The following is a 50,841-nucleotide window of genomic DNA, read 5'->3' as shown; positions in this document are numbered from 1 at the left end:
ATCATATATCCTATTCTTCAATCCAAATCATCTCCTCTTCCGTAACAACCACATCGACCCTCTTATCCCACGTATCATGAGGAAGGTTATCCATGATCTGGCAGGCAAAGGCCAGGCCGATGGTCAGTGCGTTGTCCATGGGGTGCTTTGCCAGAAAGCGGTCGTAGTAGCCGCCTCCGTAGCCGATGCGGAAGCCCTGGCGGTCGAAGCCCACGCCCGGGATGAGGACGATGTCCGCGTTGGGGTTCTCCATGAGGGTGCAGGCGTTGTTGTCCGGTTCCGGGATGCTGTATGCGCCCGGTCTGAGCTGGGTTTTGTCCGTGACGTGGAAGAAATCCATGCACCCGGGTTCGTCCTTGCGGCAGCAGGGGAGGAGGGCCCGGCAGTCGCGGTTCATGCATTCGTTGAAAAAGGGCCAGGTGTCCACTTCGCCGTTGACCGGGAGATAGAGGAGCATGGTGATCGCGTTTTTCCAGGCGTCCAGATTGGTGATCCTGTCTGCGATGCATTGGTTGGCCTTGTCCTTGGCCGCTTGAGGCATGGCCTTGCGGCGTGCGAGGAGCTGGGAACGGATGGTTGATTTGTCCATGGCAAGTGGCGTATTGATCCGAAGGTTGACAGTGTGGTTCGTGGGATCGGTTACCGAGCGCACAAAAAGGTACAAACTATCGATAAATTTTCAGCATCTTGCAAAGAGATGTTCCTGGGAACGCCGAGCGTCTGCTCGGCATCTGGGCACCAGAGATGTGAATGCCCCATGTCGCCCCAAGTTATTCTGTGGCCTACCCGTTGCCGGTCGCATCATGCGGTGCCGAGCAGACGCTCGGCGTTCCCAGGAGGGGCGGCGATTTTCGCAGCAACGTGTACAATGAGCGGAAACAAAGGAGTGATACCGTGGATACCACTGTACAATGGATCGCCCTGGGCGACATACACGAGAACCTGACGAAACTGCCGGGGATCGCCGGCCTCGACAAGGCCGAGCATGTCCTTATTTCGGGTGATCTTACCAATTGTGGGGACAGAAGAAAAGCCGCCGGGATCATCGAGAAAATCAGGTCGTACAATCCCCGGATCCTGGCCCAGATCGGGAATATGGACCTGGACGATGTGGACCGGTACTTCACCGAGCAGGGGATGAACACCCATGCCCGGGTTGTGGAGCTGGGACACGGGGTCTGTCTGATAGGCATGGGGTACTCGCTGCCCACGCCCTTTCATACCCCGTCCGAAAAGGGAGAGGATATCTTCAGAGAGTGGCTGGATCAGGCCCATGCATCCTGCGGCGAGTATGAGCATCTGATCCTCATGTCCCACAATCCGCCCTTTGACACGGACACGGACCGGATCGGCACAGGAGCCCATGTGGGCAGCCACGCGGTACGGGCATTCATCGAAAAAGTGCAGCCTGATGTGTGCATTACCGGGCATATCCATGAGTCCAGAGCCGTGGATCGCATCGGTGAGACGGTTATCGTCAATCCCGGAGCTTTTGCATCGGGTGGGTATGTGGTTGTCGAGAAAAGCGGCAATGCATTGCGGGTTCGATTGGAACAAGCCCAATAATCAACAGGAGCGGCATGAAAATCTATTCGTGGAACGTGAACGGGGTCAGGGCGGCCATCAAGAAGGGATTCTGGGACTGGTTCAATCAATCCGATGCCGATGTGGTGGGTATTCAGGAGACCAAGGCTCAGATGGAACAGCTCGAACCGGCGGATCAGTCACCGGAGGGATACGGGGCAACCTGGAATTCCTCCAGGGTCAAAAAGGGGTATTCGGGCACGGCCTGCTTCTATCGCACCGAGCCCCTTTCCGTGGGTACCGGGTTTCCGGACGGCAGCTTCCAGGGGGAAGGGCGGCTCATTCTGCTCGAATACCCGCGGTTCTATCTCTTCAATATCTATTTTCCCAACGGCCAGTCCAGTGATCAGCGCCTGGATTTCAAGATGGGCTATTACGACGCCTTTCTCGCCTATGCCCAGGAACTGCGGAAAACCAAGCCCATTGTGGTGTTCGGGGATTTCAATACCGCCCACAAGGAGATCGACCTGAAAAATCCCAAGGCCAATGCCAAGCGGTCCGGATTCTTGCCCAGCGAGCGGGCCTGGATCGATCGGTTCATCGACCACGGCTATGTGGACACCTTCCGCATGTTCAATCAGGATCCGGGGAATTATTCCTGGTGGTCCTATAGGTTCAACGCCCGCACGAACAACGCGGGGTGGCGGATCGACTATTTTTTCGTGTCCGAGGAATTGCGGGACAGGGTCAAAAACGCCTGGATCGAACCCGCTGTCATGGGATCGGATCATTGTCCCATCGGGCTGGAATTGGACCTGGATTAGGGGGTGCAGTCCTCATCGTCCGGTTCGGAGGGTTCGGAATCCGGTACGAAAAGTCCGACCTTGGGGAAGCAGCTCAGGTCACCGGTTTGGGCCGCGTGGAGAAAGGTGTTTGCCCAGTTGAAGATGTCGTTGTGTTTGACCGTGTGGCGTAGCAGTCCCATGCGTTCCTGCTGTTCGGATGCGTCCATGGTCAGTGCCTGGTACAGGGCCTCGCTCACGCCGTATTCATCATAGGGATTGACCAGCAGGGCACCCTGGCTCAGTTCGGCCGCGGCCCCGGCGAATTCGCTCAAGACAAGGGCACCGTCCTCCCCGTTTCTGCAGGCGCAGTACTCCTTGCACACCAGGTTCATTCCGTCCTTGATCGGAGTGACCAGACAGACCTCGGAGTGGATATATTCCCGGACGAGTTCCTCACGGCTCAGGGAGTGGAAGAGATAGTGGATGGGTATCCAGCCGTTCTGACTGAACCGGCCGTTTATCTCCCCCACGAGTTGATCGATCTCCAGTTTGAGCTGGTCGTAGGAGCCCACATCCTGGCGGCTTGGGACCAGGATCTGTTTGAAGATGATCTTTTGGGCCAGTTCGGGATGGTGTTCCAGAAGCCGGGCTATGGCACGGAGCCTCAAGGGGATCCCCTTGGTGTAGTCGAGGCGGTCCACCCCGAGGATGGTTAGGCATTCGTCTTCCCTGCGGCGTTCCGGTATGTCCCTGTCTTTTTTTTCCTGCCGGCGGGCCAGTGAGGAAAAAGTTTCGGAGTCGATGCTGATGGGAAACGAGCCCACCCAGACATCCCGGTCCTCGATGGTGTAGCTGCGCACATGTCCCTCGCCGTGTTCGCCGGTTTCCGGAATCAGGTTGAACACGCAATCCCTGAAGTTGCGCATGTCCCGGACGGTCTGGAAACCGATGAGGTCGAACTCGAGAAGAGACTTGAGCAATTCCAGACGCCAGGGAAGTTTGAGATATATGTCCAGGGGCGGGAAGGGGATGTGCAGAAAGAATCCTGTCTTGCGTGGGATGTTCTGTTCGCGGAGCTCCCGGGCCACGAGCATGAGATGGTAGTCGTGCACCCATATGTAATCGGATGGCCCGGAATAACGGCCGACCGCATTGGCGAAATGGGTGTTCACGGTCTTGTAGCTCTGCCAATAGGCGGGATCGTACCGGCAGTAGGCCGGGAACTCATGGAACAATGGCCAGATGACCTCGTTGGAAAATCCCGCGTAATAGCTCTCCACCTCCTCTCTGGTCAGGTCCACGCTGTGCAGGTCGAATCCGCTCGAAGCGGTTTCCAGTTTGAGCAGTTCCGTGAATTCGTCGGGGGTGGAGAAATCGTCCCCGGCGATCCCGAGCCAACCGATCCATACCCCGCCGCGGTCCCTGAAAACCGGTCCCATTGCAGTGACAAGCCCGCCCGAACCGGGCGAGGTGGTCCATCCATCCTGCTCGTTTTTTTCCAGAACAATGGGTAATCTGTTGGAGACGACCACGATCCGTCGTCTTTTCATGGGGTATCTCCTGTTATTTTACCTGCAGTGGCCGTGTTTGTTGGATGCTTGCTCGCGTCGAGTGGTGTTCAGCCATGTTTGGAGCAGCGAGCGGACCGCCCGGCAGTCCTCGATGGTTGCGTGGGCTCCGGTCGGTCGGTTGTCCCTTGCCACCTTGATGCCGAATCCTTCCGGCGGCAGATGGGTGAAAACGTCTTCGTCCGTGAGATCGTCCCCTATATAGACGATCAGGTCCGGGGGAGGATCCATGGTATGGACGCACTCCAGTAGGGTGGTTCCCTTGTGACGGCCCGGTGTTCGGAGCTCGATCCCTCCATTGAACGTAAGGACCTCCAGATTGTACCGTTCGGCCAGTCCGGCCCACGTTTTCCGGGTCTGTTCCAGGATCCGGTCGGCCATCTGCTTGTCTTTTCCCCGGACATGCAGGGCCACACTGGTCCCCTTGTCCTCCACTCTGGATCTTTCCATCTTCTGTCTGACAAAAGACAGGGCACGTTGGATTCCCTCGGCCTGATCCGGGCCGATAGGCTGTTGTATGGCCTTTCCCTTCTCTGATTCTATTTCCATTCCATGGGAGCCGATATAGGTTCCCTGGACATGGATCATGGCCTGGAGTTCCTTTATCGGTCGGCCCGATACGAGGATGACCCGGGTCGGTGTCAGTCCAACAATGTTCCGCAGTAGTCCCGGGATACCCGGCAACGGATGGGCCTTGAGAGGGTCGACGTGAAAGGGGGCCAGGGTGCCGTCGTAGTCCAGACCGAGTACGGGGGCCTTTGCGCACCGCACCCGGTCCCAGAATGTCCGTCCCAGGGTATCGGTGTCTTCCTTCATAGCTCGATGCGTTCCTCGACCCCGTGGAGCACGGCCGACATGAGGGTCAGGTATTCGCGCAGGTGTCTGGTGAGCAGAAAGTTTTCCCGAACGAACCCTCTGGCCTTTTTTCCCATCTCATCGAGTTTATTCCGGTTCTTGAGCAGATAACGGATGCGCAGGGCCGCTCCCTCCGGGGTGTTGACCAGAAATCCGGTGTGGTAGTTGATCACCTGGAGTCTGATCCCCCCGGTGTCCCCGCCGATAACCGGTTTCCCCTTCCACATGGCCTCGGTCACGGTCAGGCCGAATCCTTCCTTGGTCGATTTCTGGATGACGATGTCCGAGATGCGCTGCAATGCATTGATGGTCACGTTGGCGTCGGGCGGCAATTCGAGCACGTGGATATCCGGATCGTCTCCTGCGGCTTCCTCGACCTCGGCCAGTACCTCCTGGCCCTCTGGATCGTCCGATGCCCCGCCCCCTGCAAGGATGAGCTGGACCGGGTAGTATTCTCGAACAAGCCGGTAGGCCTGGATGACCCCCACCGGGTCCTTGAACCGGTCGAACCGGGAAATCTGGGTGATCACCGGGCGGCCTGGATCGATCCCCCAATCCTGGAACACGGATTCTTTTTCCATCCAATTGAGGTCACGGTTTTTGTCGCTCAAAGGATCGATGGATGGCGGGACCAGATACATGGGATGGGGCAGGGATTGGGCAAAGGCGGCCAGGGACCAGATGGAAGCGTCGTATCCGGTCACGAATCTGCGCAGATATTTCCAGAGCGGCCGGTAGGGGTGGCTGACATCGATGTGGCAGCGCCATATCCATTTGCCCCTGCGATGGGGCAAGGCATTTAGAAGGGGCGCGGGCTGGGGATCGTGGATGAACACGATGTCCGCGTCTTGGAGAACATGTTTGAGCTCCCCGGCGCGGACCCTGTTCGCCTCCTCGTAGGCCGCCAGGAGTTGTTTGGTCAGTTCGACCCGGTTGCCCTGGAGCCCATTGTGGAATCGTTTGGTGCAATTATAGAATTCCGGCGGCCCGGTGATGATCTCCCACGAAGCGTCCAGTCCGAGTTCTTTTTTGAGGGGAATGAGACGATCCAGGATTTCGGCTACCCCCCCGCCTTCACGGGTCGAATTGACGTGGACGATGGTCAGCCCCCTGAGGCTTTCGGCGAGCTGATAGAGCTGGTCGATGACATTGGTCCCCACGGTGTCGGCGTATTGTTCGAGCAGGGTCATGACAATCCCTCCTGCATGGCGCATTCGGTGCACAGCCCGCTCAATTCCGATCGCAGTTCGGGGAGGGTGGTGAAATAGGGGTCCACGCTGGCGAGACGTTCCGCGAGCACGTTTTGGGTGTCGCCGAATTGGTACAGCCACTCGGTGAAGTCGTTTTTCCCGTGGATGGTGCGCCCCCGTGCGTCGATGAAGTGATAGAAGATGCTCCCGGAGGTCATGTCCGCGATGCCCTGGGGCAATTCTTCGGGATCGTGCAGGCGCCGGTTGGTATCAAAGACCACGATCTGGGCGTGGGTGAAGTGGAACATGGTTCTGGCCTTGATCCATGTGGCCAGAACACTTTCGTCCATGCGCTCCTCCACGGTATCAACGAGTTCCTGTCTGAGCTCTTCCAGATCCGCAAATTGGGTGGGATCGACCAGGGCCAGCCGTTCGGCCAGGATCGAATCCCGCAATCCGTGCCAGGCCCAGGCCGCGAAATCGTTCTGGTATTCGGGTTCGTCAAAATAGGGCCGGAGCAGACCGCCCCAGAAATGGTAGTAGATGCACGGAAGGGACGTGGAGACGAGCCGGTCCCGGAATTCACGCAGATCTTGTGCCCTGGTCCCGGTGGCAATGGAAATCAGAGCACAGTCCTTGATGGCGAAAGGTTCTCCCATGGCTTCCTCCAGACTGGTGTGGTGCGATGCTGATTGGTATAGCTGTTAGCACGGATGGGAGAGTCTTGGCAAATGGGGGGAGGAAAATGGCTGATCAATAGAGGATGGACAACCGGCGACAGGGGGCTGGAGACAGGAAAAGACCGGTTTTATGTGTTAGGTTTTAGGATCAAGGACAAGCCATAGAAATCCGATGTCCGCGGTCCAGGGCCGAAATGTTTTTACCGGTGCACGGTATCACCCCGAAATCCACTGCAGAAAGAAAAAGAGCAGGGTCCCCAAGGTGGCGAACAGCAGGCAGGGAGCTACGAGTCTGCGCCAGGTGGCGGCGAGTTCGGTGTGGAAAAACTGGCAGGTGAGGATGAAGCAGATGTGGATGGGGGAGATCATTACCCCGGTGAATCCGGCAAAGGATGCCAGGACGAGATAGGGGATCATCTGGTCCTGCATGCCCAGTGTGGTCAAAAGGCCCAAAAGTAGGGGGAAGGTGGAGCCCACAAAGGCCACGTTGATCCCGGCGATGGCCCCGACCAGAAAGGGCAGAAAGACCGAGGCCGCGAACAGGGCTGCATTCCCGCCTGCTGTTTGGGCCATGGCATCGACCACGTGGGCGGACTCCATGATCTCCTTGAAGATGAAGACCGAGGCCACCACAAGGAGCATGTCCCGCAAACTCTTTTTTGTCAGGACCTGGGTCAGAAAGGCGCGGCCGAGGTGGTTTTGGGCCATGATGCACGCAACGGATGCAACCAGTGCGGCGATGACGCCCAGCTCAAAGGGTACGCCGGGCGCGATCACGGGGATGAGACTTTCAAGACCCACAGCCCCTATAATGGCCACCAGGAGAGGAAGTCCCTGGATGAGTACGGCACGCGGGGACCGTTTGGCATCCCGGACCGTTGATGGGCTCACGTTTACCCTGAGCACACCGGGGCGAAGGAAAAACAGCCAGCCTGAAGCGAGCATGAACAGAATGGCCGGCCAGGTCCGGGAGATCAGGGAGACGATGGGGATATCCGCCAGGGCCACGGTGAGAATGACCCCCGGATACAGGGGCCAGCCGAGTTCCCAGATGTGGCGGAACCAGTAGTTGATCAGGGCCTTGTCCCTGTTGGACACATCCATGTTTTCGGACACGGTTCCGACCATGGGCGCGGAGAACACCGCACCCCCGGGCATGGGCAGCAGCCCGATGAGGGCGGGGAAGAAGATGAGCCGGAGTCTTGGGCTGGTCAGATAGCCGGAAAGGGCGTCCATGAGCCGTTTGGATTGGCCGGAACGCTCGAGTGCGTCCGAGAGCATGAGGATCAGCCCGACAATGGCCACGAGAAAAAGAAATTTTTCCCCAACCATGGCCCTGGCCCCTGCCTGTCCGATGCTCACCGGCCCAAGGCCGAAGAAGAGTCCAAGGACGATGCCCCCGGCCAGGATGGAAAGGCCCAGGGAGAGCTTGAAGCGCATGCCCGCCAGCATGAGGGCAAAGGCGAGCAGAACCTTGGCAAAGGGGATTATGGGAGTGAGCATGTCCATGGCGATATGTCTCCAGCTAGTGTTGTGAACACGACGGGTGAGGTATCCTTTTTACCAGCAAAAGAAAATATCCAAAAAAATGGAAGATTACCCACTTTTTTCCCTGGAGACGGCTCCATGCGTTTGTTTCCAGGACCGTCATGCGGGGTGGGCGCTAGGTGATGATTTCATGGACCCCGCAGCAATCCTTTCCCCCAAGGCCCGATCCACTGGCCTTTTTAAAGATTTCAAGGACCGTTTTCATGGTCGGAATGTCCATGGACCATGAATCGGCCATGTCGCACCCTAGGCGGACGTCCTTGAGGGCCAGGTCCAGGCCGAAACGGTTGTTGTAGTCTTTTTGGGCCATCCATGGACCGCGCACATCCATCTGGAAACTCCGTGCACCGGTATCCTCGAGGAGTCCAAGGGCCCTTTCCGGGTCCATGCCTGCCTTGTGGAGCAGATGGAGTCCCTCCGAGAGCACGACCAGGTTGGCCATGCCGATCATGTTGCTGACAAGCTTGATGGCACAGGCCGCATCCACGGTCCCAAGATAGTGGGCCGGTGACCCGAGAACGGGCCATAGGGAAGAAAGATGATCGAACCCCTCTCTGCTCCCGCCAATAAACAGGGGTTCTTCCGCTCTTTCCGCATGGGCAGGGGTTTTTCCCAGGGTGCATTGCAAGAAACCGATCCCGTGTTTTTTGGCCGTATCCTGCAATAGGTGCGAGGTTGCAGGATCGATGGTGCTCATGTCGACGTACGCCGCCCCGGGGACCATTCTTGCCAACAACCCTTCTGGTCCGGCCATGATCGTCGTTACATCGACCGGTTGTGGCAGACACGTCAAGATGACCTCACAACGGGCCAAATCCTCCAGGTTCCGGGTCACCCGTGCCGAAGGGGGGCTGGTTGGAATCCCTCCGGTCCCGTGGCCATTTCTTTTGTAGACCACTACCTCATTGCCCGCCTTGGCAAGATTTTGGGCGATCGGTCCCCCCATTCTTCCCGTTCCGATACATCCTATATGCATGGATTCTTCCTCCTGATTTCCCTGCTCATGTGCCGAGCAGGGAATGTTGGTTTGTGTCATAGCCAAGCAAGGTGGATGCCACCGCTTTGGATTGTATTCCGGTGGGGATGGTTTGAAGGGGTCGATCCTTGTGCGGCGGGGGTGTTGCGTGTGCGCAATATCTGGTTGGATGTTTTAATGAAACCAGGTTGTTGGGAAAAAGATTTGGGGACGGGGGTGTTGGACCAGTGCACTCTCCTTTGCCCAATCCATGGGACGGGCCGGAAAAAACACCGCTGGGAAGCCTGGTGTGATGCGATCTGGTTCCGGATGGTTCTTTTTTGTGGGGGCATCTTTTTTGCTTAACGTCCTAGCCGAATGGAGATCCCCTTCCTGTTTCCGGAAAAATTCAGGGACTATTCGGGAGCATACCTATTTTCTAGAACATAATAAGGAGTTTTACATGAATGTCATTGATTTTCGTTTCCGTCCCAATACCCAGGCGACTATCGACGGTTTTACGAACAGCACCATGTTCAAAGGCATGTTTGAAAAGATCGATCTCTCACACATGAAGGCCCAGACCGTCCCCGAGGTCGTGGAGGATTTAACGAAGCACAATGTGGTCAAGGCTGTGATCACCGGCCGTGATTGCGAATCCACGTATGATGCCGGATCGAACAACGGCGGTGTGGTCGAGTTCGTCCAGAGTTTCCCGGATATTTTTCTCGGGTTCGTGGGCCTTGATCCCCATAAGGGCATGAAGGCCGTGGCGGAACTGGAGCATTCCATCACCACCCTGGGTATGCACGGCGCATCCATCGATCCCTATCTGGCCAGGATTTTTGCCAATGATGCCAAGTATTATCCCCTGTATGCCAAATGTTGTGAACTGAACGTGCCCATGGTCATCTCCACCGGTCCGGCCACCCTGGTCCCGGATGCGGTCATGGAGCATGCCGCACCCCGGTATATCGACTATGTAGCCCGCGATTTTCCGGATCTCAAGATCATCATCAGTCACGGCGGCTACCCCTGGGTCAACGAGGCCATTATCGTCGCCGAGAGAAACCGCAATGTGTACATGGAATTGTCCGAATACGAGCACCATCCCGGAGCCGAAGCCTATGTCCACGCGGCCAACACCATCATTCCGGACAAGATTCTCTTTGCCAGTGCCCACCCGGGCGTTGATTTTCGCCAGGCCATGAACCTGTACAATGAACTCCCGTTCGCCGCCGATGTGCGGGAGAACATCATGTACAACAATGCCGCAAGGATCCTTGGGCTGTAACACCCCTTTTGTGTCATAAAAGGGCTTTATGCCTACTCTGCCGGAGGTCGGGATGGCTCCCGATCTCCGGTTTTTTTCCTGTCTACCGGAATCGTGGACTGTGCGTGCTCATCCGATCTGTTGTCCCCATTTGCGGTAATCTAAAAATTCCGAGGAATATATATGAGTGCCAAAAACAAGATTGTTCTGACCGTATTTTTGTTTTTTTCGGTAATTATCATTTTTATGATGTCTTTTTCCTATAGAAATTTCAGTATTTCTTCATATTCAAATAATATGCAGGAGCTTTCTACTGTTTCAACCGCCGTCAGTAAGGCTGTCATGGAAAAAATGAATATCTATTTTAATTCATTGGAGATGGCATCCAAGGCCTACCATCTGGCAGATGGATCAAATAATGGCCAAAAAGTGGATTTTCGCGTAAAAATGCTCGGGGTTTTGCGTCAACAGGTTGGGGTCAATGATGTATATTATGGGCTGGCGGATGGATCGACGTATTCGTTTGCAGCCAAGGGAAAAATTGAAAATTTTAATGCCAAGAAGCTGGGTCGTGAATGGTATACTCGAATAATGTCAGGTGAAAAGCGGGTTGTAACTACTCCTTATGTTTCATCTCTTGGAGAGACGATCATGGCCGTAGCCGTACCCATTTATTCAAACGGAATTGTTGCGGGGATGATATGCTGCAACATTCCTTTGACAACGATCACAGATTTTTCGACCCAGCTATTGGATTTCGATAATATATTTTTGACCCGTAGTGATGGTTATCTAATGGCCAGCAAGAACAAAGAAGAGATCGGAGAAAAACTTTGGGATGTTATACCGGGTCTAAAAAAATATAATAATATGAAAAAATCTGGTAGAATGGAATTTGTTAATAATGGAGAAAAATATAAAGGGAGTTATTTTGAGATAGAATCTCTTGGTTGGAAAGTGTGGACATATGAAAAATTGTCTACGATAAATTCGGATTCTAGAAATAATCTAATTGTTAATAGTATTGTGGCATTTATTGCACTGATAGCGTCTATAATAGTTGTGAATTTTCTTGTCAGGATATTGATTTTCAAGCCTCTAGAAGAGGTGAATGATGGTATGTCGCGGATAAAGAAAGGTGATTTGACCAATACTGTAAAAGGGGTGGTCCGCAAGGATGAAATAGGGCGGATGCTTCTGGTGATGAATGAGATGGTGCGTCATCTGAAAGGGGTCGTCTCCGAGGTCCGGGCAGGCGCGGATAATGTTGCCGGCGGCAGTGTCGAGATGAGTTCCTCTGCCGAACAGATCTCTCAAGGGGCATCCTCCCAGGCGGCTTCTGTCGAAGAGGTCTCTTCCAGCGTTGAAGAGATGACCGCGCATATCCGTCAGAATACCGAAAATGCCATGCAGACGGAAAAAATTGCGGTCAACGTTGCGGATAGCGCCATGCAGACGGGCGAGGCCGTGGGGGAAACCGTGGGGGCAATGAAGAATATCGCGGAGAAGATATCCATTATTGAAGACATCGCCAGGAACACCAACCTGCTCGCCCTCAATGCCGCAATCGAAGCGGCCAGGGCCGGTGAACACGGTAAGGGATTTGCGGTTGTCGCGGCTGAGGTGAGAAAACTTGCTGAAAACAGTGCCCGCGCAGCCGCGGAGATCAGCGAACTTTCCAGTGCGAGTGTGACCAAGGCCGAGCAAGCCGGAAAAATGCTTAAAGAGATCGTGCCCGAAATCCGCAAGACAGCGGATTTGATCCAGGAGATCACGGCTGCCGGCAAGGAGCAGGATGCTGGTGCCGAGCAGATCAACGGAGCGATCCAGCAGCTGGACCGTATTGTCCAGCAAAATGCCTCTGCGTCGGAGGAGCTCGCGGCGACGTCTGAAGAACTTTCCGCCCAGGCCGAGCAGCTCCAAACGTCTATCGCGTTTTTTCACATGGAGGATGGCCATTCCGTTGTCAAAGCCGCAGGGCCACGTAAGTGGGGATACGGAGATACCGTGGGTACCTGCACGCCCCTTCCTTCCCATCACCAGAGCGGAACGGGAGTACGAAAAGGACGCGTTGGTTCCGGCCTTCCGCTTGGTGAGGACGTGGCAGACGGACAGTTTGAGCGTTTCTAGAGTAAAACCAGACGATGGGTCTGTGCCTTGATGGGGCCGGAAAGGCGAGGTGATGGACCGGTCTCGCTCTTGGGCTAACGGATACATGGGGCAAAAGTCCGTTAGCCCGAGAGCGTCAATGGCAGAAGGAGGAGCAGGGATATCTGCGCCTACCGGAAAGAAATTTTCGGACCTGTTGGTGGATTGGGTATGCCCATGAACGTGTGTTTGTTAAAAAATGTTTTATTTTAACATGTTATAAAAAACTTCATTGGGAACGAAAATTATTGCGCTCTTTGTAACAACGCCTTAAGGGTACGCTCTTGTTGTTCCCGTGCAACACCCTGTGCGCGGGTGCACTGTTGGCCCTGTCGCTGTAATGTATGACATTCCTGGTCGCGGGCGGGGTTTCTAAGGGGGTGTTGCAACGACGCATCGCTATGCGCTCCGGGCGATCCCTTTTTTTGCAACCAACTCCTTCGCTTGGATCCTGATCTTGGGATGTTTTTCTCAATCTCCCGCCAGTACGAGAAAATATAACAATGGCACTTGTCTTGCTTTACGGCGAATCGTTGTTTTCGGGAATGTTGCAATTTTCACAAGGGAGGAGCCGTATCCGTAATACTTTGAGTATGACCATTCGTTATTGGGCCGTATTTGGAGTGTTTCCGGAGCATGAATGACTAACCGAAAAGCGTACAAAATTTCCCGGGTATGGTTGGTTCAGCCGCCGGGATGATGGGATTTTTAGACGCCGAGGATGGCCAAGCGCTGTGGGCGTCACATCTCGGGACCTGTCCGGAGAATCGGAATGTTCCCGAGAACCAAAAACTTATTACCTGGAGAACAAAGATGAAAAAAGCATTGGTCCTACTTGTGGCAGCCTTGTTGATGACCACCACGTCCGCGTTTGCCGCAGGATACAAGAAAACCATGGTCATGGCCGCGACCGCCAACCCGACCGGCAGTCTGCATGCTGTTGCTTTGGAAAAATTCAAGGAAATCCTTGAAAAGGAATCCGGTGGGGATATCAGGGTCAAACTTTTCCTCGGCGGGTCCATGGGCAGTGAACAGGCCAACGTCAAGCAGCTCAGGAATGGAGAGATCCACGCGGCTGTTTTGGCCGACGGCAATCTTACCCCTTTTGCTCCGGCAGCGACCATTGCCATTCTGCCCTATCTTTTCCCCAAGATCGACGATGCCTATACCCTGTTGGGCAATCAGGAATTCGTGACCGAACTCGGTGATGCCGTTGCCGAGCAGAGCCATACGCGCCCCTTGGGTTGGCTGATTGGCGGATACCGTGTCCTGACCAACTCCGAGAAACCGATCACCAAAATCGACGATCTTCAGGGACTGAAAATCCGTGTTCCCAAGGTCCGCATCCAACTCGATTCCTTCCGTTCCTGGGGCGTGGAGCCCCATCCCCTGGCCTGGTCCGAGACCTTCAATGCCCTACAGCAGGGGGTAGCCGACGGTCAGGAAAATCCCCATTCCATCAACCAGGACCAAAAGTTCTGGGAAGTCCAGAAGTATATCACCGACCTGCACTACATGCTCTGGGTAGGTCCCCTGCTGGTTTCCGACAAGTGGTTCCAGAAACTGCCTGAAAAGACCCAGGCCCTGGTACAGAAGGCCGCGACCAAGGCCTGTGAATACGAGTGGCAGTGGGTTGCTGACCAGAACCGGAAGGCCCTGAACAACTGCCTCGAACACGGCATGGTCTTTGAGAAACTGACCGACGAGGATGTGTGGATGAACAAGGCCCGTGCCCTGTGGCCCGAGTATTATGGAGCCGTGGGCGGCAAGGAAAAGATCGACAACGCCCTGGAGATTATGGGTCAGGAATAGGATAGCCCCGTAAAAGGGCGGGTTCTGCCCGCCCTCAATTTTCTACCCGGTATCGAGTATGAATATGGTCAAAAAGTTTTTCACCCAATTTGAAGAAAACGCGTGCATCCTGTTTTTGGGGACCATGGTCATGGCCCTCTCTCTGCAGGTTTTCATGCGGTTCGTCCTCAGCTCTTCCCTGGCCTGGACTGAAGAGTTGTCCCGCTACAGCTTCATCTGGTCGGTGTACATGGGCGGTGTGCTGGCGGTCAAACACGGCCAGCATGTCCGTATCTCGGCCCAGTTCCTGATTCTGCCTCCCAAGGTCCGGGTCGTGGTCCGCGTGCTCACGGATTTGTTATGGATGGCGGCAAACTTTTTCATCGCCTATCAATCGACCCTGGTCCTGGGAGACGCCTTTGCCTTTCCTGAGGTCTCCCCGACTCTGGGTATCGTCAAAGGGTATGTGGAGGCCCTGTTGCCGGTCTGTTTTCTCTTGATGAATGTCCGGCTGGTCATCAACTATTGGAATCTGCTAAAGAACAATAACCTCATGAGCCTTGCAGATATGGGTGGGGGTGAAGAATAATGGAAACCTTGCCACTTACCATCCTTGTCCTGATCGGCTGCTTTTTCATCGGCATGCCCATCTTCATGTCCCTGATCATTTCCGCGGTCGTGGCCATCATGCACTGCGGGTATCTGCCGCTGTCCATTATCCATAACTCCCTTTTTGACGGGGTGAATATCTTCCCGCTTCTGGCCATTCCCTGCTTTGTCATCGCCGGGACGCTCATGGAGTATGGGAATATCACCAAACAGATCATCGATGTGGTCAAACAGCTCGTGGGCCGCCTGCCGGGGGGGCTCGGGATCACCACCATCCTGGCCTGTACCTTTTTTGCCGCCATCTCGGGGTCCGGCCCGGGAACGGTTGCCGCCATCGGAACCCTGATGATTCCGTCCATGGTCCGTAGTGGGTACACCCCGTCCTATGCGGCGGCCGCAGCCTCTTCCGGGGGGACTATCGGCATTTTGCTGCCGCCCAGTAATCCCATGATCATCTTTGCCATTCTGGCCAATGTTTCGGTGACCGCCATGTTTACGGCCGGCATCATGCCCGGTCTGATGGTCGCCGTATGTATGACCGGTATGGCCATGGTCAAGGCCAAGCTGGAAGGGGTGACCGTTGACAAGGAACAGCCGCCGTTCAACCTGAAGGTTTTTCTGAAAAGTCTGTCCAAAGGCGGCTTTGCCCTTGCCACCCCGTTCATCATCCTCGGGTCCATCTATTCGGGCATGGCCACTCCTGTGGAAGCATCGGTCGTGGCCATTGTGTGGGCGCTTTTCGTGGGTATCGTCATCAATAAATCCCTCAAGCCCAAACATATCAGACTCTCCCTGATCGAGGGCGCCATGCTCTGCGGCACGGTTCTGGTCATTGTCGGGGCATCCACGCTCTTTGGCAAGATCCTGACCTATGAGCAGGCACCCCTCAAACTGGCCAACCTGGTCCTGGGTGTTTCCAAGAACCCGGAGATTGTCCTGATCATGATCGTGGGCATCCTGTACTTCCTGGGCATGTTCATGGAGACGCTCTCGACCATGATCATTCTCGCTCCGGTCCTTCTGCCCATGATCAGAAGCCTTGGCATCGACCCGATCCACTTCGGTGTGATCATGGTCATCACCAACGAGGTGGCCATGCTGACGCCGCCACTCGGGGTCAATCTGTTCGTGTCCTCGCGCATCGCCAAGATCTCGGTGGAGAAGATATCCCTTGCGGTTCTTCCCTATCTGCTGGTCCTGACATTGTGCATCCTGCTCATCGTCTACTGCCCGTTCCTCAGCACCTGGCTCCCGGCCCTGCTGGGTTCGGGGATGTAACCCAAATAACCGGGAAACACGTATGGCCCCGTCGGTATCCCGGCGGGGCCATATCTTTAAGGAGTGGTCGCACTGATCCATGATGCCATTGGCCCGGGATTTTGACTTTTTGCGCCCGTGCACCTACAGCGCTTGTGTTCCACGGTTCCCAGAGAATATATTTTTTAACTATTCAGGCCAAAATTTACCCAGTACCACATGGTAACATTTACCGATAAATCTGCGCGATGACCAAAAAAATGGAGAATTTGGATGCTGTAAGAAATGGGAGATCTTCATGCTAACCATCTATTATTTTTCAAATTTCTTGCCTCTCTTAAATTTCTCGAATTTTTCAAATTTCCCCAATTTGCATCCGACTACTCATGCCCACTGAAATGCTCAAAGAATACATCGAAGACCTGCTGGATTCCTTTGGCGAGGCCATCGCCATTTCCGACCGCAACGGCATCATGCTCCACGTGAACAAGAAACACGAAGAGCTGACCGGTATTCTCCATAAGGATATCATCGGAAAATCAGCCCGTGAGCTTGTGGAACGCGGTATTTTCGACGTTGTCCTGAATCCTGAGGTCGTCAGTACGGGACAGCCGGCAACGCGGATGCAGAAAACAGCGGACGGCCGGAAACTGATTCTCGAGGGGAATCCTGTCCTTGACCCGGATGGACAGGTTGTTCTGGTCGCTACCTTTATCCGGGACATCACCAAGGTTGCCGAACTCAAGGAGCAGATGGGTTCTCAAAAGGAGCTTCTGGAAGCCTTCCGCAAGCTTCAGGACTCCGGCAACAAGGCGTTGGAAAAATTTCCCCGGGTCATCTCCAGCCGGGCCATGAAAAAGCTCTACGCCCAGATTTCCATGCTGGGGGACACGGATGTCACGGTTCTCGTCCAGGGGGAGACCGGAGCGGGCAAGGACGTTTTTGCAAGAAGGCTCCACGAGGTCAGCAACCGGACCTCACGCCCCTTTATCAAGACGGATTGCAGCAGCATTCCGGAAAATCTCATGGAGACGGAACTCTTCGGCTATGCCCCGGGAACCTTTTCTGGGGCGAATAAGCAGGGCAAGATGGGGCTCATCGAGGCCGCCTCGGACGGGACGCTGTTTCTGGACGAAATCGGTGAATTGCCCCTGGCCATGCAGGCCAAACTCCTACGGGTTCTTCAGGATCGCGAAGTGGTCCGGGTGGGGTCGACCACGCCCCGGAAAGTGGATGTGCGGGTGGTTGCCGCCACCAACAAGGATCTTGAGCAAGAGGTTGCCAAGGGACGATTCCGCAGCGACCTGTACTACCGTCTCAAGGTTGCGGTGATTACCATTCCGCCACTTAGAAAGCGTCGGGCCGACATCCTCCCATTGGCCCGCGGTTTTCTCGGCTTTTATGCCCAAAAATACCAGCGCGATGTTGTTCTGGCACCGGATGCCGAGGAGGCATTGCTCGCTTATTCCTGGCCGGGCAATGTTAGGGAACTGGAAAATCTCATCCTCGGATGCATGATCACCTGTAACAAACAGGTCATTGGCGCCCATGATCTCCCCATCACCATCACGCCGTCCGAGCCCGAGACCGGGGATGGGTCCCTTTTCGGAAGGCTGGATGTGGAGGGAAAGACCCTCAAGGAGATTCTGGAACAGGTGGAGCAGATGGTCATTATGGACGGTATGGCCAGAACGGGCAACATGAGCGCGGTTGCCCGAACCCTGGGCGTGGATCGCTCGACCATTTTTCGCAAGATGAAGAGGTACGGATCGTAGGAATGGGGCGCTCCACCGCATGAATCCCCTACGGGGGTATTTTAACAATGATCATCCAAACAAGAACACCGGGCTGCGTTACGCAGCCCGGTGTTCTTGCTAGTAGGGGAGGAGGTTCTTTATGCAAATTTTGTTGTATAACTACTCTGGATGATGTTTAGGCGGGTCATGAGGCCCTCTTCCAGCTCCAGATCACCCAGGGGATAGGTCTTGCCCAGGTAATCGTATTTGGGCTGGCCGAAGCGGTGGTAGGGGAGCAATTCATAACTCAATCCCTTCCGCTCGGGTAAAAATTCCAGGATGGCCCGGATGTCTTCTTCGGTATCGTTGAACCCGGGAATGACCGGGGTGCGGACCATGATCGGGAGGTCCGGAAACGTCTCGCAGACCCTGGCAAAATTTTCCAGGATCAGCCCGTTGCCCACGCCGGTAAATTCCTTGTGTTTGATGCTGTCCATGCTCTTGATGTCTATGATCAGGGCGTTGAGGCTTGTGCAGGCCTCGGCCAGGGCTTCCCACTCACAATACCCGCAGGTTTCGATCATGCAGTGGATGCGCCTCCGCCGTGCCTCGCGCAGAAGAGCAGCCGCAAAGGCGGGCTGGGCCATGGCTTCCCCGCCGCTCAGGGTCATCCCTCCACCGGAACGGGCGTAGAAGGCATCGTCTTTTTCGACCGTGGTGATGACCTCTTCCACGGTCATGGTTTGACCATAAACGTTCAACGCGTTGGAGGGGCAGGCCTCGGCACAGGTGTGGCACCGGACGCATTTTTCCGGATCGAACACGGGCATGTGGTTTCCAGAAGCACTGAGGGCCCCGTTGGGACAGGCCTCGATGCAACGGGTACATTTTTCCGTGGTCAGACATTTTCTGGGATTGAAGGCCAGTTCGGGCTGCTTCCTGTGCGACTCGGGGTTACTGCACCATTTGCAACGGAGGGGACACCCCTTGAGGAAGACCAGCGTCCTGATCCCGTCTCCGTCATGCACGGAGTAGTTCTGGATATTGAAGACAATGCCTTGGGTTTTTGCGTCTGGGGTATTCATATGCAACGTCCTTGTGCCATGCGTGGAGGGATAGAAAACGGGAGGACGGTGGGTACCGTCCTCCCGTAGTGGTATGCAGCAGACGCTAGATTTCCGCGTGCTCGGTACGGTTGATGACATCGTTCTGGAGATCCTCGGACAGGTCGCAGAAGTAGGCGCTGTATCCGGCGATACGGACCAGGAGATCACGGTAGTTGTCGGGATCCTTCTGGGCTGCCAGGAGGGTTTCCTTGTTGATGATGTTGAACTGCAGATGCCAGAGGCGCAGATCGCACCAGGTACGGATCATGTCCATGACCTTGCGGGTCCCTTCTTCTCCCTCAACGGCCTTGGGGGAGAGCTTGAGGTTCAGAAGCCGGGAAGCACGGTTCTTCATGCCGGTGTTCTTGGTGTGGTGGTTGGACATGAGGACCGCGGTGGGGCCGCTGTGGTCGGCACCGTGGGATGCGGATGTACCATCGGAAAGAGCGGTCCATGCGTGACGTCCGTTGGGGGTTGCGGAGACGATTTTTCCAAAAGGCACGTGGGAGGTGATGGGCACGTAGCGCACGTCACAATTGATGCCGCGTTCCTCGGAGTATTTCTCTGCATAGACCTGGGTGATGCGGTCCAGTTCTTTGGCAATGGCATCGGCGTAAGGGTCGTTGTTGCCGTAGGCCGGAGCGTTGCGCAGCATTTCGCGGACATCCTCATGGCCTTCGAAGTCGGTCGTGAGGGCTTCCATGACTTCTTTCATGGTCAGCTTCTTGTCCTCGAAGACCAGTTTCTTGATGGCGGCCAGGCTGTCGGTCACGGTGCCGTAGCCCAAAATCTCGAAGTAGGAGAAGTCCACGCCGCCTTCGATTTTTTCATTCTGCAGATCCTTGCCTTCCTCCATGCACAGGTCGTGGAGCACGGAGGCCATGGGGGAGGCAAAGTGCCGGGGACGCAGGGAGTCCACGAGGGCCTGCTGGTAGAAGGCCTTGGAGAGCAGGTTCATGTACTGGTCCACAAAGGCCTTGTAGAATGCGTCCCAGGTGGTGTGATCGGTTGCATTGCCGGTTTCCAGGCCGATGAGCTCGTCACCGTAGTGCTTCATGCGGCCATTGCTCAGGGTCATCTCGATGGCGGTGGCGGCGTTGATGTATACGCAGCCCGAGGTGTAGGTGTCCCGGTTGGGCATGCGAGCCTCGGTGCAGCCGGATACCGCGTAATCCAGGGCCTCGTTGAAGGGAGCTCCCTTGGCGGTGTACAGGGGAATGATTTCCTCATCGTTGATCAGCTTGGGATACCCGGAACCGTCTTTGATGGTCAGGGAAATCTCGTGCAGAAACCGCTCCGGGGTACGGGAATGGATACGTGCGGCCAGATCGGGGTAGTTGAAGGGGAACTCTCTCTTGGAACGCAGGAAGAGATAGGAGAGTCCATTGGTGGCGTCCTCACCCGTGGGGGTCTGGCCGCCGATGGTCACGGCTTCCCAATGGGCGTAGCCTTCCTGGAATTCGTTACCCGTGGGGTTGATGTACAGATCGAGGAACTGGGCCATTTCCACCCACATGTTTTCCAGCAGCTCGGTGGCCTTGTCTTCGTCGATGATACCCGCTTCCAGGTCCTTCTTGTAGAAGGGATACAGGTACTGGTCCATGCGGCCGTTGGAGATGATGGCCGAGGATTTCTGCTCGATGCGGGAGAACATCTGTACGAACCACTGGCACTGCAGGGCCTCGCGGAAGTTCCGGGCGGGCTTGGCAGGAACCTGCTCGCAGATCTCGGCGATTTCCAGGAGCTCGGCCTTGCGCTTTTCGTCGGTCTCGGCGGCCGCCAGTTCACGGGCGAGGACGGCGTGGCGCTTGGCCCAGATCATGACGGCATCACAGATGATGACCATGGCCTGGTAGAAGGGACGTTTTTCCACGTTCTGCACGGGGCTCAGGGGATCGAGTCCGTCCAGTTTGGCCTGTGCTTCGGCCTTGATGGTTTCGAAGCCCAGGTTGATGACCTTTTCAAAGTCATGGACCCACTGCAGGGCGGAACGGTAGGAGGATGTCTCGCTGACCACGAACTTGGATTTGAGTCCTTCGTCGTCGTCATAGGTCACGGTACGCAGTTCCTCGGGCATGGCATGGTTCAAATGCTCGTGGTAGGTCTTGCCCTCCCAGTAGGGAGCAATTTCGTTCAGGAGGAGGTCCGTGTCTTCCTTGGAAAGAAGGAAGGGGCTCTTGGCACGCTTGTGCAGATCCTTCATGACCACCTTGTAGAAATCACCGTCGATTTCAGGGTACAGGATGCCGTACCGGCCCATTTTACCGGCACGGCCGGCCAGCAGGGAATTGGGGGTGATGTAGACGGTGATGTTTTCGGCGACGTTCTTGAGCGCCTTGGCCCATCTAAGAACGAGCACCTGTCCTTCGGTGGTTTTCATGGACTCGGTGAAATACCGGGCGCGTTCGATGTCGATGGAGGGCACGCTCATATGGAATGTGTCCAAAATTCCGTAGACGCGTTCACGGCCCTTACGGGTGTCGACCTTGTTGATCAGTCGGTCTTCCTGGGGGGAGAGTGTACAACAGCCAGTCATGATGTTTTCTCCTGAAGTTATTGAGTGAGCTGCAAGCCCGGAAGGTTGCAGTGTGGCATGTTTTCAACGTGCGGCCTTGTGGCGCATGGAATGTGATTTATTTAGCAAGGTCGGTGCCATCTCGATAACAATATGATATTTAAGTATTTATTTGTTGATCGGGAGCAGGGCGGCATGCCGGGGCGTGCAAGGAAGGTTGATGCATGCGTGCAATGGTGGTGGGGTGGGTGTAAATGATTTCAGTGTGTTGAAAGAATGTTGTGGTACTGCAATATGTGTGAAGGTGCACGGAAGGGAGGGAGCGGACAGGAGGCGGGAGACAGGGACATGTAGGGGCAGGTTCCATACCTGCCCTTTGGGGCTAGGCGTGGATGGTGGGCAATTGTCGAAAATCGGTCCCTGGGATGGCATTTTTTCCGGCGCCGGAGTCGCCCATTCCGGCGCTGGAGTCGTCCTTCCCGGGGGAAAGTATGGCGTTGATATTGCTAGAGGATTATTTGCTTTTTTGGGGCGTGCTCTTTGTGGGGCTACGCCGGGTGCGTCTTCCTCTTTCCCTCCAGCCTCTTGGATATGCCGTATGTTTGATTTTGGGATTTCTGTTCATCAAGGGCTACTCGCCTTTGTCATCGCTGCAATGGGAGCTTTTGGGAACGGCTTGGCCGGTTTTGGTCTCGCCCTGCTCATCGGTCCTTTTCTGCTCATGATCGACCCTGCATTCTTTCCCGGCCCCATTATTCTGCTTGTGGGATTGGTCACCACCATGGTCATGGTCAGGGAGCGCAACGCCGTCAATCGTTCCACCGTCAAACAGGCCCTTGTGGGGTTCATTCCAGGTACGGTGTTGGCAGCCCTTATTGCTGCCCGGCTCCCGGAACGAGAGATCGCCTTCATATTTGGCGGACTCATATTTTTGGCCGTGGCCATGAGTCTTCTGGGGCCCGCCATCCGTCCGAGCAGAAAGCTGCTCTTCCTGGCCGGTGTTCTGGGCGGCTTCATGGGCACCCTGAGCGGAGTGAGTATACCTCCGCTGGCCCTGGTTCTCCAGAATCGTCCCGGGCCTGAGCTTCGCGGGACCATTGCCTGTGTCGGGTTCATCTCCGTCATCATGTCGTCCATTGCCCTCGCGGGCGTGGGGCGTCTGGGGATGGAGGAGGTCCAGCTGGCCCTCTATCTCGCCCCCGGGGTTGTCCTTGGCTATGTGCTCTCGTTTCCTGTGGCCGAACGTTTCGACAAGCGATGTACCCGGCCTGCGGTGTTTGTGCTCTCCTCGGTCAGTGCCGTGGCCATGATTCTGAGATATGTGTAGCTGGGTGTTGCGTGGGGGCAATACTGCGGCACGCGGGGAGGAGGGAAGACGGACGAAAATGTCCGGGGGCTGATCTCGGATATCCGGGGGCGACAGGAGAGACAGCCCATGCATTGTCGCTACGGATGCACCGGGCGGTGTCGGTTCCACGAACGGACCGGCAGATTATGAGGATTTTTCCGAGGTGCCGGCCATGAGCAGGCCGATGCGGGCGATACCCTCGGTGTCGGTGGCGGGAATGATTTCCAGGATCCTGCCCCGGAACATGACCGCAATGCGGTCGGCCAGGGAGAGGACCTCCTTGAGGTCCCCGGAAACCAGGAGAATGCCCGCGTTTTGGCGCTGGGCGATCAGGGTCTGCCAGACCTCTTCGGTGGCACCGATGTCCAGTCCCTGGGTGGGCTGTTCGGCGATGATCAGTCGGGGATTCTTTTCCAGTTCCCGGGCGAGAATGATTTTTTGGAGGTTGCCCCCGGAGAGTTGCCCGGCCATTGAATCGACGGCGTTGGGAGTGAGTATCTTGTAGGTCCCTATGGCCTTGGTCGCCAGTATGCGAGCATTGGCGGCCTGGAGGAACGGGCCCCTGGAAAATTCACCGATCCGGGTGAGCATGTAATTTTCAGCCAGATCGAGACTCGCAATGGTTCCCGTGGTATGACGGTCCTCAGGGATATAGGCCAGATCGTTTTTGTCGGCCCGGAACCATGTCTGGTGGGTGTAGTCCACCTCTTTCCAGCCGATTGTTCCCTCGGTAAAGGGCGCAAGCCCGGCCAGGGCAGCAATGAGCGCTTCCTGGCCATTGCCTGCCACGCCGGTTATGGCCAGGATTTCCCCCTTTTTGACCTCTAGATCGATCGCTTCGAAAACCGTTCTGCCTTCTCCGTTGACCTCCTTGAGTCCCCGGGCCGAAAGAACCGGGGGGCCGGGAGCGATGTCCTTTTTGTCCACCTTGAGCACGATTTCCCGACCAACCATCAGCCGAGCCAGTTCACGTTTGCTGCGGACCTGTTCGGGGAGGATGTGGGTGATCATTTTTCCTCGACGCATGATGCTGATGCGGTCCGCCAGTTGCATGACTTCGTCGAGTTTGTGGGTGATAAAGACAATGGGATGTCCGCGTTCTGCGAGTTTCTTGAGTGTTTTGAAAAAGATGGTGATTTCCGGCGGGGTCAGGATGGCCGTGGGCTCGTCAAAGATGAGGATCTCGGCGTTACGGAAGAGCAGTTTGAGGATCTCGACCCGTTGGCGTTCTCCCATGGACAGATTGCCCACCCGGGCCAGGGGATCGACGACGAGACCATATTGGTCCGAGAGTGCACGGATACGGGCGGCCGCCCCCCTTAAATCGAGAACCGGTGAGTCCGAGGGGGTGCCCAGGACAATGTTTTCGACCACGCTCATGGGTTCGATAAGCATGAACCGCTGGTAGACCATGCCGATCCCCCGGGCCAGGGCCTGGGACGGGGAGGTGAACCTGACGGTCTCGTTGTTGAGTACGATCTCCCCCTCGTCGGGCTGATACCGGCCCGAAAGTACGGACATGAGCGTGCTTTTGCCCGCCCCGTTTTCGCCCAGCAATGCGTGGATGGACCCGGCGTGGATGTCCAGGGTGATTTTGTTGTTGGCAACGAGATTGCCGAAGCGCTTGGTGATCTTCTTGAGTTGCAGGACCGGGGATTCAGGGGTCATGGGGCGGTTTTATGTTGTAGGGTGTATGTTTTAGGAAAAAAACAGGGGTGGCCAACGAAACAGTTTCTGCCCGTTAGAGTGCGCTCAACCAAAACCATTCTGGAATGTTGGGTTGTTATCGAACCTCTGGTCCAAGCGACGATCCGTAGGGGCGCTCCCTACGATCTGGTTGCTTGAAAGTACATCCACAATCCATCTTGAAAACTTCGTGTTGCACAGTGGTTCTGGGTTAACGACACGGAAGGTTTTGTAAAAAAAGTGTCTTTTTTTATTTGTTCCGTATGTTTCGTTGGCCCAAAAAAATTGCCCGGACCAGGGGCGTTGCTGACCATGGGTCTCAGGTCTCGGTCCTTTCTGGTTGCGGCAGGGAGGCCAGGCTGTGGATCGGGGTCGTGAAATAGGGATTGGCCCCACCCTCCTTGGCCACGCAAAAGACGCCCAGAATGTCCGGCGAGGTGGGCAGGCCGGCGAGGTGGGCGGCCTCTTCCACCAGACTGTCCAGGGCGGCGATGGTGCTCCCGGTGCTGACCACGTCGTCGATGATGATCACGCCTCTGGTCGCCTGGGCAAGGAGGTTCATGTCACGTTCGTACATGTACAGAAAACCGCTTTTTCCGGAGCTGGCGATATTGTCCACGGCAACCTGGATGACCGGTCGGCGTGCGGCCTCCATGTGGGGTTTGATCCGGTTGTAGGCCACGGCCACGGCATCCAGCTCCAGCTCTTCTGAGGCGACCTGGCTGAGCTGGAGGGCCTTTTCAACCACGGTCAAAACAGCGATCCCGGTCAGATCGGGAATGACCGAAGTGATTTTCTTGGCCAGCAATGTGCCGATGTCCCGGTTGAGCCGTGTCTGGCCGACGAGATTGAAAGAGGCCACCTTGAACCTCCCCTCTTCCTTGTCAATAACGATATAGGGAAGATCAATGGGATAATCCAGGCCGTCCAGGTGCATGGAATATTTTTCGCCCGATTCGAGAGATCCGAGGATGTCGATCATGGTGGAGTCCTTGGTTGTAAAAAATACAGGATGTAAAATATATGATATAGGATATAAGATTTACGGAATCAGAATCTATCTTCCGATAATTTATACGTATGGGCGATTCGTGAATCGCCCATACAAGAGAAGATTGCATACATTGAAGGCAGACAATGTTTTTTTTACGATGTAAATATGAATCATGCATCGTAAAATAGATCACGGTGCATCACGAATGGCACCCACAGGGGGGCTATGGTCAATGGATGATCATCGCATCACGTATCATATATGCTATATCGTATATCCTGCCTTTTTCCTAATCATATTTAATGGCACTGAACTTCATCAACTTATCCCACTTATGCCACGACTGGACCCTTCGAACCGTGCCGGTCTTGCCGCGCAGGACCAGGGACGTGGTCGATGCGCCCCGGCCCGTGTATTGGACACCGCCCAGAAAGGTGCCGCCGGAAATACCCGTTGCCGCAAAAAAAACGTCATCGCTTGCGATGAGTGTATCCACATCAAGGACCCGGGTCAGGTCGTGGCCGCTTTTCTTGAGGGCCTTTTTCTCCTTGTCCATCTGGGGATCGAGGCGGGCCATGATCTGGCCTCCCAGGGCCTTGATGGCGCAGGCTGCGAGCACCCCCTCCGGGGTTCCCCCGGTTCCCATCATGATGTCCACCTCGCTGGTGGGATCCACGGCCATGAGGGCGCCGGCCACATCGCCGTCCGTGTGCAGCTGGATGCGTGCTCCGGCCCGGCGGATGGATGCGATGAGCTCCTTGTGCCGGGGTTTGTCCAGAACAAAGACGACCAGGTCGTCCACATCTTTGCCCAGGGCCTTGGCGGTTTTTTTCAGATTGTCTTCCACCGGGGCCTCGAGGTCGACCATGTCATGGGCTTCTGAGGGCACGACCAGTTTTTTCATGTAATAACTCGGCCCGGGATCGTACATGGATCCGGCCGGAGCGAGCCCGATGACCGCGATGGCGTTGGGCCGTCCGAATGCCAGAAGATTGGTCCCTTCGACCGGATCAACGGCAATGTCCACCCCGGCACCCTTGCCGGTCCCGAGGCGTTCCCCGTTGTACAGGGCAGGGGCCTCGTCCTTCTCGCCCTCGCCGATGATCACCGTGCCGTCGATGTCCACGGAGTCGAATGACAGACGCATGGCATCCACCGCCGCGCCGTCACCCGCTTCCTTATCGCCCTTGCCCAGCCATCTGGCCGAGGCCAGTGCAGCCGCCTCGGTCACCCGGACAAGATCCATGGCCAGATTGCGTTGGGGTGCTTCCATGGTTTCCTCGAAATTTAAAGATAAGATTCAGGAGTTGGGATCTACGTTTTAGGGGGTAGGATAGCAACTATTCAGGATACAAGATATTTTGTCTCCATAATGCATCCTGTGATCGAAAAGGGGCAGGCACACAGGCCTGCCCCTACGGGTTGATCAATATTAGATGGAGAATGTTTCTTTGATGCGGGCAACAACCTGGTCCACGGTGAAGCCATAGGTTTCCTTGAGCACGCCGGCAGGGGCCGAGGCGCCGAAGTGGTCCATGCCGATGACCCCGCCGTCCAGTCCCACGTACTTGTACCAGATGTCCGGGCTTCCGGCCTCGATGGCCAGACGTTTGCGCACGGTATCGGGCAGGACCTTCTCCGTGTAGGCAGCGTCCTGTTCGTCAAAGAGCTCCATGCACGGCATGGAGACCACGCGGATCTTGGCCCCGGGAAGGGCCTTGGCAGCGCCCACGGCCAGGTGGACCTCGGAACCGCTGGCAAGGAGAATGATCTCGGGCTTGCCGTCCTCGGGATCTTCCAGGATATAGCCGCCCTTGGCCACACCGGTCTGTACCTGGGGATGGGTGGCCGGGTCCATGACCGGGAGTCCCTGCCTGGTGAACACGAGTACGGACGGCCGGGTTTCTTGCTTCATGGCGATGTCGAAACAGGCCGCGCTCTCATAGGCGTCGCCCGGGCGCAGGGTCAGTAGGTTGGGAATGAGGCGCAGGGAACTGACCTGCTCGATGGGCTGATGGGTCGGTCCGTCCTCGCCCACGAAAAAGGAGTCATGGGTGAAGACGTGCAGGACCGGTAGGTTCTGCAACGCGGACATGCGGATGGCATTGCGTTCGTAGTCGGAAAAGACCAGGAAGGTCGCCCCAAAGGGGATGATCCCGCCGTGCAGGGCGATGCCGTTCAAAATGACACCCATGGGGAATTCGCGGACCCCGAAGCTGAAGCTGCGGCCCAATGGGTTGTCCGTGCCGAAGATGCCCGTTGTTTCCCGGAAATGTACGGTCTGGTTGGAGGGATCGAGGTCGGCCGATCCGCCCATGAGGGTGGGGAACTGGTCGATAAGTCCGTTCAGGCAGGCCCCAAAGGCCTTGCGTGTGGCCAGATCGGTCCCTGGTTCAAAATCCGGCCAGGTGATTTCGCGCTCTGAAGCCGGTTTGTTGATCTCTGCCCACAGGGCGGCAAAGGAACCGTTTTCAGCCTGCTTTTTTGCCAGTCCCTCGGACCATTGGCCGGAAAGATCCGAGAGGATGGGGAACCGCTGTCTGGAATGGGCGATAACATCTTCGGGCAGGAAAAAGGATCTGTTTTCAGGAAGCCCCTGTCTTTTCTTGGTGGCTGCGATCTCTTCGGGGGACATGGGTGAGCCATGGGTCTTTTCGCTGCCTTCCAGGGTGGCGCTCCCCTTGGCCATGGTCGTATGCCCGATGATCAGGGTCGGCCGGTCGGTTTCGGCCCGGGCTTCCTTGATGGCCCTGCGGATGGCCCCGTGGTCGTGGCCGTCGATCTCGATGACCTGCCAGCACATGCCCTCAAAAAGTTTCCTGGTGTCCGAGCAGTCGGCGCGTTCGGTCGGGCCGGCCAGCTGGATCTTGTTGCTGTCGTAATAGGCGATGAGTCTGCCAAGCCCCCATTGTCCGAACAGTGCCGCGCTCCCCAGGGCCAGGGGTTCCTGCAGGTCGCCGTCGGAGACCAGGGCATAGGTATAATGGTTGGTCACGTCCTGACCGAGTTTGTGGCGCAGGAAGGTTTCAGCAACGGCCATGCCGCCTGCCATGGCGAATCCCTGGCCGAGCGGGCCGGTTGTCGCCTCGACACCGGGCGTCTGGTCATGCTCGGGATGGCCCGGAGTCCTGCTCCCGAACTGCCGGAAGTCTTCGAGATCCTTTATGGAAAGGTAGCCGTTCAGGGTGAGCAAGCTGTACAGGAGCATGGATTCGTGTCCTGCGGACAGAACGAACCGATCCCTGTTCCACCAGTTGGGATTGTCCGGATCGAAGCAGAGGAATTCTTTGAACAGGATATAGGCGAAATCGGCCGAGGACATGGCTCCGCCCGGGTGGCCGGAGTTGGCTTTTCTGGTCGCGTCCATGATCAGTCCCTTGATCACGTTCACGCTGTACATGTCCATTTCTTGCCCGGTTGTGGGGGTCGTACTCATGGGGATGGTCCTTGTCTTGATGACGGTTGAAGCCGTTAGATGGTGGGTTCTATGAGGTCGACACGGCGCTGGTGCCGTCCGCCCTCGAAATCGTTGTCCAGAAAGGCGTCCACAATGGCCCCGGCCAGGTCGATGCCGGTGATCCGACCACCCAGGCAGAGGACGTTGGCATTGTTGTGCCGGCGTGTCATACGGGCCAGATACTCATTGGTGCACAGGGCGGCGCGGATGCCGGCCACTTTGTTCGCGGCCATGGACATGCCCACGCCGGAGCCGCAGACCAGGATACCCAGTGTGTTCTGGTCCAGAACCCGTTTGCAGAGGTCCTGCGCATAGACGGGATAGTCACAGCTGTCCAGGGAATGGGTTCCCACGTCCTCGGTCGTGTATCCGCTCTCTTTGAGATACGCGACAAGCTCCTGTTTCAGGGGGAATCCGGCGTGGTCGGAGCCGATGATGATGGGTGCTTTGTTCATGATGTCCTCGTGGAATCGTGCGGTGGTGGTCTTGTATCAACGGTGTATCAGGCCTGGCTGCGTCGTTTGACGTACTCGGAGCGGGAATTGTCCAGTTCTTGCTCCATGTGTTCGATTTCTTCCTTGAGGAAGGAGATCTGCTTCAGGGGAATCTCAGCCTCGGTGTCTTCGGGATTCAGGGACTTTTTTTCTTCCACGAAGGACGCATAAACCCTTCCCAGGGTTTGGTATTCCTCGTTGAGCCGTTTGCGCAGCTGTTTGATCTCCCACCGCCGGAAGGTTTTGATGAACAGCCATTTGAATTCGCTGAGGACAACCTTCCAGCCGTTCAGCATGTTGTTCCACAATGCCTTGAAAAAAGATTGTTCTTGAACGTTTTGGCTATTGGCATCCATTGTAACCTCGTCGTGTTGCTGGTTGCTAGTTGTACATCATTACTATTCAGGATTGCCGGGCTTCTCCGGGGGGGTGCCCTTGGTAGGGCCCGTTTGGACACGCGCGGGGGGGGCGATGTTGACTATTTCTGTCCCTTTGGGCGGGTTGATGGCCAGATCGGTTCCAAACGTCCCCGGACTGACCGATTTGATCCGGATGACCGCTTTTTCGCCATTTTCCATGTCCATGGAAATTTTGTGACTATACGGGGATGCATCCCGGTAGTCAAAAACGACCCTCCATCCCCCGGCCCCCCGCAGCTCGCGGGCGCGTCCCTGTCGGTCCACGACAAGGGAGTTGATTCTGCTGGACCGGGCAAAGGAGATGCGTGCGTTGGCCCCCCGGATTTCTTCCCGTACCGGTCCCGCGGGTAGAACCGGCAGGATATGTCCTTGGAGGACATGTGCCAATTCCTTGAGATCAAAGGGGCTGGGGAACCCAAGACTCCTCACCCCCACTTGACCGTCAATAGCGTTATACATCCGTTTTTCTTCGGGAAAATACGCCTGCCACAGCCCCTCGTCTTCGCGCCAGATGGAGATGGTCCGGCCGATCCCGGCCTGGATATCCATACGGATGGGATAGCCCATTTTGCCGAAAATCCGCATGATGACCCGGTGTTTGTGTTTGGCCGAGGAATAATTGATGCTGGTGCGGATGGAAAAGCTGTCAACGGTCTGGAGGGTGTTTTGCAGATGTATGAAATTTGTCCACGGTGGATCGGCTTTCATGGGAGCGCCCGGTTTTTTGGGCGCGCAGGAGGGGAGGCCAAGGCTGAGCACGGCCAGGAAAAGCAGGCAAAAGATGGCATCGTAGATGGAAGGCAGGAGATTTTTCTTGCCTGGATGTGCACTGGTTCGTTTCATTCTGGATCTATTGTTTAGCCGGTTTTTCGGTCCGGAACCGTTGCGCATTGGTTTTTCCCTTGCGGGCCGCGTCCTTTTTTCCCAGGGCCCCGGCGATGGTTCCATAGTGTTCCCAAATGGTCGGATCTTCATCAGCCAGTTGGACCGCCTGCCTGATGGCTTCCCATGCCTGGTCGAGTTTGCCGAGCTTGAACAGGACCCAGGCCAGAGAATCCAGATAATAGCCGTTGCCGGGGTCGCCCTTGAGGGCATTTTTGACGAGCACCAGGGCACGGTCGAGATTGCGCCCTTGTTCGGCCAAGGTGTATCCCAGATAATTGAGGGCCTCGGGATAGTCGGGATCGATGGCTATGATCTTTTCCATGTATTCCATTCCCTTGGTCTTGTTCCCCTGATCATCCCAGAGCACTCCGAGATTGAAAAGGACATCAATGCTTTCGGGCCAGGTTGTGTGGGCCTCTCCCAAAAGATCGGCTGCTTGTTCCCACTCTCCCCTGTTCTTGAGCAAAGATGCCTTGAGAAGAATGAAGCTCGGCTGTTTGGGGAACATACGTATCCCTTGATCGACAAGTGCGCCGGCGTCCTGATAGCGCTCCAAGCCATAGAGAATGTCCGCTCTGAACAGGAGCGCCCGTTCGAAATAGGGGGCGTCTTCCGGAATGTTGGAAAGATAGGTTTCCGCTTTCTGCGGGGATCGTTGCCCCTCGTAGGCAAGCAGGGCCAGGGTGAACCACCCCTTGGAGGGGAGGTCTTCGATATCGGCCAGAGGCTCAAGGATGCCTGCGGCATAGGAATAAAAATCCTGGTTCAAGAAAAGGTTGGCCGCATCGATCTGGAAATCCACGTCTTCCGGGAGTTGCTTGGTCAGCTCGAAGGCCTTGTCCGGACCGTTGAGTTTGATCTGGAGTCTGATCATCGTCAACAGCAGTGGGGACCCCGGTTCTCCCTGGGATGCCAGTTCTTCGTATATTTTAAGGGCCTCGACATATTTTTTTTCCTGTTCGTAGAGATACCCCAGTTCGGCTTTTGCCCGAAAAAAATGGGGATCTTTTGCCAGGGCTTTGGTATAGGCGGATACGGCTCGTTCCTGGAGCCCCAATTTCGAGGCCGCTTTGCCGATGAGGTACCAACCGCTGGCGTCCCGAGAGTTTTCGGGAATGGTCTGTAACTCGTCCAGAGCCCTTGCGTACTCTTTTTGTTTGATGAGCAGGGCCCCGACTTCCTGGACCATGGACCAGCTTTCAGGATGGAGCTGGAGGTACTCCTGCAGCGTGGTCGTGGCGTCCTCCCACCTGCGGGCGGCTTCATAGGTTTTGGCCAGGGAGAGATAGAGATCCCGGGATTCCGGGAACCGTTCGATACCTTCCTTGAGACTGTCTCTGGCCGGGGCGATCTCTTTGCGTTGCCAGAGCATTTCCGCTTTTTCCAGGTACAGATAGGGGCTGGCAAGGATCCCAATGGCTTCGTCCAGGCTGGCGATGGCCTCCTGGTTCTGCCCCCGTTGTTTGAGTTCCTGGAATTTGAGATAGGCAAACGAGGCCCTGGCGCTGGAAGAGAGGTTCCACTCGGGAGGAATATTTTTTTGGGGGGGATGGGAGGTGGTACAGGCTGAGCAACACAGGACCATAAGGGTGGCCGACAAAATATACATGGTGTGATTTTTCATATTGTGACGCTGGGTAGGAATGTGGTTATGGCCGCGACGGACATGGCCCTGGGGGCAGCCCAGGGCTGTGCTCGCACAAACGGTCGTGGGCTGTTTTTCCGAGCTGGAGGCCGAGGCGAAGGAACTGGGGGCCGTATTGCTGTCCGATCCGGGTGCGGAAGGTGGTACCGATGTCCCGGATCGTGTTCATGGCCTGGAGAAGACGGGTTTGGATATCCTGTAGGGAGTGTTGGCGGTTGGCCCGTGTTTCCAGTAATGTCCTGTCGAAGACGTCCGGTCCCCACCGGAAGATGTCTGCGTCGTAGAGGGCATTGCTCACTCCGTGGTGCATGGGGGACGTACTTGCTGTTCCGGTGGTGCGGGATTCGTGGTTGCGTATGGCAAATACCACGGTTTCGCGTTCCTCGTCTGTGATGGGATAGGGGGAAAGGATGTCCCGTGCCTTCACTGCCCCCGGGCGGGCATGGTCGGGGAGATGGATGCAAATATCGTGGAGCAGGCCCGCTAGCTGGGCCAGAAAGACCCACCGTTTGGTCTGGGCTATGCTCCATCCTCGTCTTTCAACCAGAATCAAGGTTCCCGCATCGATAGCGACCTTTTTTGCGTGGTCGATGCCATGTTGTCCTGTATGGGCGAGAAGGGGGACAACATCCCGTTTGCATTGTCCGATGACCGGATGACTAAAAAAGAGATCCTTGCTGACCATGTACTGACGGTTAAAATCATCGTAAAAATCGATTTTTGTGGATGCCGCCAATGTTTTGGTTTCATGGCTGATCCGGGCCAACGTCCTATCGGTCACTGATCCAGTCCTCGGAGAAATCCGTGATCTCCTGGGCAAGATGTTCTTTGAGTTTCTTGAGAAGCCTGGCCTCGATCTGTCGGACCCGTTCTCGGGTAATCCCGTACTTTTCACCGATTTCACGAAGGGTCAACGGTTTTTCGGACAGGAGCCTGTCGTACAGGATGTCCCTTTCCTTGTCGTTGAGTCCGGGAACGATCCCCTTGATCTTGTCCCTGAGGAGGTCGCTTATCTCCCCATCGGCCATGTTCGTCTCGACGTCCGTGGCCTCGGCCGGAATGAAGTCCATCGGGGTATAGGTCGAGTCGTCCCCTCCCACGCTCATGTCCAGGGAGAGATCCTTTTGGCCGAGCCGCTGGCCCATTTCGATGACCTCGTCCTCGGAGACCTGCAGGTTCTTGGAGATCTGGGTGGTATCCGGGGTATAGCCAAGCGCCTCCAGCCGGTTGCGCTCCTTGCCGAGGTTGTAAAATAGCTTGCGTTGGGCTTGGGTGGTCCCGATTTTGACCATCCGCCAGTTGTCCATGATGAATTTGAGGATGTATGCCTTGATCCAGAAGGCGGCGTAATAGGAAAATTTGATCCCCTTCTCGGGATCGAATTTTTGGACCGCCTTCATCAGCCCCACATTGCCCTCCTGGATGAGATCGAGGACATTCTTCATCCACCGCCTTTGGAAATCCAGGGCGATCTTGACCACCAGACGCAGGTTGGCCGATGTCAGTCTGAATGCCGCTTCCTGGTCGTTTTCGTCACGTATCTTGCGGGCCAGTTCGAACTCTTCGCCCGGCTGCAAGGGGGGGAATTTTTTGATTTCCTGGAAATAGATCCGCAGCGGATCGATGGTCGCCAAACTGGTGGTCGGGGCGGGCATCAGGGTGAAGGTGTCTTCTTCGCCGGTTCCGGACTGTTTTTTTTTCGTGTCCGGCGTCGGGGCGTTTTTGGGTTTTGCAGTCATTATATCAGGGTATCCTTTGGGCGGAGCAGATGGATGGATGTCGGTTTGCCAGATAAAATCGCGAACAACCTCGGTCATGGCGGCGTGGATGGATGGTTCAGGAGATCAAGAACTCTCCGTCGTGGGGCACCGGATGGAATGGGTGCCCCCGTCCGTTCACCATGCGGATGGGGCTGTCGTTGGATTGTGAACGGATGCCTTGCGTTCCACATGGACACAAAAAATAAACATATATTTTTTATTTGTCCTTTTCAATCTTTTTCAGTAAGCGGTTCGGACGCGAACCAAGGTGGCAAGCCGGTTGGAATGAAGAAAACCGGCTTTTTTCATTCCCAACGGACCACCGGCTATCGTTGCGTTTTCGACAAGGGGGCATCCCGGGTTCGGCTCTAGAAGGTCTGGGGAAGGGATGGATGGTATTGTGCATATCCTGCTTGGTCGGGGTATGGTCAAGGGGCAGGTGCTGCCCATGTTTTTTGTAGGAGTATGGATTGAGACCGTTCAGAACATTTCTCGGTTCCGGCAGGACCGTTATTTTTGATGGGGGTATGGGAACGCTCCTGCAGGCCAGAGGTCTGGGCCCGGGTGAGTCTCCCGAGCGGTTCTGTCTGCGTTGTCCGGAAGTCGTCGAACAGATCCATAGGGAATATTTTCAGGCCGGGGCCCATGTGGTGACCACAAATACCTTTGGTGGTAGCCGTTTCAAGTTGGGACCGGACATCGATTGTACCGACATGAACCGTGTCGGGGCCTTTCTTGCCCGCAAGGCTGTAGGGGACAAAGGATTCGTGGCCGGGAGCGTCGGTCCGACCGGAAGGATGATCGAGCCCCTTGGGGATGTGACCTTCAAGGAATTGGTGCAAACCTTTGAGGAACAGATCCGCGGACTGGTCCAGGGGGGGGTGGATCTCATCCTCGGGGAAACCCATTTCGATCTGGCCGAGGCCCGGGCCGTTGTGGTTGCCGCGCGCAATGTCTGCGATCTCCCCGTGGGAATCTCCATGACCTTTGAAGACGGGGTCAGCCTGACAGGCACCCGGCCAAGGGTGTTCTTGGATACCGTTGAGAACATGGGCGTGGATATTGTGGCCACCAATTGCAGTGCCGGGCCTGAAGGGTTGCTCGAGGTCGCTCGGGAGATGCTCCAAGGAACGAGGACCCCGCTTCTGGTCGAACCCAATGCGGGCCTTCCCGAGCTGGTGGATGGCAACACGGTCTTCCGCCTGGAGCCCGAACCTTTTGCCGTCCAGACCCGGGAATTCGTCCGTGCCGGGGTCCAATGTGTGGGCGGATGCTGCGGCACGACTCCCGATCACATCCGCGCCCTCAAAAAAGAAACCGGATCCCTGTCTCCTGAGCCCCTTGAAGAATCCTCGCGTCCCTGTGTCGTCCTGACCTCCCGCTCCTCGTCCCTGCCTCTGGGTTTCGAGTATTCGAGCCGGATCATTGGTGAACGTATCAACCCCACGGGCAAGAAGGATCTCATCGCCCAGTTCCAGGACGGGGAGATTGCCCGTGCCCTGGAATTGGCCAGGGAGCAGGTGGATATGGGGGTCGGTGCTCTGGACGTGAACGTGGGTGCCCCCATGGTCGAGGAAAGGGAGCTTCTACCCAACCTCGTTCGCGAACTGGCATCCCAGGTCCAGACCCCGCTGTGCATCGACTCCAGTGACGAGCAGGCGGTCATCGAGGCATTGAACGTCTATCCGGGTTCTCCCCTGATCAATTCGATCAGCGGAGAACCGGGCAAGATGGAGCGTCTAGGTCCCCTGTGTCGGGATTACGGGGCCCCGTTCATCCTGCTTCCCCTCAAGGGGCGCAAACTTCCGGTCACGGCTGAGGAGCGTATCGCCATCATCGACGAGCTCGTGGGGCAGGCCGATTCCCTGTCCATACCCAGACGGCTCCTCCTGATCGATGCCCTGGCCCTGACCGTTTCCTCCAAGCCCATGGCTGCCAGGGCCTGCCTCGAAGTCATCCGGTACTGCCGGGAATCCCTGGGACTGACCACGGTCATGGGGCTGTCCAATATTTCTTTCGGCCTTCCGGCCCGTGAACTCCTCAATACCCATTTCATGACCATGTGCATGGCCGCGGGCATGTCCGCGTTTATCGCCAATCCCAATTCTGTCCGCATCCAGGAGGCCCTGGCCGCCAGCGAGGTACTTCTTGGGCGTGATCCCCAGGCGGCCTCGTTCATTGATGCTTTTTCCGAGTGGAAACCCGGGGGGGGGCCGGTTCCGGGGTCTCGGAAGACCGGCGGTGATCCGGGTGATGTGGGGGGCAGTCCCATCGAACGGGCCGTGATCAAGGGGGACAAGGATGCCATTGAAGCGATGGTGCTGGGCGCGGTCCGGGATGGTGCCGATCCCTTTGATGTGGTTAACAAGGAGCTCATTCCCGGCATCACGGTGGTGGGGGAAAAATACGAGCGCCGGGAATTTTTTCTCCCCCAGCTGCTCCGGTCGGCCGAGACCATGCAAAAGGGGTTCAGTATTCTCAAACCCTACCTGGAAAAGGATGGGGCAACGGACAAGACCCGGATCGTCATGGCCACGGTGGAAGGGGATATCCATGATATCGGCAAAAACATTGTTTGTCTCATGCTCAGAAACCACGGATTCGATGTCATCGACCTGGGCAAGGATGTTTCCGCGGACAAGATCGTTCGGACCGTGGAGGAGAGCGGTGCCCGTGTGGTGGGGCTGTCCGCGCTGATGACCACGACCATGACCCGGATGCAGGATACCGTGGATCTGCTCAAGGAAAAGCGCATCGACTGCAAGGTGATGATCGGTGGGGCCGTGGTTACGGAGGCCTTTGCCCATCGCATCGGGGCGGACGGATATTCCGAGGACGCCGTGGCCGCTGTCAGATTGGCACAACGCCTTTGTGGTCAAGAAGCGCACGCCTAACCGTTTGGAGAGGATCTCGAGTCAACTGAAAATAATGATAACGGATATGGGTATGCTGAAAAGATACAATGAGCACAATGGGGTTGTGTGCGCGGTATTGTTGTTGGCGGTCGTGATGACGGGAATACTTTCCGGGCCTGCATGGGCTGCCGATGTGGAGACCATTTCCCGGCAGGACCTGGACGCCATGATCCAGGCCGATACAGGAACGGTCACCCTGGTTTCCTACTGGGCGACCTGGTGCAGTGCCTGCCGGCAGGAGATCCCGGCACTCAATGAAATCTACGATACCTATCCCCGGGACCAGGTCAGAATCATTGGCGTCTCTTTTGACAAGGATCCCGGCCAACTCGATCTGTTCATGAAGCTGGCCGGATTCGAATACGAGATCTACCGGGTCCCTGAAGAACATGCCGAGGGGTTCAAGGAGATCGTGGCCCTGCCCACGCTTGTATTCTATAAGAAAAACGGCAAAAAGGGCTGGACCCACAAGGGGTTGATGCTTCCCGAGCAGATACGCAGGACCATCGCTGTTTTTGCCCGGGAGAACTAGGCGTATCCGGCCATATGGGCCGGTTCGGAGATATGGGATGGAAGAATTTATTTTGCGCAAGGCCATGGTCAGGGATGTCAAGTCCATCCATGGGTTGCTCATGAAAGAGGCCGCCACCGGAGAGGGGATCGTTCTGCCGAGATCCTTCAACGAGTTGTACAATCGGCTCAGGGATTTTTATGTCGTCGAGGACGGTGCGACACGAAAGGTTGTGGCCTGCTGTGCCCTCGCCATTACCTGGAACGATATCGCCGAGGTCAGATCATTGGTCGTCTCCCAACCCTTGCGCCAAAAAGGCTGGGGACGCCGTCTCGTGGAGGCCTGTGTCAGCGAGGCCCTGACTTTCGGGCTCTACAAGGTGTTTACCCTGACGGCCAAACCGGATTTTTTCAAAAAACTTGGTTTTGTACTCGTCGACCAGGCAACCCTCCCGCAAAAGGTCTGGGCGGATTGTCTCAATTGTCCCAAGTACCCGGACCAATGCGACGAAGTGGCCATGCAGTTGACGTTTTGAAAGTGTATCGAGATGATAAAAATTTTAGTAATTTTAGTGTCTTAGTTGTGAAAGTAAGCCGTGAAAATCAAGAAAATTCTATGGCCGATTGGACGTAAAACCTAAACCGTCAAACTGCGGCTTGGCCGCATTAGTAAGTTGAGAGGGGTAGAGATTGGCGAGGTGCACATGGACCCATTGTCATTTTCTATATGTTTGAACATTTATCAAACAAAGACTCCTTTCAAGCGTGTGGGTTCCCGATCGGAATGTTGGTTGCAGCATGGGGCTCTGATTCCGGGAAAAAATCGTTCCGGCTATATAAAAACTACGGACCCAAAAATAGATTTGGTTGAATACGGAGAATCGATGAACAAGAACGTTGTGTTCGACAAAGAGGCCATTGCCAAGCGGGTCGGGGAGCTTGGTCGGGAGATTTCCGAGCGCTACGGGGAAGAACCCCTGGTCTGCGTGTGTGTTCTCAAGGGGGCATTTGTTTTTTTTGCCGATCTGATGCGCAGCATGACTATTGATCCCGAGATGGATTTTGTGCGTCTCGCAAGTTATGCAGGAGGAACCTCCCGCGAGGGAAAAATGATTTTTTCCAAGGACATGGAAGTTTCAATCCAGGACAAACATGTTCTCATCGTCGAGGATATCGTGGACACCGGCCATTCCATGCGCTATCTGACCAGGGTTTTGGAGGCCCGCAGTCCCAAATCCATCGCCATTGCCGCTCTGGTGGACAAGAGTGAGCGCAGGGAGCTTGAGGTGACCGTTGATTTTCCCGGTTTCGTCTTGGACAAGGGGTTCATTGTGGGGTATGGGCTGGACTATGACGAGAAATACCGTGGCTTGGCGGGTGTTTATGAACTGGTTTTTGATGATTGAACCATATGCCAAACCACTTCCACTTGTTTTTTTGCAGGACAACGTCCCGTGCTGGATGCAAGGGTAGCTTTTCCTGGTTATGATATGACGTGAGGTCGGTATGATTGTACAATGTCCCGAGTGCGATACCCGTTACAATCTGGATGATAGTTGCATTGGCCCCGAAGGGAGCAAGGTACGGTGTTCAAGATGCGGCCATATTTTTAGTGTGACCCGGTCCGAGGAATCCATAGAGGATACCGTGGATGATGTTTTCAGCAAGGCTCCGTCTTTTGATGATGACGCCGAAGAAATGTCCTCCGACAGAGACGAACCGCATGGGCCGTCGGAGGAATTGGAGAGCAATTTCGCCAATGAAAAGCCCGGCAAGAAAAAGGGAAGGCAAATCCTCCTCTGGTTGGTCCTGCTCGTTTTGGTTCTGGTCGGCGTTGGAATCGGAACCTACTATTATGCCCCGGATCTGCTCGACAATACCGGCAGCGGTGCCTTCACCGGCACCAAGGTGGAAGAACAGAAAAAAGACGCTGATACGGTCATTCCGGAAATCGGGCTGGAGAATGTCAGACAGTACTTTGTAAAGAATGAGAAGATCGGTCAGGTTTTCGTGGTCGAGGGCAAGGCCGTGAATGGGTTCAAGGTCCCCAAGGAATTGATCAAGCTCCGCATCAAACTTTTTGATGACAACGGGAGTGTCCTTGAATCAAAAGACTTTTTATGCGGCAATGTGGTTTCCTATTTTCAGCTCCAGGTCTTGAACCAGGAGGAACTTGCCTCCGCCTTGTCCGCCAAAGTGGGCATCCTGACGAACAATACCGACCTCAAGCCTGGGACCGGAGTGCCGTTCATGGTCGTTTTTCCCAATCCGCCAAAGGGACTCAATGAATTTGGGTTGGAGACCATTGAGGCCAAGGACCCGCCGGAATGAGAGACGGACCGTTTTAGGTTTTGGGTTCAAGGTTTAAGGGGTAAAGAAGCATTCCGGACCACCGGCCTCCGAACTCGGGATTCTAAAGCCTAAAACCTGAATAATTACAAATCAATGTGTGATAATCAAACATAAGGGCGGTCCCACAGGTCGCCCTTTTGTTTTGTCAAAACTAGGGACAATTCCATGAAGACCAAGGAAGTCTATCGCTGTTCCCAATGCGGAACAACCAGCCCCCGTTGGATGGGGCAATGTCCGGGGTGCAAGCAGTGGAATACTCTGGAGGCCGAGGTCGTTGCCAAGGATAAGCCTATTCGGTCCCTGAAGGAGAATGCAGAGCTGGTCAGCCTGGAGAATCCGCCGCCGGAAACCCGGCTGGAGCATATCCCGACCCATATCGAGGGCTTGGACGGGTTGCTCGGCAGGGGGCTCGTCCCCGGGGCTGTCCTGCTGCTCGGGGGGGAGCCGGGCATCGGAAAATCGACCCTATTGCTGCAATTGGCATCCAGCGTGGCCGGGGCCGAGCGACGGAGTGTCTATGTTTCCGGAGAGGAATCCCTGGGACAGCTCCAGGGCAGGGCGGTTCGCTTGGGTCTGGAGCTGACAAATGTTCTGGCCATGGCCACCAACCAGATCGAGGACGTTCTTGGGGCCATGGAAGCCCGGAACCGCCCCGGACTGATCATCCTCGATTCCGTACAGACAATGGCTTCGGGAACTGTGGACGGTATTCCGGGGAGCGTCAGTCAGGTCCGTTCCGTGGCTATGCAGATTATCGAGAAGGCCAAAGAAACCGGCGTGTGCGTGGTTATTGTCGGCCACGTGACCAAGGACGGGCAGATCGCAGGGCCGAAACTTCTGGAACACATGGTGGACACGGTCCTTTCCCTGGAAGGCGACCGACACCATCTTTTCCGCATGCTCCGCGTGCTCAAGAACCGGTTTGGTCCAACCGATGAACTGCTTCTCTTTGAAATGCAGTCAGCGGGCATGCGGGTGGTCCTGGACCCTTCGACTTTTTTTCTTCAGGACCGGGATGCGCGGTTGAGCGGGACAGCGGTGGTCATGGGGCTGGACGGCCAACGCCCCTTTGCCGTGGAGGTCCAGGCCCTGGCCAGCAGGACCTATCTGACCTTTCCGCGGCGGACGGCACTCGGGCTCGATGCCAATCGGCTCAATCTCATTCTGGCGGTCATGGAAAAACGGCTCAGGATCAATCTCGGTCAGCTGGATATCTACGCCAAGATAGGCGGGGGGCTGAAACTCACCGATCCCGGCGTGGATCTGGGACTCGTGGCGGCCATTCTTTCATCGGTCTATGACCGCCCTTTGCCAAAACGGGCCGTGTTCTGGGGCGAGGTGGATTTAAACGGCCAGATCCGTCCGGTTGTGGGGCAGGGTGTGCGGCTCAAGCAGGCCCGCAGTCTTGGCTATGATCCGGTGTTCTGTCCGAGTACGGGCACGCAGAAAAAAAGCGGGAGTTCTTCCATCATGGGATTCCACGAGCAGCTTTTTGGATAAAGACGGTTTGAGGTGTCAGGTAACGACGAAGGAGACAGGAGACAGGAGACGGGAAACGGGAAAAGGCCGGGACCAACGAAACAGTTTCTGTTCTCTGTGTACTTTAACTGCTCGAAAGTTTTAAGAAAAAGTTTTTTTTGTATGTTTCGCGTGTTTCGTTGGCAAAAAAATCCATTAGCTGGTTTGATCAGATAGCAGGGCAGACGGGGAAGGAACGAGGTTTTTTGTGACCAAACTTTCGGAGACCATGAAGCGGGTCGGGTGGATCATCGAACCGCGAAAGGACGGTTCCTGGACGGTCCATGCTTCTGGGGCCCGGGATTATGTCTTTCAGCTCGGATTCGGGTGGTCGGTTCCTCTGGAAGAAATCGAAGCGGCTCTCGATGCCGATGTCAAGGCCCTGGAGGCCGGCGAGCTCGATCCTTCGCGGACCCTGTCCCGTGTAACGGCCCTGAACCATACCAGAAATCCTTCCCAGCCCGTGGTGCGCATCTGCAAGGACGGGTTGGTTGCGGGCAAGCGTATCCTGCATCTTGGGACCGGGCTGGACCGGTTTGCCAGAAAGACCCTGCTGGGTGCCGGGGCCGTGCTGGTGAACGACTATGACCCCAATTTTTTTCCGGACCGGTCGGTGCTCGAAGAAACCTATGATGTGGTCGTGTGCAACTATGTCCTGAACATCCTGCCCCCTGCGGAACGAAAACGTGTGTATGCGGACATCGCAACATGTACCGGGGCATCGGGCAGGGCGTATCTCTGCGTGCAGGGAAAGTGGCCGGTGCAGAACAGGCATCGTATTGTCGGAACCTTTGCCGACGGCTATGTCATCCAGGATGGTCCGACGTTTCATTTTCGCAAGGGGTATGATCCTGAGGAATTTCTGGCCGAAATCCGATCCTCCATGGATGGGACAGCTCGGGTCATGTGCATGTTCTACAGCAATACCCTGGCCGAGTGGACTCCCCAAGCGCAGGTTTCGAGGAACAACGCTCCATGAACAAGGTCCTTCTCCTGTACACCGATCCCTATTATCTGGTGAAACAGGTCTATCCCTTCGGTCTGGATCTGATCGCATCGAATCTCAGGAACAACGGTTTTGAGGTCCGACTGGACTACCCTTTCCTGCCCGGGCCGGATGTGGGGACGAATCTGTACCATATCCTCAGCCGGTTTCGGCCCGACTGCATCGGTCTTGGTATCCGCAACATCGACACGACCATGGCCTGCGAGGCGTATGGCAACTTTCAGGGACCGGGTTTTTCCGCCCGTTATTTTCTACCGGAGATCAAAACCATCTGTTCCTGGCTCGGGGAGAATCTGCCCGATGTGCCGGTGGTGGCCGGGGGTGGGGGATTCACTATCTCACCCGGGGCCATGCTCGCTGAATTGGGGCTCGACTTCGGCATCCACGGTGAGGGGGAACGCGCGTTTCTGGAGTTTCTTGAGCACTGGCCGGACATCGACAGAATTCAAAGCATTCCCGGTCTTGTCTGGCGTGACGGGGGCGGCGGGAGGAATCCGCGCCGTCTGCATGTCTTTGAAAATCTGTATCCTGAAACCCGGGACCCGAAATTCCGCTACGCCCTGGAGCATGCGGCCCTGCCTGTGCAGCTCAAGCGGGGGTGCAACCAGGGGTGCTCTTTTTGTGTGGAGCCCATCCTCGAGGGACGCAGGTTCGTGCACCGGTCCGTTCCCGAGGTGGTGGACGAGCTCGGTCGTCTGGCTGACAGCTATCCGGAAGCGCGCAAGATCTTTTTTATTGATACGGAATTCAATATCCCCGATCTGGAGTATCCCCAGGAATTGATAGGGGCCATTCTCCAGGCCGGTCTCCATGACCGGTTCCGGTTCGCCTCCCAGTTTCTGCCCCGCCCCTTTACCCGGGAGTTTGCCGAGCTCTTGCACCAGGCGGCCTTTTCCCTGATTTTCACCTGCGACAGTTTTTCAGATACCGTACTGGAACGAAACGGCATGTCCTACCGCCAGCAGGACATCCTGGAAACCCTGGCTATCTGCGACGAGCTGGAGCTGGACCATACCGTGGATCTGATCTTCGGCCTGCCTGGAGAGTCTCACGAAACTCTGGATCAGACCCTCTCCCTCATGCTCGAACGTCCTCCCATGCCCTGGCGGAGATATGAGTATACCATCGGGGCGCGTATCTATGAAAACACCCCGTTGCACCGTATGCTGCAGGGCATGGAAGACAGCAGCCACAACATTCATGGGCGCATGGCCCCCGGCATGCTCGAGCCCTGTTTCTATTGTTCCCCCAAACCGCCCCTCGAACTCAAGGAGGATATCGACGCTGTCCTGCCCTTTGCCCTGGAATTCCGGAACAAAGCGGATGCAGCGTCCCGGCAGCAGCTCGCGGTCGCCTGGCTCGCGGACCAATGCCGGTGGGACGAAACCGCCGAGCTCCTTTTTGGCCTCGATACCCCTTCCCTGATCGCTGTCTACGGATATGTTTTCAAGAGCCTTGTACGTGACAGTCAGACAGACATGGCACGGTCCCTTCTGGAATATATCTGGCAGGAGCTGAATGGGCAGGAAGGCTTTGACCAGGAGATGGGCATGGTTGGCTATTATCTCGGGCTCTTGGAATAAGCATCTGCGCATACCTATCTATAAGCGAACACCCCAAAACTCGTAGGGGCGATTCATATATGGACCCGCCCGGATTGCAGCCCCCGGGAGGGGCTGCAAAAACAATCTTTGGCATTCTGAATGTGTACCGGTTTTTTTTACGACAGAGCGTATGTGACCCCACAAGGAGGAACGTTTTGGTTCCATTTATTCCGGCCTGCGATCTGAAAACCAGATACGACGTGTTCGGCCATTTCTATTCCATATCTTTTGCTTCCGGTCGCTCGGTGGACTGCCGCAGCGTCCTTGAAATCGTGGACAGGCAGGACACCCCCGACGACCTGACCGGGTTTTCCGGGACATGGCCTGACGCGGTCTGCATCATGATGAATCCCGGTTCGTCCAGGCCTCTCGTTCCCGTGGACACGGTGGTCACCCCTGATAGCGTGCACCGCCTCATCCATACCGCACTTGTCCCCACGCGGCCGGACATCACCCAGTACCAGGTCATGCGGTTGATGCACTACCGTTCATGGCGGCATGTCCGGGTGCTGAACCTCTCGGATCTGCGGGACCCCAAAAGCGGAAAATTCGTGGAACGCTACGCTGCCCTGGAGGCCGGGGAAGAGAGCCAAATCCACTGCGTGTTTTCCGAGGAAAGAAGCGAAGAACTGGCATGCCGTCTCGGACCCGTGGACAGGGTCCCGGTGATCTGCGCCTGGGGGGTGAGTCCCGACCTGGACCCCCTCATCCACCGCTGCATGGATCGGCTGGCCGGACGCCGGGTGCTGGGGCTGCTCAAGGAGAACACATCGGACAAATATTTCCATCCCCTGCCCACCCTGCAGCGGGCCAAAAAGGCATGGGTGGCCGACATGGTCGCTTTGTGCCGTGGGGACAGTAAACAATACGCATCTGCACATACAAATTTATAACCAAAATACCCAAGACGTGTAGGGTCCATATATAAGTCGCCCGTTTTTGCAGCCCCCCGGGAGGGGCTGCAAAAACAATTTTTGGCATCCTGAATTTGTACCTGGTATTTTTGCGATTGAGCGTAGCTATGGAGACTCGTGAATCATGCATACGTACAGCTTTCTCAATGACTATTCCGAAGGGGCACATCCCGACCTTCTGAACATTCTGGCAACAACCAACGAGCAGCAGGAAGCGGGATACGGGGAGGATACCCTTTCCCAAAAGGCCCGCGAACTGATCCGTGCTGAAACGGGCAATCCCGCAGCCGAGGTCCATTTCGTGTCAGGCGGGACCCAGGCCAATCTCATTGTCCTGGCTTCCATGCTCAAACCCTTCGAGTCGGTCATCGCGCCGGATTCCGGGCATATCAATGTCCATGAGACCGGGGCCATCGAGGCATCGGGGCACAAGGTTCACGGCGTGCCCGCCCGGGAGGGCAAGATCCTGGTCGAAGGTATCCGGGCCGTGGTGGAAGAGCATGGGGACGAGCACATGGTGCATCCTGCTGCCGTGTATCTCTCCCAGTCCACGGAACTGGGCACGGTGTACACCCTGGCTGAACTGGAGGAGATCGCTGCCGTGTGCCGGGAACTTGGCCTGTATCTCCATCTGGACGGGGCCAGGCTGGGATGCGCTCTTACGAGCCCCCATGCGGATATGACCATGGCCGACATCGCCCGGCTTACGGATGTTTTCTACATAGGCGGAACGAAAAACGGCGCCCTGATCGGGGAGGCCATCGTCATCACCACCAGGGATCTTCAGCCCCATTTCAGATTTCACATCAAGCAGCGCGGCGGCATGCTCGCCAAAGGGCGGGTCATGGGCTCCCAGTTTGCCGGACTTTTCACGGAGGGTCTGTTCTACAGGCTTGCCGAGCACGCCAACACCCTGGCAGCCCGGCTTGCCCGGGGAGTTGAAGACCTCGGTTTTTCTTTTGCAACGCCTCCCCAGACCAACCAGGTTTTTCCCATTTTTCCCAACGAGCTGATCCGGCAGCTGAGCACAGGATATGCTTTCCATACCTGGGAAACGGCCGGGCCCAACCAGAGTGTTGTCCGCCTTGTGACGTCCTGGGCAACCCCGGAAGAAGCCGTGGATGGATTTCTTGGGGATCTTCGCAAAACCCGTCAGCAGCTGACATGAGTTTGTCGCTTTCAAGCCGCTTTTCCGAACAGGCGAAAAATGCGGCTAAAATATGGCGGCAGGGCGGGCAGTTTTCATCTTCAGCGATTTCAATACAGTCACACTCGGCGCTTATTCCATCTTCTGACTTCCAGAGATTGACCTGAAAGAAAAATTCGTCTTTATCCTCATTTTCGCTGATTTCAGCGCTGAGAAAATCATTGTCAAAGTCCAGGCTGATTATCCTGTGTTCGCTGTAGCATAGGTGAGCGTCTTTGATGATTTTGGGGGGGCAATAGCCTGCATGTTTTCCTGGTCAAACAGGAAAGGTGCGTTCTGATTAAAAAGAGGGAAGGTGATTACGGACATGGGATTTACTCTTGCGTGTATGGATTGAGGTTTATTATCCGTTCAATATCTTTTGTGGCCTTGTTCATAAATGCGGGAAAGGCTTTTGCAGTGGCTCGGTAAGCTCCATTTTCCAGGAGCTCAGTTCAAGGGGTAAAGTGGCCCCAGGAGCTGGACAGACGGGGTATTTGACATCATTGAGGGGTTAAGCTGCTGACATAATTAAACTCGCTACATAATGTTTCTTATATCCTTATTTTCTTGGCCTCTTTGCGATAGTAACGGTGCAGAACTAGATCCGCTTATGCTTTTATTTTTCTCGCATCGTCATATGTTATTGCTACTTGCTTGTTTTGAGCATGCATTATCTGGGAAGATCGTAATTTGTACATTTCTTTAAATTCATCAATCAAATCATTCTTGGCCCCATGCGAACTAAGAACGCCTTGCATTTCCTTTAATTCATTCTTTAATTATGTAGTTTTAAGTACTTTTTGAGTAACAAAATACTCAAATGAACGATAAAAATTTGAAAATGCTTCCCGGTGAAAATTTAGATCGTAATGGCTGATGCAAAGATGAATTATACCCTTAAGATATTCTGATCTACTGACGCTTTCCTTTTCTTTTACAAGAAGGCGAAATATTATAATTGTGTTTTCAATATCGAGATCGGTTAATGTTTTTTTTCTCGAACATCTTGCTGATGGTCTTGGTTAAGGGTGATTGAATGAGATTTATTCGTTTCCGGGTCATATTGACCATATATTAGGCCAACTTTTAACCCTTCACCCCCATGAAAATATTCCTAATGTAGCTATATTTAAAGCGGCGAGGAAGCTAGAAAAAGTTATGTGAGCATGAAGCCATTCATGTTCTGACTTTAGTTCTGGCCTATTGGTAGTATCCCAAAGTAAAATAAAACGATCTTTTTCAATCTGTTTTGCTTTGATAGCTAGCTGAGGATCTTCAAAGAATTTAAACGCATTTTCATTCAGAAGATGAGTGTAAGGGTTTACCGGCTAATTTCTGAAGAGCAAGTGGGCTGCTTCTCAAGCTTCCAGCAACTCTCCTGTGTCCCGACATTGTTTTTTGAAAGGAATTATCTTCGAAAGAGGATAACTGGCTTTTTCCTTTGCAAGGTCAAGGTCATATCTTGTTTGGATGTTTAAAAAATAGTTCTCGGACATGCTGAAAAATTTGGCTAGCTTCAAAGCATTCACTGGAGAAATGTTTCTTTTTCCTTTTAAAATCTCTCCAAGAGCGGTTTGTGGGATTCCTGTACCTTTCGAAACAGCATACGCTGTTATTTCAAGAGGATCTATGAATTCCTCTTTTAAGATAGTTCCAGGATGTTCCAAGGGAATTTTGTTCGGCATGGTAGTGCCTCCTCAATGATAGTCTATAATTTCGCCATCAAAAGCTTCACCTTCTCTGAAATGGAAGCAGATTCTCCATTGGTCATTGATTCTGATAGAGTACTGACCTTTTCGGTCACCTTTTAATTTTTCCAAGCGATTGGAAGGGGGAAATCTCAAATCATCAAGGGAGGAAGCCGAGTCGAGCATAAGCAGCCTACGCCGCGTATGCACTTGGATCTTTTTGGAAAATTTCTTTGAGAATTCTCTTTGCCAAATTTCGCGGTTTCCCTGCATCTGAAGTTTCGAATGCCCATTTTTTATTAACGCCTATCGGTAGTATCGTCAATCATTAGTAAGTATTGTATCCCCGAAAAGGAAAAAAACATAACCGGATAGTCCCCGGCTGTTGTCGGGGTCGGACCTCGTTATTTGCCTGGAATATTATTATAAAAATCCCAAAACAAACCGTTTTTACCGCTTAGAACGGCCATTTTGTCCTCCAAAAGGGTGCTGTATGGATGGGGTACTCTTTTGGTCAATGTGTATGAGAGATCGCACAAGATGACTATTCGCGGTCACTGTGGTGGCCCCCTGTGTCAGTGAAGAAAATATCGGTTCTCTCTTGGCACGATAGGGACTGGAATTGAATTGCCTTAGATGGACGATTTTGGAGGTAAAAAAGTGATTTTAAGACCAAAAACAGGCCTTTTTGAGCTATTATTATAAGCTATCTCAAACTGTTACCTTGGTCCGACCCCGATAAGCATCAAAAGGAACTGGACGAAGTCAGCACCGCGTCCTGGCGGAGCAGCCGCCTTACCACCAAGATATGCGGTTCATTCGCAGTATTTTTTTTAGGCTCTTGTTGGATTCCGGGGGCCTGCCTCTTCCTGGCCAAGTATCATTGGATCAGCACGACAACTGGCCTTCCAAACAAGTTTTATCCTGGGAACGCCGAGCGTCTGCTCGGCCTTTCGGGCAACAGCTGAAGGGTACAGCTTTATACTGTCTGGCCGGCATCATCTGCCCTTGTTCCTGCCATGTAGTAAACGCAGTGCCGAGCAGACGCTCGGCGTTCCCAGGGGGGAGTGACCTTGCATTGCGAGTAGGCCCCCGAAACGCAATAAGAGCCTTTTTTTATTAAAAATATAGTCCGCTTTTAATTAATGACTTGTCTGGACACTAATTTTGTGAATCAAATAATCGTTAAAAAATGCATCAGACCAAAGATTCAATTCATCCTTTTGCCTTGAATTTTTTAAAAATGGTTCAACATCTTTTTTTGCCAGAGAAAAATCAATCGCCTTAATTTTTTCAGATAATAATTCAACAATTTTTTCTTTATCTAACACCTCTGACAAACCCAAATGGCCTGTTTGTACCATTTTATTCTTAAGATAATATAACTCACATGGAATATTATTCTTCACAAACCAGATTAAATCATACCAGTCTCGGCCTTTAATGTTGGTCCTTACAGTACGGCATAACAAGGCATGCATTTTGCCTGCAAACAAACTCGGCAATGTCATGGTTTTTATGGTAAACGGAATGGGGTGGAGATGATATTTAAGATCACTTGTAAATCCGATAGCCGGTTCCTGATCAATTTCCAATTTTATTTTCATCACAGCATTTTTGTGGGTCTTTAGATTCGAATCAATTTTTAATAAATGAATCAATGTATTTGCTTTAATGAAAGCTGAGTCAATAGTGCTATCATTCTTCTTGGTCTTTTCTTCTGTGGAAACCTCAAAACCCCATAGTTCCAATTCTGATTTTACTGCACCGAAGTATTTTTTACTATCAAAAATATTTTCAGGCTGAATGAGTGAAAAATCCAGATCCTCAGAAAAACGGTCCAGCTTATGCAAAATTCGTAATGCGCTTCCACCATAAAAAACAGCCTTTTCATAAAATTTTGACCGCCATAAACCAAGCAACACGATTTCTTGTATGATCTCTTTGAGAGCATTCTCGTGATCATGAACCGTAAGTAATTCATACCTGCCTAGCATTTGTTCAATTTTTTCATCAAACATAATATTCCTTTAAGCAATTGAGCAGCAGGTTCATACTTTGTCTTTTATATCTGGCCTTGATTTCTTCTAATAAAGATGAATCAAATTTTTTAATATCACCATAATCCAATCTCATTAATTCAAGAAATTCTTTCATTTCCCTTTCCGATGAAATATGAGTCTGGGTTGCAATGATATCGCTCAACGCCTTCTCAGGGGAGGCAATTAGAATTTTCTTTTGATTACCAGCATACTCAAGATTAATACCAATGTTGAAAACTTTTTTGTGGCAATATAAATAAGAAAATCTACCAACCGGTGTTTCAAACAGCTTTTTTCTTTTATTTGTCATGCTGATGATGAGTTCAACACGTTCCGGTATCATGTTCCAGAATGCCAAAGCTGTTTGTCCAGTGATATAGGAAGGCCCATAGATCTGATTCGCCAGGATATACTTATTGTAAGGCTTCTTATAATCCTTGCCCAACACATAGAGGCCTTTTTTGACCCTTAAGATATCCTGATTCTTGATCAGGCTTCTTATTTTATCTCTTGGTTTTTTATAATTTCTTAAGACATGAAGCAATAAATTGTAATCAAATTCTGCTGGAAGTTGAATTAAATCCTTCATAATATTTCACCCGGTATGTCTAATAAATTGGACTTACTGGGTGCAGTTTGTGAGCTGAATTGAAATTTGTCAAGAAAATTTCAACAATTTAACGGCCCGCGGATGGTATCCACGGGCCGTTGTTGTTGCCGGCGCAAAGCGTCCGGCAACAACAAGTCATTATATGGTTTCCTTGTAATTCCAGAAATCGTCCCTTTACCGAAATTCTATTTGCTAAAATTGCTCGTTTTCTAGGTCGGGTTGCGTTATCGGTAAATTTTTCCAGCAGTTTGAAACCCTCCCCCCA

Annotated in this window: 42 protein-coding genes; 19 read left to right on the top strand and 23 right to left on the bottom strand. The window is 54.6% G+C overall.

Annotation, left to right across the window (positions count from 1 at the left end; genetic code table 11):
* Positions 1 to 10 precede the first annotated feature (10 nt).
* The gene (locus tag ACY692_RS06960) at positions 11 to 589 is read right to left on the bottom strand and encodes a 5-formyltetrahydrofolate cyclo-ligase (protein WP_462324628.1); all 579 of its coding nucleotides are present in this window, start codon (positions 587 to 589) and stop codon (positions 11 to 13) included.
* 305 nt (positions 590 to 894) lie between these two features.
* Between ACY692_RS06960 and ACY692_RS06955 the strand changes: the two genes are divergently transcribed.
* The gene (locus ACY692_RS06955) at positions 895 to 1,566 is read left to right on the top strand and encodes a metallophosphoesterase (protein ID WP_462324627.1); all 672 of its coding nucleotides are present in this window, start codon (positions 895 to 897) and stop codon (positions 1,564 to 1,566) included.
* Between the two features lie 14 nt (positions 1,567 to 1,580).
* Positions 1,581 to 2,348, top strand: coding sequence for an exodeoxyribonuclease III (locus tag ACY692_RS06950; RefSeq protein WP_462324626.1), 768 nt, complete (start codon positions 1,581 to 1,583; stop codon positions 2,346 to 2,348).
* Here ACY692_RS06950 and ACY692_RS06945 read toward each other — a convergent pair.
* The 6 genes from ACY692_RS06945 to ACY692_RS06920 form a co-directional block, all read right to left on the bottom strand.
* Entirely contained in the window at positions 2,345 to 3,859 is a 1,515-nt protein-coding gene (locus tag ACY692_RS06945; RefSeq protein ID WP_462324625.1) for an alpha,alpha-trehalose-phosphate synthase (UDP-forming), read from the bottom strand. The two genes, ACY692_RS06950 and ACY692_RS06945, sit on opposite strands and share 4 nt — an antisense overlap.
* Positions 3,860 to 3,877: 18 nt before the next feature.
* Positions 3,878 to 4,693: a trehalose-phosphatase gene (otsB, locus tag ACY692_RS06940; RefSeq protein ID WP_462324624.1), complete on the bottom strand. Its 816-nt coding sequence runs from the start codon at positions 4,691 to 4,693 to the stop codon at positions 3,878 to 3,880.
* Complete coding sequence (locus tag ACY692_RS06935; protein WP_462324623.1) at positions 4,690 to 5,922, bottom strand: glycosyltransferase; 1,233 nt, start codon at positions 5,920 to 5,922, stop codon at positions 4,690 to 4,692. Before ACY692_RS06935 ends, otsB begins: the two co-directional genes overlap by 4 nt.
* Positions 5,919 to 6,581, bottom strand: coding sequence for a DUF5752 family protein (locus ACY692_RS06930; RefSeq protein ID WP_462324622.1), 663 nt, complete (start codon positions 6,579 to 6,581; stop codon positions 5,919 to 5,921). The genes ACY692_RS06935 and ACY692_RS06930 overlap by 4 nt, the downstream gene beginning before the upstream one ends.
* Before the next feature lie 237 nt (positions 6,582 to 6,818).
* Positions 6,819 to 8,111 carry a DUF401 family protein gene (locus ACY692_RS06925; RefSeq protein ID WP_462324621.1) on the bottom strand — a complete coding sequence of 431 codons (1,293 nt, stop codon included), beginning with the start codon at positions 8,109 to 8,111 and terminating at the stop codon, positions 6,819 to 6,821.
* Between the two features lie 154 nt (positions 8,112 to 8,265).
* Positions 8,266 to 9,126, bottom strand: a complete 861-nt coding sequence (locus ACY692_RS06920; RefSeq protein ID WP_462324620.1) for an NAD(P)-dependent oxidoreductase — start codon at positions 9,124 to 9,126, stop codon at positions 8,266 to 8,268.
* A 442-nt stretch (positions 9,127 to 9,568) separates the two neighbouring features.
* On the opposite strand from ACY692_RS06920, the gene ACY692_RS06915 reads away from it, so the two are divergent.
* The 6 genes from ACY692_RS06915 (at position 9,569) to ACY692_RS06890 (ending at position 17,958) form a co-directional block, all read left to right on the top strand.
* A complete protein-coding gene (locus tag ACY692_RS06915) occupies positions 9,569 to 10,399 on the top strand; it encodes an amidohydrolase family protein (protein ID WP_462324619.1) in 831 nt (276 codons plus the stop codon).
* Between the two features lie 162 nt (positions 10,400 to 10,561).
* Positions 10,562 to 12,508, top strand: a complete 1,947-nt coding sequence (locus ACY692_RS06910) for a methyl-accepting chemotaxis protein (RefSeq protein WP_462324618.1) — start codon at positions 10,562 to 10,564, stop codon at positions 12,506 to 12,508.
* Between the two features lie 831 nt (positions 12,509 to 13,339).
* The gene (locus ACY692_RS06905) at positions 13,340 to 14,338 is read left to right on the top strand and encodes a TRAP transporter substrate-binding protein (protein WP_462324617.1); all 999 of its coding nucleotides are present in this window, start codon (positions 13,340 to 13,342) and stop codon (positions 14,336 to 14,338) included.
* 58 nt (positions 14,339 to 14,396) lie between these two features.
* Positions 14,397 to 14,906 carry a TRAP transporter small permease gene (locus tag ACY692_RS06900; RefSeq protein WP_462324616.1) on the top strand — a complete coding sequence of 170 codons (510 nt, stop codon included), beginning with the start codon at positions 14,397 to 14,399 and terminating at the stop codon, positions 14,904 to 14,906.
* Positions 14,906 to 16,204 carry a TRAP transporter large permease gene (locus ACY692_RS06895; RefSeq protein ID WP_462324615.1) on the top strand — a complete coding sequence of 433 codons (1,299 nt, stop codon included), beginning with the start codon at positions 14,906 to 14,908 and terminating at the stop codon, positions 16,202 to 16,204. The genes ACY692_RS06900 and ACY692_RS06895 overlap by 1 nt, the downstream gene beginning before the upstream one ends.
* A gap of 365 nt (positions 16,205 to 16,569) precedes the next feature.
* Complete coding sequence (locus tag ACY692_RS06890; protein ID WP_462324614.1) at positions 16,570 to 17,958, top strand: sigma-54 interaction domain-containing protein; 1,389 nt, start codon at positions 16,570 to 16,572, stop codon at positions 17,956 to 17,958.
* A 119-nt stretch (positions 17,959 to 18,077) separates the two neighbouring features.
* On the opposite strand, the gene hpsH is transcribed toward ACY692_RS06890, so the two are convergent.
* Both hpsH and hpsG read right to left on the bottom strand, forming a co-directional pair.
* Positions 18,078 to 19,004 (bottom strand): (2S)-3-sulfopropanediol dehydratase activating enzyme, encoded by a 927-nt coding sequence (gene hpsH / locus ACY692_RS06885; RefSeq protein WP_462324613.1) that lies wholly within the window; start codon positions 19,002 to 19,004, stop codon positions 18,078 to 18,080.
* Between the two features lie 85 nt (positions 19,005 to 19,089).
* Positions 19,090 to 21,561: a (2S)-3-sulfopropanediol dehydratase gene (gene hpsG, locus ACY692_RS06880; protein WP_462324612.1), complete on the bottom strand. Its 2,472-nt coding sequence runs from the start codon at positions 21,559 to 21,561 to the stop codon at positions 19,090 to 19,092.
* Between the two features lie 577 nt (positions 21,562 to 22,138).
* Between hpsG and ACY692_RS06875 the strand changes: the two genes are divergently transcribed.
* Positions 22,139 to 22,867: a sulfite exporter TauE/SafE family protein gene (locus tag ACY692_RS06875; RefSeq protein WP_462324611.1), complete on the top strand. Its 729-nt coding sequence runs from the start codon at positions 22,139 to 22,141 to the stop codon at positions 22,865 to 22,867.
* Positions 22,868 to 23,032: 165 nt separating this feature from the next.
* Here ACY692_RS06875 and ACY692_RS06870 read toward each other — a convergent pair whose 3' ends face one another.
* The 10 genes from ACY692_RS06870 to ACY692_RS06825 form a co-directional block, all read right to left on the bottom strand.
* Positions 23,033 to 24,556 (bottom strand): ABC transporter ATP-binding protein, encoded by a 1,524-nt coding sequence (locus tag ACY692_RS06870; RefSeq protein WP_462324610.1) that lies wholly within the window; start codon positions 24,554 to 24,556, stop codon positions 23,033 to 23,035.
* Positions 24,557 to 24,893: 337 nt separating this feature from the next.
* Entirely contained in the window at positions 24,894 to 25,556 is a 663-nt protein-coding gene (locus ACY692_RS06865; protein ID WP_462324609.1) for a type I phosphoribosyltransferase, read from the bottom strand.
* Between the two features lie 301 nt (positions 25,557 to 25,857).
* On the bottom strand, positions 25,858 to 26,841 hold the full coding sequence (gene glpX / locus ACY692_RS06860) for a class II fructose-bisphosphatase (protein ID WP_462324608.1): 984 nt from the start codon (positions 26,839 to 26,841) through the stop codon (positions 25,858 to 25,860).
* A gap of 159 nt (positions 26,842 to 27,000) precedes the next feature.
* Complete coding sequence (gene tkt, locus ACY692_RS06855; RefSeq protein WP_462324607.1) at positions 27,001 to 29,004, bottom strand: transketolase; 2,004 nt, start codon at positions 29,002 to 29,004, stop codon at positions 27,001 to 27,003.
* 35 nt (positions 29,005 to 29,039) lie between these two features.
* Positions 29,040 to 29,480: a ribose 5-phosphate isomerase B gene (rpiB, locus tag ACY692_RS06850; protein ID WP_462324606.1), complete on the bottom strand. Its 441-nt coding sequence runs from the start codon at positions 29,478 to 29,480 to the stop codon at positions 29,040 to 29,042.
* 47 nt (positions 29,481 to 29,527) lie between these two features.
* Positions 29,528 to 29,875, bottom strand: a complete 348-nt coding sequence (locus ACY692_RS06845) for a hypothetical protein (protein WP_462324605.1) — start codon at positions 29,873 to 29,875, stop codon at positions 29,528 to 29,530.
* A 42-nt stretch (positions 29,876 to 29,917) separates the two neighbouring features.
* Complete coding sequence (locus ACY692_RS06840) at positions 29,918 to 30,781, bottom strand: hypothetical protein (protein WP_462324604.1); 864 nt, start codon at positions 30,779 to 30,781, stop codon at positions 29,918 to 29,920.
* Between the two features lie 7 nt (positions 30,782 to 30,788).
* Positions 30,789 to 32,447 carry a tetratricopeptide repeat protein gene (locus tag ACY692_RS06835; RefSeq protein WP_462324603.1) on the bottom strand — a complete coding sequence of 553 codons (1,659 nt, stop codon included), beginning with the start codon at positions 32,445 to 32,447 and terminating at the stop codon, positions 30,789 to 30,791.
* Positions 32,448 to 32,472: 25 nt separating this feature from the next.
* Positions 32,473 to 33,249, bottom strand: coding sequence for an HD domain-containing protein (locus tag ACY692_RS06830; RefSeq protein ID WP_462324602.1), 777 nt, complete (start codon positions 33,247 to 33,249; stop codon positions 32,473 to 32,475).
* Entirely contained in the window at positions 33,239 to 34,207 is a 969-nt protein-coding gene (locus ACY692_RS06825; protein ID WP_462324601.1) for a sigma-70 family RNA polymerase sigma factor, read from the bottom strand. Before ACY692_RS06825 ends, ACY692_RS06830 begins: the two co-directional genes overlap by 11 nt.
* A 491-nt stretch (positions 34,208 to 34,698) precedes the next feature.
* Between ACY692_RS06825 and ACY692_RS06820 the strand changes: the two genes are divergently transcribed.
* The 10 genes from ACY692_RS06820 (at position 34,699) to ACY692_RS06775 (ending at position 46,215) form a co-directional block, all read left to right on the top strand.
* Positions 34,699 to 37,122, top strand: coding sequence for a homocysteine S-methyltransferase family protein (locus ACY692_RS06820; RefSeq protein ID WP_462324600.1), 2,424 nt, complete (start codon positions 34,699 to 34,701; stop codon positions 37,120 to 37,122).
* Between the two features lie 52 nt (positions 37,123 to 37,174).
* Positions 37,175 to 37,675, top strand: coding sequence for a TlpA family protein disulfide reductase (locus ACY692_RS06815; RefSeq protein ID WP_462324599.1), 501 nt, complete (start codon positions 37,175 to 37,177; stop codon positions 37,673 to 37,675).
* 37 nt (positions 37,676 to 37,712) lie between these two features.
* Entirely contained in the window at positions 37,713 to 38,189 is a 477-nt protein-coding gene (locus tag ACY692_RS06810; protein ID WP_462324598.1) for an N-acetyltransferase, read from the top strand.
* Between the two features lie 348 nt (positions 38,190 to 38,537).
* Positions 38,538 to 39,059, top strand: a complete 522-nt coding sequence (gene hpt / locus ACY692_RS06805) for a hypoxanthine phosphoribosyltransferase (RefSeq protein ID WP_462324597.1) — start codon at positions 38,538 to 38,540, stop codon at positions 39,057 to 39,059.
* Between the two features lie 100 nt (positions 39,060 to 39,159).
* Positions 39,160 to 39,984 carry a DUF3426 domain-containing protein gene (locus tag ACY692_RS06800; RefSeq protein ID WP_462324596.1) on the top strand — a complete coding sequence of 275 codons (825 nt, stop codon included), beginning with the start codon at positions 39,160 to 39,162 and terminating at the stop codon, positions 39,982 to 39,984.
* 186 nt (positions 39,985 to 40,170) lie between these two features.
* Positions 40,171 to 41,505, top strand: coding sequence for a DNA repair protein RadA (radA, locus tag ACY692_RS06795; protein WP_462324595.1), 1,335 nt, complete (start codon positions 40,171 to 40,173; stop codon positions 41,503 to 41,505).
* Between the two features lie 226 nt (positions 41,506 to 41,731).
* Positions 41,732 to 42,502 (top strand): methyltransferase domain-containing protein, encoded by a 771-nt coding sequence (locus tag ACY692_RS06790; RefSeq protein ID WP_462324594.1) that lies wholly within the window; start codon positions 41,732 to 41,734, stop codon positions 42,500 to 42,502.
* Positions 42,499 to 44,112: a B12-binding domain-containing radical SAM protein gene (locus ACY692_RS06785; RefSeq protein WP_462324593.1), complete on the top strand. Its 1,614-nt coding sequence runs from the start codon at positions 42,499 to 42,501 to the stop codon at positions 44,110 to 44,112. The genes ACY692_RS06790 and ACY692_RS06785 overlap by 4 nt, the downstream gene beginning before the upstream one ends.
* A gap of 176 nt (positions 44,113 to 44,288) precedes the next feature.
* Positions 44,289 to 45,026 (top strand): hypothetical protein, encoded by a 738-nt coding sequence (locus ACY692_RS06780; RefSeq protein ID WP_462324592.1) that lies wholly within the window; start codon positions 44,289 to 44,291, stop codon positions 45,024 to 45,026.
* A 145-nt stretch (positions 45,027 to 45,171) separates the two neighbouring features.
* Positions 45,172 to 46,215, top strand: coding sequence for a threonine aldolase family protein (locus tag ACY692_RS06775; RefSeq protein WP_462324591.1), 1,044 nt, complete (start codon positions 45,172 to 45,174; stop codon positions 46,213 to 46,215).
* A 1,379-nt stretch (positions 46,216 to 47,594) separates the two neighbouring features.
* Here the strand turns inward: ACY692_RS06775 and ACY692_RS06770 are convergent.
* From ACY692_RS06770 to ACY692_RS06755, 4 genes are all read right to left on the bottom strand, one after another.
* Positions 47,595 to 47,921, bottom strand: coding sequence for a HigA family addiction module antitoxin (locus ACY692_RS06770; RefSeq protein WP_462324590.1), 327 nt, complete (start codon positions 47,919 to 47,921; stop codon positions 47,595 to 47,597).
* A gap of 12 nt (positions 47,922 to 47,933) precedes the next feature.
* Entirely contained in the window at positions 47,934 to 48,110 is a 177-nt protein-coding gene (locus ACY692_RS06765) for a type II toxin-antitoxin system RelE/ParE family toxin (protein ID WP_462324629.1), read from the bottom strand.
* 956 nt (positions 48,111 to 49,066) lie between these two features.
* On the bottom strand, positions 49,067 to 49,945 hold the full coding sequence (locus ACY692_RS06760) for a nucleotidyl transferase AbiEii/AbiGii toxin family protein (RefSeq protein ID WP_462324589.1): 879 nt from the start codon (positions 49,943 to 49,945) through the stop codon (positions 49,067 to 49,069).
* Complete coding sequence (locus ACY692_RS06755) at positions 49,938 to 50,555, bottom strand: type IV toxin-antitoxin system AbiEi family antitoxin domain-containing protein (RefSeq protein ID WP_462324588.1); 618 nt, start codon at positions 50,553 to 50,555, stop codon at positions 49,938 to 49,940. The genes ACY692_RS06760 and ACY692_RS06755 overlap by 8 nt, the downstream gene beginning before the upstream one ends.
* Positions 50,556 to 50,841 lie beyond the last annotated feature (286 nt).

Source organism: Desulfoplanes sp. (assembly GCF_054921335.1).
The sequence above is the reverse complement of the archived record's forward strand: the minus strand, read 5'-3'. Positions and strand labels throughout refer to the sequence as shown.

What these genes read in the sequence shown, in the direction of transcription:
- ACY692_RS06960 (WP_462324628.1), bottom strand. Translation starts at nt 589, where the DNA reads ATGGACAAATCAACCATCCGTTCCCAGCTCCTCGCACGCCGCAAGGCC.
- ACY692_RS06950 (WP_462324626.1), top strand. Translation starts at nt 1,581, where the DNA reads ATGAAAATCTATTCGTGGAACGTGAACGGGGTCAGGGCGGCCATCAAG.
- ACY692_RS06945 (WP_462324625.1), bottom strand. Translation starts at nt 3,859, where the DNA reads ATGAAAAGACGACGGATCGTGGTCGTCTCCAACAGATTACCCATTGTT.
- otsB (WP_462324624.1), bottom strand. Translation starts at nt 4,693, where the DNA reads ATGAAGGAAGACACCGATACCCTGGGACGGACATTCTGGGACCGGGTG.
- ACY692_RS06935 (WP_462324623.1), bottom strand. Translation starts at nt 5,922, where the DNA reads ATGACCCTGCTCGAACAATACGCCGACACCGTGGGGACCAATGTCATC.
- ACY692_RS06930 (WP_462324622.1), bottom strand. Translation starts at nt 6,581, where the DNA reads ATGGGAGAACCTTTCGCCATCAAGGACTGTGCTCTGATTTCCATTGCC.
- ACY692_RS06925 (WP_462324621.1), bottom strand. Translation starts at nt 8,111, where the DNA reads ATGGACATGCTCACTCCCATAATCCCCTTTGCCAAGGTTCTGCTCGCC.
- ACY692_RS06920 (WP_462324620.1), bottom strand. Translation starts at nt 9,126, where the DNA reads ATGCATATAGGATGTATCGGAACGGGAAGAATGGGGGGACCGATCGCC.
- ACY692_RS06915 (WP_462324619.1), top strand. Translation starts at nt 9,569, where the DNA reads ATGAATGTCATTGATTTTCGTTTCCGTCCCAATACCCAGGCGACTATC.
- ACY692_RS06910 (WP_462324618.1), top strand. Translation starts at nt 10,562, where the DNA reads ATGAGTGCCAAAAACAAGATTGTTCTGACCGTATTTTTGTTTTTTTCG.
- ACY692_RS06905 (WP_462324617.1), top strand. Translation starts at nt 13,340, where the DNA reads ATGAAAAAAGCATTGGTCCTACTTGTGGCAGCCTTGTTGATGACCACC.
- ACY692_RS06900 (WP_462324616.1), top strand. Translation starts at nt 14,397, where the DNA reads ATGAATATGGTCAAAAAGTTTTTCACCCAATTTGAAGAAAACGCGTGC.
- ACY692_RS06895 (WP_462324615.1), top strand. Translation starts at nt 14,906, where the DNA reads ATGGAAACCTTGCCACTTACCATCCTTGTCCTGATCGGCTGCTTTTTC.
- ACY692_RS06890 (WP_462324614.1), top strand. Translation starts at nt 16,570, where the DNA reads ATGCCCACTGAAATGCTCAAAGAATACATCGAAGACCTGCTGGATTCC.
- hpsH (WP_462324613.1), bottom strand. Translation starts at nt 19,004, where the DNA reads ATGAATACCCCAGACGCAAAAACCCAAGGCATTGTCTTCAATATCCAG.
- hpsG (WP_462324612.1), bottom strand. Translation starts at nt 21,561, where the DNA reads ATGACTGGCTGTTGTACACTCTCCCCCCAGGAAGACCGACTGATCAAC.
- ACY692_RS06875 (WP_462324611.1), top strand. Translation starts at nt 22,139, where the DNA reads ATGTTTGATTTTGGGATTTCTGTTCATCAAGGGCTACTCGCCTTTGTC.
- ACY692_RS06870 (WP_462324610.1), bottom strand. Translation starts at nt 24,556, where the DNA reads ATGACCCCTGAATCCCCGGTCCTGCAACTCAAGAAGATCACCAAGCGC.
- ACY692_RS06865 (WP_462324609.1), bottom strand. Translation starts at nt 25,556, where the DNA reads ATGATCGACATCCTCGGATCTCTCGAATCGGGCGAAAAATATTCCATG.
- glpX (WP_462324608.1), bottom strand. Translation starts at nt 26,841, where the DNA reads ATGGAAGCACCCCAACGCAATCTGGCCATGGATCTTGTCCGGGTGACC.
- tkt (WP_462324607.1), bottom strand. Translation starts at nt 29,004, where the DNA reads ATGAGTACGACCCCCACAACCGGGCAAGAAATGGACATGTACAGCGTG.
- rpiB (WP_462324606.1), bottom strand. Translation starts at nt 29,480, where the DNA reads ATGAACAAAGCACCCATCATCATCGGCTCCGACCACGCCGGATTCCCC.
- ACY692_RS06845 (WP_462324605.1), bottom strand. Translation starts at nt 29,875, where the DNA reads ATGGATGCCAATAGCCAAAACGTTCAAGAACAATCTTTTTTCAAGGCA.
- ACY692_RS06840 (WP_462324604.1), bottom strand. Translation starts at nt 30,781, where the DNA reads ATGAAACGAACCAGTGCACATCCAGGCAAGAAAAATCTCCTGCCTTCC.
- ACY692_RS06835 (WP_462324603.1), bottom strand. Translation starts at nt 32,447, where the DNA reads ATGAAAAATCACACCATGTATATTTTGTCGGCCACCCTTATGGTCCTG.
- ACY692_RS06825 (WP_462324601.1), bottom strand. Translation starts at nt 34,207, where the DNA reads ATGACTGCAAAACCCAAAAACGCCCCGACGCCGGACACGAAAAAAAAA.
- ACY692_RS06815 (WP_462324599.1), top strand. Translation starts at nt 37,175, where the DNA reads ATGCTGAAAAGATACAATGAGCACAATGGGGTTGTGTGCGCGGTATTG.
- ACY692_RS06810 (WP_462324598.1), top strand. Translation starts at nt 37,713, where the DNA reads ATGGAAGAATTTATTTTGCGCAAGGCCATGGTCAGGGATGTCAAGTCC.
- hpt (WP_462324597.1), top strand. Translation starts at nt 38,538, where the DNA reads ATGAACAAGAACGTTGTGTTCGACAAAGAGGCCATTGCCAAGCGGGTC.
- ACY692_RS06800 (WP_462324596.1), top strand. Translation starts at nt 39,160, where the DNA reads ATGATTGTACAATGTCCCGAGTGCGATACCCGTTACAATCTGGATGAT.
- radA (WP_462324595.1), top strand. Translation starts at nt 40,171, where the DNA reads ATGAAGACCAAGGAAGTCTATCGCTGTTCCCAATGCGGAACAACCAGC.
- ACY692_RS06785 (WP_462324593.1), top strand. Translation starts at nt 42,499, where the DNA reads ATGAACAAGGTCCTTCTCCTGTACACCGATCCCTATTATCTGGTGAAA.
- ACY692_RS06775 (WP_462324591.1), top strand. Translation starts at nt 45,172, where the DNA reads ATGCATACGTACAGCTTTCTCAATGACTATTCCGAAGGGGCACATCCC.
- ACY692_RS06770 (WP_462324590.1), bottom strand. Translation starts at nt 47,921, where the DNA reads ATGCCGAACAAAATTCCCTTGGAACATCCTGGAACTATCTTAAAAGAG.
- ACY692_RS06765 (WP_462324629.1), bottom strand. Translation starts at nt 48,110, where the DNA reads ATGCTCGACTCGGCTTCCTCCCTTGATGATTTGAGATTTCCCCCTTCC.
- ACY692_RS06760 (WP_462324589.1), bottom strand. Translation starts at nt 49,945, where the DNA reads ATGTTTGATGAAAAAATTGAACAAATGCTAGGCAGGTATGAATTACTT.
- ACY692_RS06755 (WP_462324588.1), bottom strand. Translation starts at nt 50,555, where the DNA reads ATGAAGGATTTAATTCAACTTCCAGCAGAATTTGATTACAATTTATTG.